The 56,832-nt window shown below is 54.7% G+C and carries 59 protein-coding genes and 1 other annotated feature (1 of these 60 only partly in view); of the genes, 31 read left to right on the forward strand and 28 right to left on the reverse strand.

From position 1 onward, the window contains the following. The 10 genes from LDK53_RS12155 to pdeR form a co-directional block, all read left to right on the forward strand. Positions 1-148 (forward strand): helix-turn-helix domain-containing protein (locus tag LDK53_RS12155; RefSeq protein WP_318527752.1); only part of this gene is annotated, 148 nt, incomplete at its 5' end. Between the two features lie 88 nt (positions 149-236). Further along, positions 237-1,877, forward strand: a complete 1,641-nt coding sequence (gene sapA, locus LDK53_RS12160) for an ABC transporter substrate-binding protein SapA (protein WP_225287303.1) — start codon at positions 237-239, stop codon at positions 1,875-1,877. Then, on the forward strand, positions 1,874-2,839 hold the full coding sequence (gene sapB / locus LDK53_RS12165) for a putrescine export ABC transporter permease SapB (protein WP_045285954.1): 966 nt from the start codon (positions 1,874-1,876) through the stop codon (positions 2,837-2,839). The genes sapA and sapB overlap by 4 nt, the downstream gene beginning before the upstream one ends. Further along, entirely contained in the window at positions 2,826-3,716 is an 891-nt protein-coding gene (gene sapC, locus LDK53_RS12170; protein WP_047958815.1) for a putrescine export ABC transporter permease SapC, read from the forward strand. Before sapB ends, sapC begins: the two co-directional genes overlap by 14 nt. After that, positions 3,716-4,708 (forward strand): putrescine export ABC transporter ATP-binding protein SapD, encoded by a 993-nt coding sequence (gene sapD / locus LDK53_RS12175; RefSeq protein ID WP_025756605.1) that lies wholly within the window; start codon positions 3,716-3,718, stop codon positions 4,706-4,708. Before sapC ends, sapD begins: the two co-directional genes overlap by 1 nt. A gap of 1 nt (position 4,709) precedes the next feature. Continuing rightward, positions 4,710-5,516, forward strand: coding sequence for a peptide ABC transporter ATP-binding protein SapF (gene sapF, locus LDK53_RS12180; protein ID WP_025756604.1), 807 nt, complete (start codon positions 4,710-4,712; stop codon positions 5,514-5,516). Between the two features lie 124 nt (positions 5,517-5,640). Continuing rightward, a complete protein-coding gene (fabI, locus tag LDK53_RS12185) occupies positions 5,641-6,429 on the forward strand; it encodes an enoyl-ACP reductase FabI (protein ID WP_025756597.1) in 789 nt (262 codons plus the stop codon). 152 nt (positions 6,430-6,581) lie between these two features. Further along, positions 6,582-7,568 carry a CMD domain-containing protein gene (locus LDK53_RS12190; protein ID WP_225287304.1) on the forward strand — a complete coding sequence of 329 codons (987 nt, stop codon included), beginning with the start codon at positions 6,582-6,584 and terminating at the stop codon, positions 7,566-7,568. An 88-nt stretch (positions 7,569-7,656) separates the two neighbouring features. Next, positions 7,657-9,591 carry an exoribonuclease II gene (locus LDK53_RS12195; RefSeq protein WP_225287305.1) on the forward strand — a complete coding sequence of 645 codons (1,935 nt, stop codon included), beginning with the start codon at positions 7,657-7,659 and terminating at the stop codon, positions 9,589-9,591. Positions 9,592-9,914: 323 nt separating this feature from the next. Then, complete coding sequence (gene pdeR, locus LDK53_RS12200; RefSeq protein ID WP_025756594.1) at positions 9,915-11,906, forward strand: cyclic di-GMP phosphodiesterase; 1,992 nt, start codon at positions 9,915-9,917, stop codon at positions 11,904-11,906. Here pdeR and LDK53_RS12205 read toward each other — a convergent pair. Continuing rightward, positions 11,903-12,772 carry a crotonase/enoyl-CoA hydratase family protein gene (locus LDK53_RS12205; protein ID WP_095451179.1) on the reverse strand — a complete coding sequence of 290 codons (870 nt, stop codon included), beginning with the start codon at positions 12,770-12,772 and terminating at the stop codon, positions 11,903-11,905. The genes pdeR and LDK53_RS12205 overlap by 4 nt on opposite strands. Positions 12,773-12,965: 193 nt before the next feature. On the opposite strand from LDK53_RS12205, the gene LDK53_RS12210 reads away from it, so the two are divergent. The 3 genes from LDK53_RS12210 (at position 12,966) to osmB (ending at position 14,426) form a co-directional block, all read left to right on the forward strand. Next, positions 12,966-13,148, forward strand: coding sequence for a hypothetical protein (locus LDK53_RS12210; RefSeq protein WP_045285947.1), 183 nt, complete (start codon positions 12,966-12,968; stop codon positions 13,146-13,148). Between the two features lie 43 nt (positions 13,149-13,191). Beyond that, positions 13,192-13,944, forward strand: coding sequence for a DNA-binding transcriptional regulator YciT (locus LDK53_RS12215; protein WP_225287306.1), 753 nt, complete (start codon positions 13,192-13,194; stop codon positions 13,942-13,944). A 263-nt stretch (positions 13,945-14,207) separates the two neighbouring features. Then, positions 14,208-14,426, forward strand: a complete 219-nt coding sequence (gene osmB, locus LDK53_RS12220; RefSeq protein ID WP_008501216.1) for an osmotically-inducible lipoprotein OsmB — start codon at positions 14,208-14,210, stop codon at positions 14,424-14,426. Between the two features lie 105 nt (positions 14,427-14,531). Here osmB and yciH read toward each other — a convergent pair whose 3' ends face one another. The 5 genes from yciH to pgpB form a co-directional block, all read right to left on the reverse strand. Then, a complete protein-coding gene (gene yciH, locus LDK53_RS12225) occupies positions 14,532-14,858 on the reverse strand; it encodes a stress response translation initiation inhibitor YciH (RefSeq protein WP_025756590.1) in 327 nt (108 codons plus the stop codon). Beyond that, the gene (pyrF, locus tag LDK53_RS12230; protein ID WP_225287307.1) at positions 14,858-15,595 is read right to left on the reverse strand and encodes an orotidine-5'-phosphate decarboxylase; all 738 of its coding nucleotides are present in this window, start codon (positions 15,593-15,595) and stop codon (positions 14,858-14,860) included. The genes yciH and pyrF overlap by 1 nt, the downstream gene beginning before the upstream one ends. Before the next feature lie 187 nt (positions 15,596-15,782). Beyond that, entirely contained in the window at positions 15,783-16,952 is a 1,170-nt protein-coding gene (gene lapB / locus LDK53_RS12235) for a lipopolysaccharide assembly protein LapB (protein WP_025756588.1), read from the reverse strand. 6 nt (positions 16,953-16,958) lie between these two features. Beyond that, the gene (locus LDK53_RS12240) at positions 16,959-17,267 is read right to left on the reverse strand and encodes a LapA family protein (protein ID WP_025756587.1); all 309 of its coding nucleotides are present in this window, start codon (positions 17,265-17,267) and stop codon (positions 16,959-16,961) included. 148 nt (positions 17,268-17,415) lie between these two features. Continuing rightward, positions 17,416-18,183, reverse strand: a complete 768-nt coding sequence (gene pgpB, locus LDK53_RS12245; RefSeq protein WP_095440495.1) for a phosphatidylglycerophosphatase B — start codon at positions 18,181-18,183, stop codon at positions 17,416-17,418. Between the two features lie 197 nt (positions 18,184-18,380). On the opposite strand from pgpB, the gene ribA reads away from it, so the two are divergent. Beyond that, entirely contained in the window at positions 18,381-18,971 is a 591-nt protein-coding gene (ribA, locus tag LDK53_RS12250) for a GTP cyclohydrolase II (RefSeq protein WP_008501210.1), read from the forward strand. A gap of 34 nt (positions 18,972-19,005) precedes the next feature. Here ribA and acnA read toward each other — a convergent pair whose 3' ends face one another. From acnA to topA, 6 genes are all read right to left on the reverse strand, one after another. Beyond that, entirely contained in the window at positions 19,006-21,681 is a 2,676-nt protein-coding gene (gene acnA / locus LDK53_RS12255) for an aconitate hydratase AcnA (protein ID WP_225287308.1), read from the reverse strand. Positions 21,682-21,843: 162 nt separating this feature from the next. Continuing rightward, on the reverse strand, positions 21,844-21,942 hold the full coding sequence (gene ymiC / locus LDK53_RS12260) for a small membrane protein YmiC (RefSeq protein ID WP_032672427.1): 99 nt from the start codon (positions 21,940-21,942) through the stop codon (positions 21,844-21,846). A gap of 137 nt (positions 21,943-22,079) precedes the next feature. Continuing rightward, entirely contained in the window at positions 22,080-22,250 is a 171-nt protein-coding gene (locus LDK53_RS12265) for a hypothetical protein (RefSeq protein WP_053060153.1), read from the reverse strand. A 2-nt stretch (positions 22,251-22,252) separates the two neighbouring features. After that, positions 22,253-22,393: a YmiA family putative membrane protein gene (locus LDK53_RS12270; RefSeq protein WP_216689425.1), complete on the reverse strand. Its 141-nt coding sequence runs from the start codon at positions 22,391-22,393 to the stop codon at positions 22,253-22,255. 336 nt (positions 22,394-22,729) lie between these two features. Next, positions 22,730-23,704 carry an HTH-type transcriptional regulator CysB gene (gene cysB / locus LDK53_RS12275; RefSeq protein ID WP_225287309.1) on the reverse strand — a complete coding sequence of 325 codons (975 nt, stop codon included), beginning with the start codon at positions 23,702-23,704 and terminating at the stop codon, positions 22,730-22,732. 187 nt (positions 23,705-23,891) lie between these two features. Next, positions 23,892-26,489, reverse strand: coding sequence for a type I DNA topoisomerase (gene topA, locus LDK53_RS12280; RefSeq protein ID WP_025756584.1), 2,598 nt, complete (start codon positions 26,487-26,489; stop codon positions 23,892-23,894). 399 nt (positions 26,490-26,888) lie between these two features. On the opposite strand from topA, the gene LDK53_RS12285 reads away from it, so the two are divergent. Then, positions 26,889-27,140 carry a YciN family protein gene (locus LDK53_RS12285; protein WP_003856804.1) on the forward strand — a complete coding sequence of 84 codons (252 nt, stop codon included), beginning with the start codon at positions 26,889-26,891 and terminating at the stop codon, positions 27,138-27,140. Positions 27,141-27,174: 34 nt separating this feature from the next. Here the strand turns inward: LDK53_RS12285 and sohB are convergent, their stop codons facing one another. Continuing rightward, positions 27,175-28,221 (reverse strand): protease SohB, encoded by a 1,047-nt coding sequence (sohB, locus tag LDK53_RS12290; RefSeq protein WP_225287310.1) that lies wholly within the window; start codon positions 28,219-28,221, stop codon positions 27,175-27,177. Positions 28,222-28,472: 251 nt separating this feature from the next. On the opposite strand from sohB, the gene LDK53_RS12295 reads away from it, so the two are divergent. Together LDK53_RS12295 and cobO are read left to right on the forward strand one after the other, a co-directional pair. Then, complete coding sequence (locus LDK53_RS12295; protein WP_225287311.1) at positions 28,473-29,234, forward strand: YciK family oxidoreductase; 762 nt, start codon at positions 28,473-28,475, stop codon at positions 29,232-29,234. Further along, positions 29,231-29,821, forward strand: a complete 591-nt coding sequence (gene cobO / locus LDK53_RS12300; protein ID WP_059387019.1) for a cob(I)yrinic acid a,c-diamide adenosyltransferase — start codon at positions 29,231-29,233, stop codon at positions 29,819-29,821. The genes LDK53_RS12295 and cobO overlap by 4 nt, the downstream gene beginning before the upstream one ends. A 34-nt stretch (positions 29,822-29,855) precedes the next feature. Here the strand turns inward: cobO and rluB are convergent, their stop codons facing one another. The 3 genes from rluB to rnm all read right to left on the reverse strand — a co-directional run bounded on the left by rluB (position 29,856) and on the right by rnm (position 32,338). After that, positions 29,856-30,731, reverse strand: a complete 876-nt coding sequence (rluB, locus tag LDK53_RS12305) for a 23S rRNA pseudouridine(2605) synthase RluB (protein WP_225287312.1) — start codon at positions 30,729-30,731, stop codon at positions 29,856-29,858. Positions 30,732-30,827: 96 nt separating this feature from the next. Then, positions 30,828-31,448 (reverse strand): L-threonylcarbamoyladenylate synthase, encoded by a 621-nt coding sequence (locus tag LDK53_RS12310; protein WP_025756578.1) that lies wholly within the window; start codon positions 31,446-31,448, stop codon positions 30,828-30,830. After that, positions 31,445-32,338 carry an RNase RNM gene (rnm, locus tag LDK53_RS12315; RefSeq protein WP_225287313.1) on the reverse strand — a complete coding sequence of 298 codons (894 nt, stop codon included), beginning with the start codon at positions 32,336-32,338 and terminating at the stop codon, positions 31,445-31,447. Before rnm ends, LDK53_RS12310 begins: the two co-directional genes overlap by 4 nt. A 148-nt stretch (positions 32,339-32,486) precedes the next feature. After that, positions 32,487-32,581: a sequence feature (Trp leader region), on the forward strand. A gap of 23 nt (positions 32,582-32,604) precedes the next feature. Here rnm and LDK53_RS12320 point away from each other — a divergent pair. The 7 genes from LDK53_RS12320 to yedF all read left to right on the forward strand — a co-directional run bounded on the left by LDK53_RS12320 (position 32,605) and on the right by yedF (position 40,760). Continuing rightward, the gene (locus LDK53_RS12320) at positions 32,605-34,167 is read left to right on the forward strand and encodes an anthranilate synthase component 1 (protein ID WP_047958826.1); all 1,563 of its coding nucleotides are present in this window, start codon (positions 32,605-32,607) and stop codon (positions 34,165-34,167) included. Next, entirely contained in the window at positions 34,167-35,762 is a 1,596-nt protein-coding gene (gene trpD, locus LDK53_RS12325) for a bifunctional anthranilate synthase glutamate amidotransferase component TrpG/anthranilate phosphoribosyltransferase TrpD (protein ID WP_008502806.1), read from the forward strand. Before LDK53_RS12320 ends, trpD begins: the two co-directional genes overlap by 1 nt. Before the next feature lie 3 nt (positions 35,763-35,765). Next, positions 35,766-37,124 carry a bifunctional indole-3-glycerol-phosphate synthase TrpC/phosphoribosylanthranilate isomerase TrpF gene (gene trpCF / locus LDK53_RS12330; protein WP_025756574.1) on the forward strand — a complete coding sequence of 453 codons (1,359 nt, stop codon included), beginning with the start codon at positions 35,766-35,768 and terminating at the stop codon, positions 37,122-37,124. A 10-nt stretch (positions 37,125-37,134) separates the two neighbouring features. Beyond that, positions 37,135-38,328: a tryptophan synthase subunit beta gene (gene trpB / locus LDK53_RS12335; protein WP_047958829.1), complete on the forward strand. Its 1,194-nt coding sequence runs from the start codon at positions 37,135-37,137 to the stop codon at positions 38,326-38,328. Continuing rightward, positions 38,328-39,137, forward strand: coding sequence for a tryptophan synthase subunit alpha (trpA, locus tag LDK53_RS12340; protein ID WP_225287314.1), 810 nt, complete (start codon positions 38,328-38,330; stop codon positions 39,135-39,137). Before trpB ends, trpA begins: the two co-directional genes overlap by 1 nt. A 181-nt stretch (positions 39,138-39,318) precedes the next feature. Then, positions 39,319-40,530 carry a selenium metabolism membrane protein YedE/FdhT gene (gene yedE, locus LDK53_RS12345; RefSeq protein ID WP_225287315.1) on the forward strand — a complete coding sequence of 404 codons (1,212 nt, stop codon included), beginning with the start codon at positions 39,319-39,321 and terminating at the stop codon, positions 40,528-40,530. Then, entirely contained in the window at positions 40,527-40,760 is a 234-nt protein-coding gene (yedF, locus tag LDK53_RS12350; protein WP_025756570.1) for a sulfurtransferase-like selenium metabolism protein YedF, read from the forward strand. The genes yedE and yedF overlap by 4 nt, the downstream gene beginning before the upstream one ends. A 43-nt stretch (positions 40,761-40,803) precedes the next feature. Here yedF and ompW read toward each other — a convergent pair whose 3' ends face one another. Continuing rightward, positions 40,804-41,436 carry an outer membrane protein OmpW gene (gene ompW, locus LDK53_RS12355; protein ID WP_047958831.1) on the reverse strand — a complete coding sequence of 211 codons (633 nt, stop codon included), beginning with the start codon at positions 41,434-41,436 and terminating at the stop codon, positions 40,804-40,806. A gap of 282 nt (positions 41,437-41,718) precedes the next feature. Between ompW and LDK53_RS12360 the strand changes: the two genes are divergently transcribed. From LDK53_RS12360 to yciA, 4 genes are all read left to right on the forward strand, one after another. Next, positions 41,719-42,123 carry a YkgJ family cysteine cluster protein gene (locus LDK53_RS12360; RefSeq protein WP_025756568.1) on the forward strand — a complete coding sequence of 135 codons (405 nt, stop codon included), beginning with the start codon at positions 41,719-41,721 and terminating at the stop codon, positions 42,121-42,123. A 25-nt stretch (positions 42,124-42,148) separates the two neighbouring features. Then, a complete protein-coding gene (locus LDK53_RS12365) occupies positions 42,149-42,892 on the forward strand; it encodes a YciC family protein (protein ID WP_225287316.1) in 744 nt (247 codons plus the stop codon). Between the two features lie 56 nt (positions 42,893-42,948). Beyond that, positions 42,949-43,488 (forward strand): septation protein A, encoded by a 540-nt coding sequence (locus tag LDK53_RS12370; RefSeq protein WP_025756566.1) that lies wholly within the window; start codon positions 42,949-42,951, stop codon positions 43,486-43,488. 104 nt (positions 43,489-43,592) lie between these two features. Beyond that, positions 43,593-43,988 (forward strand): acyl-CoA thioester hydrolase YciA, encoded by a 396-nt coding sequence (gene yciA / locus LDK53_RS12375; RefSeq protein WP_008502796.1) that lies wholly within the window; start codon positions 43,593-43,595, stop codon positions 43,986-43,988. A gap of 38 nt (positions 43,989-44,026) precedes the next feature. Here yciA and tonB read toward each other — a convergent pair whose 3' ends face one another. Then, positions 44,027-44,749 (reverse strand): TonB system transport protein TonB, encoded by a 723-nt coding sequence (tonB, locus tag LDK53_RS12380; RefSeq protein WP_225287322.1) that lies wholly within the window; start codon positions 44,747-44,749, stop codon positions 44,027-44,029. Between the two features lie 220 nt (positions 44,750-44,969). On the opposite strand from tonB, the gene LDK53_RS12385 reads away from it, so the two are divergent. Further along, complete coding sequence (locus LDK53_RS12385; protein WP_025756564.1) at positions 44,970-45,266, forward strand: YciI family protein; 297 nt, start codon at positions 44,970-44,972, stop codon at positions 45,264-45,266. A gap of 41 nt (positions 45,267-45,307) precedes the next feature. On the opposite strand, the gene LDK53_RS12390 is transcribed toward LDK53_RS12385, so the two are convergent. The 3 genes from LDK53_RS12390 to LDK53_RS12400 form a co-directional block, all read right to left on the reverse strand. After that, positions 45,308-46,261, reverse strand: coding sequence for a helix-turn-helix domain-containing GNAT family N-acetyltransferase (locus LDK53_RS12390; protein WP_225287317.1), 954 nt, complete (start codon positions 46,259-46,261; stop codon positions 45,308-45,310). Positions 46,262-46,354: 93 nt separating this feature from the next. Continuing rightward, positions 46,355-46,990: a leucine efflux protein LeuE gene (gene leuE, locus LDK53_RS12395; protein WP_025756562.1), complete on the reverse strand. Its 636-nt coding sequence runs from the start codon at positions 46,988-46,990 to the stop codon at positions 46,355-46,357. A gap of 108 nt (positions 46,991-47,098) precedes the next feature. Beyond that, positions 47,099-47,272, reverse strand: coding sequence for a YciY family protein (locus tag LDK53_RS12400; RefSeq protein ID WP_225287318.1), 174 nt, complete (start codon positions 47,270-47,272; stop codon positions 47,099-47,101). Between the two features lie 158 nt (positions 47,273-47,430). On the opposite strand from LDK53_RS12400, the gene cls reads away from it, so the two are divergent. Together cls and LDK53_RS12410 are read left to right on the forward strand one after the other, a co-directional pair. Beyond that, positions 47,431-48,891, forward strand: a complete 1,461-nt coding sequence (cls, locus tag LDK53_RS12405; RefSeq protein WP_025756561.1) for a cardiolipin synthase — start codon at positions 47,431-47,433, stop codon at positions 48,889-48,891. 33 nt (positions 48,892-48,924) lie between these two features. Beyond that, complete coding sequence (locus LDK53_RS12410; protein WP_025756560.1) at positions 48,925-49,254, forward strand: HI1450 family dsDNA-mimic protein; 330 nt, start codon at positions 48,925-48,927, stop codon at positions 49,252-49,254. Between the two features lie 31 nt (positions 49,255-49,285). On the opposite strand, the gene LDK53_RS12415 is transcribed toward LDK53_RS12410, so the two are convergent. The 7 genes from LDK53_RS12415 to LDK53_RS12445 form a co-directional block, all read right to left on the reverse strand. Continuing rightward, positions 49,286-50,155: an ion transporter gene (locus LDK53_RS12415; protein ID WP_052685753.1), complete on the reverse strand. Its 870-nt coding sequence runs from the start codon at positions 50,153-50,155 to the stop codon at positions 49,286-49,288. Between the two features lie 14 nt (positions 50,156-50,169). Further along, positions 50,170-51,174: a murein tripeptide/oligopeptide ABC transporter ATP-binding protein OppF gene (oppF, locus tag LDK53_RS12420; protein ID WP_225287319.1), complete on the reverse strand. Its 1,005-nt coding sequence runs from the start codon at positions 51,172-51,174 to the stop codon at positions 50,170-50,172. Further along, positions 51,171-52,184, reverse strand: a complete 1,014-nt coding sequence (locus LDK53_RS12425) for an ABC transporter ATP-binding protein (protein WP_025756557.1) — start codon at positions 52,182-52,184, stop codon at positions 51,171-51,173. Before LDK53_RS12425 ends, oppF begins: the two co-directional genes overlap by 4 nt. A gap of 11 nt (positions 52,185-52,195) precedes the next feature. Beyond that, on the reverse strand, positions 52,196-53,104 hold the full coding sequence (gene oppC / locus LDK53_RS12430) for an oligopeptide ABC transporter permease OppC (RefSeq protein ID WP_025756556.1): 909 nt from the start codon (positions 53,102-53,104) through the stop codon (positions 52,196-52,198). Between the two features lie 14 nt (positions 53,105-53,118). Further along, positions 53,119-54,039 carry an oligopeptide ABC transporter permease OppB gene (oppB, locus tag LDK53_RS12435; RefSeq protein ID WP_008502786.1) on the reverse strand — a complete coding sequence of 307 codons (921 nt, stop codon included), beginning with the start codon at positions 54,037-54,039 and terminating at the stop codon, positions 53,119-53,121. Between the two features lie 84 nt (positions 54,040-54,123). Then, on the reverse strand, positions 54,124-55,755 hold the full coding sequence (gene oppA / locus LDK53_RS12440; RefSeq protein ID WP_025756555.1) for an oligopeptide ABC transporter substrate-binding protein OppA: 1,632 nt from the start codon (positions 55,753-55,755) through the stop codon (positions 54,124-54,126). A gap of 771 nt (positions 55,756-56,526) precedes the next feature. After that, positions 56,527-56,832 carry the 3' end of a YchE family NAAT transporter gene (locus LDK53_RS12445; RefSeq protein WP_021240330.1) on the reverse strand. It continues 342 nt past the right edge of the window, so only the last 306 of its 648 coding nucleotides appear in the window; the start codon falls outside the window, past its right edge; the stop codon is at positions 56,527-56,529.

Raw genomic sequence — 56,832 nt, forward strand, 5'->3', positions numbered from 1 at the left:
TTTACGTCAGTTCCAGCACGACCAGGAGCAACAGCTGCTGGAACAAAGCCTGAAGGCAGCAAAATATAACCAGAAACGGGCGGCTGAACTGCTGGGCCTGACCTACCATCAATTAAGGGCATTGCTCAAAAAGCATCAAATGCGCTGACAATATCAGCACTTACCCGCAGACATTTTTACGAAGCAGGCGTAAGTGCGATACACTTTGCAGATCGAACCTAAAAACCTTAAAAATTATGCGTCTGGTTTTATCGTCCTTTTTTGCACTCGGTCTGTTCAGCAGCCTGGCCTTTGCTGCGCCCGGGCAAACGCCGCAGCCTGACATTCGAGACAGCGGCTTCGTCTATTGCGTCAGCGGCCAGGTGGACACCTTCAACCCGCAAAAAGCGGGCAGCGGCCTGATTGTCGATACCCTCGCCGCCCAGCTTTACGATCGGCTGCTTGATGACGATCCTTACACCTACCGTCTGGTCCCCGAGCTGGCGGAGAGCTGGGAAGTACTGGATAACGGCGCAACCTACCGTTTTCATCTTCGTGATGATGTGGCGTTTCAGCGCACGCCGTGGTTTACCCCCACGCGCAAGCTGAACGCGGACGATGTGGTCTTTACGTTCCAGCGTATCTTTAACCGCAATCACCCGTGGCATAACGTCAACGGCAGCAACTTCCCCTATTTCGACAGCCTGCAGTTTGCCGACACCGTTAAGAGCGTGCGCAAGCTGGATAACCGGACAGTTGAATTTACGCTGACCCGACCGGATGCCTCTTTCCTCTGGCACCTGGCGACTCACTATGCGTCCGTTATGTCGGCCGAATACGCGGCGAAGCTGACGAAAAAAGATCGGCAGGAGCTGCTCGATCGCCAGCCGGTCGGCACCGGTCCGTTCCAGCTGGCCGAATACCGCGCCGGGCAATACATTCGTCTGCAGCGCCACGAACATTTCTGGCGCGGCACGCCGCTGATGCCGCAGGTGGTGGTCGATCTGGGTTCCGGCGGGACGGGGCGTCTGTCAAAACTGCTCACCGGGGAGTGTGACGTGCTCGCCTGGCCTGCTGCCAGCCAACTCACCATTTTGCGCGACGACCCGCGCCTGCGTCTGACGTTACGTCCCGGCATGAATATCGCTTATCTGGCCTTTAACACCGATAAGCCGCCGCTGAATAACCCTGCCGTTCGTCATGCGCTGGCGCTGGCAATCAACAACCAGCGCCTGATGCAGTCGATCTACTACGGCACCGCGGAAACCGCCGCCTCAATTTTACCGCGCGCCTCGTGGGCCTACGACGGTGAGGCTAAAATTACGGAATACAATCCGGCAAAAGCGCGCGAACAGCTGAAGGCGCTGGGCGCGGAAAACCTCACGCTGCAACTTTGGGTACCCACCAGTTCCCAGGCGTGGAACCCGAGCCCGCTCAAGACCGCCGAGCTGCTGCAGGCGGATATGGCGCAGGTCGGCGTGAAGGTGATCATCGTACCGGTAGAGGGCCGTTTCCAGGAGGCGCGCCTGATGGATATGAATCATGATTTAACCCTGACCGGCTGGGCCACCGACAGTAACGATCCGGACAGTTTCTTCCGTCCGTTGCTAAGCTGTGCGGCGATAAACTCGCAGACCAACTACGCCCACTGGTGTCACCGTGAGTTTGACGCCGTGCTGCAAAAAGCGCTGGCTTCCCAACAGCTGGCTTCCCGCATCGACGCCTATGATGAAGCGCAGAAGATCCTCGCTCAGGAGCTGCCGGTGTTGCCGCTGGCCTCCTCCCTGCGTCTGCAGGCCTATCGTTATGATATTAAAGGCCTGGTGCTGAGTCCTTTCGGCAACGCCTCGTTCGCCGGTGTGTCGCGTGAAAAAGAACAAGAGGTGAAAAAACCATGATTATTTTTACCTTACGTCGGCTTCTGTTGCTGCTGGTGACGCTCTTTTTCCTGAACTTTGTCGGCTTCAGCCTGAGCTATTTCACGCCGCATGCCCCACTCCAGGGCTCTTCCCTGTGGGATGCCTGGCTCTTCTGGTTTAACGGGCTGCTGCACTGGGATTTTGGCGTGTCCAGCATTAACGGACAGCTGATTTCCGAGCAGTTAAAAGAGGTCTTCCCGGCCACGATGGAATTGTGCATTCTGGCTTTCGGTTTTGCCCTGATGGTTGGCATTCCCGTGGGGATGTTAGCCGGCATTTATCGCAACAAATGGCAGGATAAGTTTATCAGTGCGCTGGCCCTGCTCGGCTTCTCCATCCCGGTCTTTTGGCTGGCGCTGCTGCTGACGCTTTTCTTCTCGCTGACAATGGGCTGGTTGCCGGTCTCAGGCCGTTTTGACCTGCTTTACACGGTGAAAACGGTGACGGGCTTTGCGATTGTTGACGCATGGCTCTCCGATTCCGTGTGGCGCGATGAGATGATCGTTAGCGCCCTGCGCCATATGGTACTGCCGGTGCTGACCCTGGCGGTGGCACCGACGACCGAAGTGATCCGCCTGATGCGTCTCAGTACCATCGAAGTGTTTGACCAGAACTATGTCAAAGCCGCCGCGACGCGCGGGTTGTCGCGCCTGACCATCCTGCGTCGCAACGTCCTGCATAACGCCCTGCCGCCGGTAATTCCACGTCTGGGATTACAGTTTTCTACCATGCTCACGCTGGCCATGATCACCGAGATGGTCTTTAGCTGGCCCGGGCTGGGACGGTGGCTGATTAACGCCATCCGCCAGCAGGACTACGCGGCGATTTCGGCAGGGGTGATGGTGATTGGTTCGCTGGTGATCATTGTGAACGTGTTGTCCGATATTCTGGGTGCCATGGCCAACCCATTGAAGCATAAGGAATGGTATGCCTTACGATAGCGTATACAGTGAAAAGCGCACACCCGGTGTGCTGCGTACCGTGTGGCGTAAATTCTACGGCGACACCACGGCCATGATCGGCCTTTATGGCTGCGCCGGTCTGGTAGTGCTTTGCATATTTGGTTCGTGGTTTGCGCCTTATGGTATCGATCAGCAGTTCCTTGGCTATCAGCTGCTGCCGCCTTCCTGGTCGCGCTACGGTGAAGTCTCCTTCTTCCTGGGAACGGACGATCTCGGACGTGACGTGCTAAGCCGCCTGCTGAGCGGTGCTGCCCCTACCGTGGGCGGGGCGTTTGTGGTGACGTTTGCGGCAACGATCTGTGGGCTGGCGCTGGGTATTTTTGCGGGCTCCACCCATGGTCTGCGTTCGGCAGTGCTTAACCACATTCTCGATACGCTGCTCTCCATTCCCTCACTCCTGCTGGCGATCATTGTGGTTGCCTTTGCCGGTCCGCACCTGTCGCATGCCATGTTCGCTGTCTGGCTGGCTATTCTGCCCCGCATCGTGCGCTCGGTTTACAGCATGGTGCATGATGAGCTGGAGAAAGAGTATGTCGTCGCAGCCCGTCTGGACGGCGCAACGACCTTCAATATTCTGTGGTTTGCCGTTTTGCCTAACATTGCCGCCGGGCTGGTCACCGAGATCACCCGCGCCCTGTCGATGGCGATTCTGGACATCGCTGCGCTTGGCTTCCTCGACCTCGGCGCGCAGTTGCCGTCTCCTGAATGGGGCGCGATGCTCGGTGACGCGCTGGAATTAATCTACGTTGCGCCGTGGACGGTGATGCTGCCGGGTGCGGCCATTATGGTGAGCGTGCTGCTGATCAACCTGCTGGGCGACGGTATTCGCCGTGCAATTAACGCGGGGGTGCAATAATGCCGCTTCTTGATATTCGCAACCTCACCATCGAATTCAAAACCGGTGAAGGCTGGGTTAAAGCCGTCGATCGCATCAGCATCACCCTTGCTGAGGGTGAGATTCGCGGGCTGGTGGGGGAATCTGGCTCGGGGAAAAGCCTGATTGCCAAGGCCATTTGCGGCGTGGCAAAAGATAACTGGCGCGTGACCGCAGACCGTATGCGCTTTGATGATATCGACCTGCTGCGCCTCTCCCCGCGCGAGCGGCGTAAGCTGGTCGGGCATAACGTCTCGATGATTTTCCAGGAGCCGCAGTCCTGTCTCGACCCGTCGGAACGCGTGGGCAAACAGCTGATGCAGAACATTCCCGGCTGGACCTATAAAGGCCGCTGGTGGCAGCGCATTGGCTGGCGCAAGCGTCGCGCCATCGAGCTCCTGCACCGCGTCGGCATCAAAGATCATAAAGACGCAATGCGCAGCTTCCCCTATGAGCTGACCGACGGTGAATGTCAGAAAGTGATGATTGCCATCGCGCTGGCCAACCAGCCGCGCCTGTTGATTGCGGATGAACCCACAAACGCGATGGAGCCCACAACGCAAGCGCAAATTTTCCGCCTGCTGTCGCGCCTCAACCAGAATAACAACACCACCATTTTGCTGATAAGCCATGACCTGCAAATGCTCAGCAAATGGGCGGATAAAATTGATGTGATGTACTGCGGGCAAACGGTCGAAACTGCACCGAGTGAAGATTTGATCACCGCGCCGCACCATCCGTATACCCAGGCGCTTATCCGCGCCATTCCGGATTTTGGCAGCGCCATGCCGCACAAGAGCCGCCTGAATACCCTGCCAGGGGCGATTCCGCTGCTGGAATCGTTGCCGATAGGCTGCCGTCTGGGGCCGCGCTGTCCCTACGCGCAGCGCAAGTGCATTGAAACGCCGCGTCTGACGGGGGCTAAAAACCATCTTTATGCCTGTCATTTCCCGCTGAACATGGAGAGAGAGTGAAATGGTCGAAACCTTGCTGGAAGTCCGCAACCTGAGTAAGACCTTTCGCTATCGTACGGGGCTGTTTCATCGTCAGACGGTCGAAGCGGTAAAACCCCTGAGCTTTACCCTGCGTGAAAAACAGACCCTGGCGATCATCGGTGAGAACGGTTCCGGCAAATCCACGCTGGCAAAAATGCTGGCGGGAATGGTCGAACCGACCGACGGTGAAGTGCTGATTGACGATCATCCGCTGGCGTTCGGCGATTACTCTTTCCGCAGCCAGCGCATTCGCATGATTTTCCAGGATCCGTCGACCTCGCTCAATCCACGCCAGCGCATTTCGCAGATCCTCGATTTTCCGCTGCGTCTGAACACTGACCTGGAGCCGGAAGCGCGCCGCAAGCGCATCGTTGAAACCCTGCGTATGGTTGGGCTGTTACCGGATCACGAAAGTTACTATCCCCATATGCTGGCTCCCGGCCAGAAACAGCGTCTGGGTCTGGCGCGTGCGCTGATTTTGCGACCGAAAGTGATCATTGCCGACGAAGCGCTTGCCTCGCTGGATATGTCGATGCGCTCGCAGTTGATTAACCTGATGCTGGAATTGCAGGAAAAACAGGGTATCTCTTATATCTACGTGACCCAGCATCTGGGGATGATGAAACACATCAGCGATCAGGTGCTGGTCATGCACCAGGGGGAAGTTGTTGAGCGCGGCAGTACGGCGGATGTGATGGCCTCCCCGCTCCATGAACTGACAAAACGCCTGATTGCCGGTCATTTCGGTGAAGCATTGACGGCTGATGCGTGGCGAAAAGACCGATAAGCGCGCATTGAAAGAGTGGTCGGATTAACTAAGCACGCGACACGTGATATTATCGCCGCGTTTTAACGACGATTGTCCCGATATGATGACAATCGGCACAACAATGAATATAAGGATTAAAGCTATGGGTTTTCTTTCCGGTAAGCGCATTCTGGTAACTGGCGTTGCCAGCAAACTGTCCATCGCATACGGCATCGCACAGGCAATGCATCGCGAAGGCGCTGAGCTGGCGTTCACCTACCAGAACGACAAGCTGAAAGGCCGTGTTGAAGAGTTTGCCGCGCAGCTGGGTTCCAGCATTGTGCTGGAATGTGACGTTGCACAAGACGAGAGCATCGATGGCATGTTTGCAGAACTGGCAAAATCATGGCCGAAATTCGACGGTTTCGTTCACTCCATCGGCTTCGCACCAGGCGACCAGCTGGACGGTGACTACGTGAATGCGGTAACCCGCGATGGCTTCAAAATCGCACACGACATCAGCTCCTACAGCTTCGTGGCGATGGCAAAATCCTGCCGCGCGATGCTGAACCCGGGCGCAGCCCTGCTGACCCTGTCTTACCTGGGCGCAGAACGCGCTATCCCTAACTACAACGTAATGGGTCTGGCTAAAGCGTCTCTGGAAGCCAACGTACGCTACATGGCGAACGCAATGGGCCCTGAAGGCGTGCGCGTTAACGCCATCTCTGCAGGTCCAATCCGCACCCTGGCAGCGTCCGGCATCAAAGATTTCCGTAAAATGCTGGCACACTGCGAAGCGGTTACCCCAATTCGTCGTACTGTTACCATTGAAGATGTGGGTAACTCTGCAGCATTCCTGTGCTCTGACCTTTCCGCGGGTATCTCCGGCGAAGTGGTTCACGTTGACGGCGGCTTCAACATCGCTGCAATGAACGAGCTGGAAATTAAATAAGCTGTGACTCTCTTCCCGCCCGGGAAGAGAGTTTTCCCCCGCCCCCTCCCTTCGTTATTCCGTTCTGCTATTTGTTATCACCTAACAATATTTTTCCCTTTATCAGCCTTACGCCAGGATATTGATCGCCATTTTGAGATCAAGGAACGCACATGGAACAACGCCGTTTTTCCGGCAAAGGCCACTGGTACCACGAAACCCAGTCAAACCACGCGCAGACGGATGTTCTGCCCCTGGTGCCCGAAGCCGCTAACGTCGACGATCGTTTTTTGCTCGATTTAGCCTTGCCTGATGAAATTGTCGCCGCCTGTTCTGGCTGGCTTACCCCTGCCAGAGCCTTATGTCATCTGCTGTTTCCGCTCTCGATTCCCGTGAACCGCCTGCACACGCTCAGCGCCTACGACAGGCTCAGCACCGCGCTGACGGTCGCGCAGGCCTGTGGCGTTCAGCGGCTTTGTAACCACTACGCCGCCCTCCTTGCCCCGCTTCCCGGCCCGGACTCCTCTCGCGAAAGCAACCGACGCCTGGCGCAAATCACGCAGTATGCCCGCCAGCTCGCCAGCTCCCCTGATGTCATTGATGATAAAGCGCAAAACCAGCTGGATGAGGTGGGCCTGTCCATATATGACATTGTGGTGATTAACCAGATTATCGGCTTTATCGGTTTTCAGGCGCGCGTAGTCGCGGTGTTTCAGGCGCTGTTGGGACACCCTGTTCGCTGGTTGCCGGGGCATCATATTCAGCCGCACACCCTGCCCGCGATCCACAGCGCGTGGGTGCCGCTGTTACCGGTCGTCGAACTGCGCTATGCGAGTGCGCATCAGCTTGAGTCGTTGTCCCGCTGGCAGGCAGAGCCCGCGCTTGAAGCGCTGACGCCGGTCCTTTGCCATGAGCCGTCGTTGCTCGACCTGACGGGAGAAATCCTGATACACAGCCGGGAAACGATTGCCCTGACCTCTCCTGCGCTCTCTGCTGCGGTTGAGTTGCTGACACGTTCACCGGACCGCTTCAGTGCCGCACAGTTTACCCCGCTCACGGATCAAGGACTTTCAGCCGAACACGCCATCGCGCTGCTGACTCAAAGTGCGTTTAAGGGCTGGCTTACGCGTCTGAAAGTCGCGTTGGGTAAAGAGGAATAACCATACTAATTACCCAAAGACCGCTTGCTGAGACAGTGAGAATCGCGTAAAACTGTCAGCCGCTCAATGGCTACGAAAATAGAACATTATGTTTCAGGACAACCCGCTGCTAGCGCAGCTTAAACAGCAACTGCATTCCCAGACGCCGCGTGCAGAAGGGGTCGTAAAAGCCACGGAAAAGGGCTTTGGCTTCCTTGAAGTTGACGCGCAGAAAAGCTACTTCATTCCGCCTCCGCAGATGAAGAAAGTGATGCATGGCGATCGCGTCATGGCCGTCATTCATACCGAGAAGGAACGTGAGTCCGCCGAGCCGGAAGAATTGATTGAACCGTTCCTGACCCGTTTTGTGGGCAAGGTGCAGAGAAAAGACGATCGTCTCTCTGTCGTACCGGATCATCCCCTGCTGAAAGATGCCATTCCGTGCCGTGCTGCCCGTGGTGTTGAGCATGATTTTAAAGACGGTGACTGGGCCGTGGCCGAAATGCGCCGTCATCCGCTGAAAGGCGATCGCGGTTTCTATGCCGAGTTAACCCAGTTCATCACCTTTGGCGCTGACCATTTCGTGCCATGGTGGGTCACCCTCGCGCGCCACAATCTTGAAAAAGAAGCGCCAAATGGCGTGGCGACCGAGATGCAGGACGAAGGTTTGACGCGTCGCGATCTCACCGCCCTGACGTTTGTCACCATCGACAGCGCCAGCACAGAAGATATGGATGACGCGCTCTACGCTGAAGAGAGCGATGACGGCAAACTGCATTTGACGGTTGCTATTGCCGATCCAACAGCCTGGATTGCCGAAGGCAGCAAGCTGGATGACGCGGCGAAGATCCGTGCCTTTACCAACTACCTGCCAGGCTTCAATATTCCGATGCTGCCGCGCGAATTGTCAGACGATCTCTGCTCGCTGCGTCCGGATGAAGTGCGTCCGGTCCTTGCCTGCCGCATGACCATCGCAGCGGATGGTACCATTGAAGACGATATTGAGTTCTTTGCCGCCACCATCGAATCGAAAGCCAAGCTGGTCTACGATAACGTCTCCGACTGGCTTGAAAATACGGGCACCTGGAAACCGGAATCCGACGCGATTGCCGCGCAGATCCGTCTGCTGCATCGTATCTGCCTGAACCGCAGCGAGTGGCGTCAAACCCATGCGCTGGTGTTCAAAGATCGCCCGGATTATCGCTTTGTGCTGGGTGAAAAAGGTGAAGTGCTGGATATCGTGGCTGAGCCGCGTCGCATTGCCAACCGTATCGTAGAAGAAGCGATGATTGCCGCTAACATTTGCGCCGCACGCGTGCTGCGCGACAAACTGGGCTTTGGTATTTACAACGTCCATACCGGGTTTGACCCGGCGAATACCGAAGCGCTGGCGGCCCTGCTGAAAAATCACGATGTGCATGTGGATCCGGAAGAAGTACTTACGCTGCCGGGGTTCTGCAAGCTTCGTCGCGAGCTGGATGCACAGCCATCCGGTTTCCTGGACAGCCGTATTCGTCGCTTCCAGTCCTTCGCAGAAATCAGCACCGAGCCAGGCCCGCACTTTGGCCTCGGCCTGGAAGCGTACGCCACCTGGACATCGCCCATCCGTAAATACGGCGATATGGTGAACCACCGTCTGCTGAAAGCCATCATCAAAGGCGAAACGATTGCCCGTCCTCAGGAGGAGACCACGCTGCAGATGGCCGAACGTCGCCGCCTGAACCGCATGGCGGAGCGTGACGTGGGAGACTGGCTGTACGCGCGCTTCCTGCAGGATAAAGCCGGCACGGATACCCGTTTCGCGGCAGAGATCATTGATATCAGCCGCGGGGGTATGCGCGTACGTCTGGTCGATAACGGCGCGGTGGCCTTTATTCCTGCTCCGTTCCTGCACGCTGTCCGTGACGAAATGGTCTGCAGCCAGGAAAACGGAACGGTGCAAATTAAAGGTGAAACAGTTTACAAAGTCACCGACGTGATTGACGTAACTATCGCCGAAGTCCGCATGGAAACCCGCAGTATTATCGCACGCCCTGTCGCCTGATAAGCTGTTCAATTGTCGGTCATTTCCTCTCATGAGTGGCCGACAATCTCTCTTTTTACCCTCGCCACAAAATCATCACGTTTTCTCACAAATTCCCCTCTCCCTTCGCCCAAAATCGCCATAATTATCTACAGTAAAAAGGGGTTGTTATATTCGGTTACCTGAATTTTTATACGCTCGGTATTTTTTTCTGCCTGACTCGTTTTATTATAAGAAAACAGGGAAAAACAATAAGTTCACTTCGGTTTTGCCGCTGTTTCACAACGGAAAAGTCGACTGCAAATGAATAATTTGTGCGCTAATGAACAGCTGCGGGAGAAAACATGATGGACGAACTGGAGCAGAATTTGCTGTTTCGTTACATGGGGACGCACAGCCCCTGGTGGCGCCTGTCAGCTGACAGCAATGCTCTGCACCTGGCCACCAGCGAAAATGCCGACGTTACGCAGGTGGTAGCGCTGGATGACGAGCAGGCCGATCTCATCCGTCAGTTAACCGTGATTACCTCCAGTATTTCCATGTCGCTCTCCCTGTACGGGGAAGAGGTGCCGGTCCATCTTGTGGGGCGCAAAATCACCCGCAACGAGTGGGCAGGCACCGCGTCGGCCTGGAACGATACCCCTTCCGTGGCCCGCGATCTGGCTCAGGGACTCTCTTTTGCGGAACAGGTTGTTTCAGAGGCCAACTCCGTCATCGTTATTCTCGATCAGAACGGCAATATTCAGCGTTTTAACCGGCTGAGCGAAGAGTACACCGGTCTCAAAGAACACGAAGTAATTGGCCAGAACGTGTTTAAGCTGTTTATGAGCCGCAGCGAAGCGGCAGCCTCAAAGCGGAATATTACCGGTTTCTTTCGCAACGGCAGCTCCTACGAAGTGGAACGCTGGATCAAAACGCGTAAGGGGCAACGGTTGTTTCTGTTCAGAAACAAATTTGTTCATAGCGGCAGCGGTAAAAATGAAATTTTCCTCATCTGTTCCGGTACCGACATTACCGAGGAACGCCGCGCGCAGGAGCGGCTGCGCGTGCTGGCCAATACCGATACCATCACTGGTTTGCCAAACCGCAATGCCATTCACGAACTGATTTCTGACGCCATCGCCACCCGCGGCGATACGCAGGTTGGCGTGGTGTATCTCGATCTGGATAACTTTAAAAAGGTCAACGACGCCTACGGGCATATGTTTGGCGATCAGCTGTTACAGGCTGTCGCGCTCGCCATTTTGAGTTGCCTGGATGAGGGGCAGGTGCTGGCCCGGCTTGGCGGTGATGAGTTTATCGTCATGGCCACCCATACCTCTCAGGGGTCTCTGGAGGCGATGGCGTCCCGTATTTTGACTCGCCTGCGCCAGCCGTTCAGAATCGGTCTGATTGAGGTTTACACCGGTTGCTCGCTGGGGATTGCCCTCGCCCCGCAGCACGGTAACGACCGGGAAAGCGTCATTCGTAACGCCGATACCGCCATGTATACCGCGAAAGAGAACGGCCGCGGCAAGTTCTGCGTCTTCTCTCCCGAGATGAACCAGCGCGTGTTCGAGTATCTCTGGCTGGATACCAACCTGCGTAAAGCGCTGGATAACGATCAACTGCTGATCCACTACCAGCCTAAAATAACCTGGCGCGGAGAAATCAGAAGTCTGGAAGCGCTGGTCCGCTGGCAATCGCCGGAGCGCGGTCTGATCCCGCCGCTGGAGTTCATCTCTTATGCCGAGGAGTCGGGCCTGATCGTGCCGCTGGGCCGTTGGGTCATGCTGGATGTGGTTCGCCAGGTGGCGAAATGGCGCGACAAGGGGATAAACCTGCGCGTGGCCGTGAACGTCTCTGCGCGCCAGCTTGCCGACCAGACAATTTTTAGTGACCTGAAACAGGCGCTGAAGGATTTGAACTTTGAATACTGCCCTGTCGACGTTGAATTGACAGAAAGCTGTCTGATTGAGAACGAAGAGCTGGCGCTTTCGGTGATCCAGCAGTTCAGCCGGCTCGGGGCACAAATTCACCTCGACGATTTTGGTACCGGCTACTCGTCCCTTTCCCAGCTTGCCCGCTTCCCCATTGACGCCATAAAACTCGATCAGTCTTTTGTCAGAGACATTCATAAGCAGTCAATCTCCCAGTCTCTGGTGCGCGCCATCGTCGCGGTGGCGCAGGCGCTGAACCTGCAGGTGATTGCCGAAGGGGTGGAAAATGCGAAAGAAGACGCCTTTCTGACCAAGAACGGCGTCAACGAACGGCAGGGTTTTCTGTTTGCTAAGCCGATGCCCGCTGCCGCATTCGAGCGATGGCTAAAACGATATCAAGCGCGTAAACAACGTTAACTGGCTTTACGCAAACCCGCCGCGTGATGGCGGTTTTGCAGCATTACCAGACGCTCCATGTAGGCGATATCTTTGGGCTCCAGGCAGAACGCCGCGTCAACCCAGTCTTCCGTGATGTCCATCAGTTCACTGCGAGGCAACTGCAGAACACGCGCACGGGCGCGCAACATCGCCCTTACGCCATTCAGTTTTGGTGCCAGCGTATCGATGAAGGTTCTGGCAGAGACATAGCTTTGTCCGGGCTCAAACAGCACATCCACCAGCCCGTGCTGTTCGTACCATTCCGCCGTATGGGACTCTCCTTTGTAGATGAGTTCCTCCGCCAGCTTCATGCCTGACCGGCGTGCCACCAGGGAGTATCCGCCCATCCCCGGGAACAAATTAAAGGCGATTTCAGGGAAACCTAAACGGGCATCGCGCTGCGCCAGGACAAAATGGTGCGCCAGCGCGGCCTCAAAGCCACCACCTAATGCACTGCCTTCGACCATTGCCAGGCTGATGGCCCCAGTATCAAACCCCCGTGACGCGGCATGGACGCAATCAACGCAGGCGCGGGCATACGCCCGTAACGCTTCACGACGCCCGTTCTGCAGGCATTCGACGAAGAAATGTAAATCGCCGCCCACGTTATACATTTCAGGCACCAGCGAACCGGTAACCCAAAAATCAACCGTAAAGCCGGACTGGCGAACCAGCCATGAAAAATTCATGATCTCCTCGATTAACGCATGGTTAAAGCAAGGACGTGGCTGGGCTCGCAGCATCATCCAGACTGTGCGTCGTTCCGCCTCGTAATAGCCTGACAACTGGGTGAACCGTTCAGTATCGGTAAACAGTGTGCAGGTTGGCTGATTGATAACTGTCATAGTCTAATACCTCTTATAAAAAAGCGCCTTGCGCGCAGTTTTAGACTAATCCACTCACCCGGCCTGCTTTATGAGGGGGAATAAACTTATCACTTCCGTTTATGTGATTTCGTTATTGCATTTTTTCCCTTCTCTTTTGATCCTAATTTCTGCATCATTGAAAATATTAACTTTTCGCGCCTGGGGTGAGATTATGTCTACTATTGATGCACAAGCTGTAGCACAACGTATTGATACCGTGCTGGATATCCTGGTGGCGGGCGATTATCACTCTGCTATTCGTAATCTGGAGATCCTGAAGTCTGAACTTCTTGCTCAGAATGGCGCTGACGTTGTGCCCGAAAACAGCCAGCCCAAAGCGCCGTGGGAAGTTTAAACCCACCGTTTCCGACTTCGTTTCGCTTTATTAAATGGATGCTATGAATTCCCGACAACAACTCATTTTGCAGATGGTCATTGACCAGGGGCGCGTCAGCGTAGTCGATCTCGCCAAAACCACTGGCGTTTCTGAAGTCACCATCCGTCAGGATCTTAATCTGCTGGAAAAACAGAGCTACCTGCGTCGCGCGCACGGGTATGCTGTCCCGCTGGACAGTGATGATGTAGAGACGCGTATGATGAATAACTACGCGCTGAAACGTGAACTGGCGGAATTTGCCGCATCGTTAGTGAATAATGGCGAGACAGTCTTTATTGAAAACGGCAGCAGTAATGCCCTTCTGGCGCGCACGCTTGCCGATCAGAAGGACGTGACCATTATCACTGTCAGTAGTTATATCGCGCATTTGCTTAAAGAGACGCGCTGCGAGGTGATTCTGCTGGGCGGTATTTACCAGAAAAAAAGTGAAAGCATGGTCGGCCCGCTGACCCGGCAGTACGTCCAGCAGGTCCATTTCAGCAAGGCCTTTATCGGGATTGACGGCTGGCAACCGGAAACAGGCTTTACCGGCCGGGATATGATGCGCTCTGATGTCGTCAACGCCGTACTGGAAAAAGAGTGCGAAGCTATAGTGCTGACCGATAGCTCAAAATTTGGCGCCGTACATCCTTACACCATGGGACCCGTTTCACGCTTTAGCCGCGTTATTACTGACGATCGTTTAAGCGAGGAGCACCGGAATAAAATGGAAGATGATGGTCTCGTCGTCAATATAATCAAAACTACCGCCTGATTTCCCTCCGCGCCCGAATTTCGGGCGCGCATGTTGTTCTTTCTCTGAGAAGATTCTTAACCCTGCTTTAAGAGTTTTTACCTGTTTAACCTGACGTAAAGTCGTAAAATTACTGTTAGCGATATAACAGGAAGTGACTATCACCTGCGTGATGACGTAACACCTGCGCGACCAGCTTTCACGGAGAACGGTTTTAAGTATTCGATTCGTCTATACTTAACGTGTACATCTTTCCGTGAATCGATAATTCAGGAGAAAGTATTATGACCTTAACCAGCAAAAAATTAGCCGCCGCTGTTCTGGCAATCACTGTAGCAATGTCCCTGAGCGCATGCTCTAACTGGTCTAAACGTGACCGTAACACCGCGATTGGTGCCGGTGCTGGTGCTCTCGGTGGTGCAGTCTTAACAGATGGTAGTACGCTGGGTACATTAGGTGGCGCTGCTGTCGGTGGTATTATCGGTCACCAGGTTGGCAAATAATTATTCTATAAGCCTTCCCCGATATTGCGATATTTGAACGCATTTCAGGTCTGACTTATGCACGTATATAAAACGAGCCGCGGCAATTGCCGCGGCTTATTTATTTTAACCACCCGCCAGTTTGACTTTCATGCCTTTGGCTTCGAGCAAAGACTTTATTAGATCGCGCTTATCGCCCTGGATTTCAATAATGCCGTCTTTCACGGCACCGCCGCAGCCACATTTCTTTTTCAACTCGGCCGCCAGCGTTATCAGCCCGGCATCATCCAGGTCAATACCCGTGATAAGGCAAACCCCTTTACCTTTTCGCCCGCTGGTTTGACGCTGGATGCGAACGATGCCGTCCCCTTTTGGACGCTCCACTTTCGTTTTCGGTTCGTCTATGCGTCCGCTCTCGGTTGAGTAGACCAGACGACTGTTGGAATCGGTCATTATGCCCCCTTTTTCAACGATGCGTTGATGGCCTTCAGCGCCTCAGCCGGGTTTGCAGACTGAGTTACCGGACGTCCGATGACCATGTAGTCTACGCCTGCTGCCAGCGCCTGCTCAGGGGTCATAATACGGCGCTGATCGCCAATGTCGCTGCCTGCGGGACGGATCCCTGGAGTGACGAGTTTGAAATCCTGACCCAGTGCAGACTTGAAGCGTACAGCTTCCTGCGCCGAGCAGACGACGCCGTCAAGACCACACTGTTGCGTCAACCGCGCGAGACGCTCGGCCTGTTCCGCAGGTGACAACGTCACACCGAGATCGCGCAAATCACTTTCGTCCATACTGGTCAGCACAGTGACCGCAATCAGTAACGGCGCATCCTGGCCGAACGGCACGAGCGCTTCACGGGCGGCCGTCATCATTCTTGCCCCACCCGACGCATGAACGTTGACCATCCAGACGCCGAGCTCTGCGGCGGCGGCAACGGCATGCGCCGTGGTATTCGGGATATCGTGGAATTTGAGGTCAAGGAAAACGTCAAAGCCGCGCTGTTGCAAATCGCGAACAATTTGCGGTCCAAACAGCGTGAACATCTCTTTGCCAACTTTCAGGCGGCAATCGCGAGGGTCGATACCGTCGACAAACGCCAGCGCGGCGTCACGCTTATTGTAATCAAGCGCAACAACAACAGGAGAATCGGTAATTACGCGGGAAGTGGAGGATGTAACAGACGTCATGACCAGCCCTTTTCGTCTATGGGCGCGCAGCGGCGCGGAACAGATAAACGGCGAGCATTCTACCTGCCGGCGCTGCAAATTGACAGGATCCATTTGCGCCCTCTGCTAAGCCGACAAACCGCACGGAGCCAGAAGAGGTTTTAAAACCATTAGTATGTTGTAACTAAAATAAGGCGTTTTAAAAAAATTACTGTCCGTCAAGACCACGTATAGGCTTAATGGTGGACCAGGCACGGCATGATGGACAATGCCAGTAGAGCGTATAGGCGGTGAAACCACATTTCTGGCAACGATAGCGCGGCTTACTGCGCACCTGCTCACCGACCATGTCGCGCAGGACCATCAGGCTCTCTTTCGCGCGCCCTTCTTCAGCATCGTTCAGGTGGTAATCCATCAGTTTGTGGAAAACCCGCATGGTCGGATGACGCTGCAGCTGCCGGGTAATATAGACCTGGGCGGTATCACTCCCCTCATACTGCTCAACCACGTCTGAGAGCATCAGTTCCGCGGTCGCGCCGGTATTCTCTTCCACACAGCGACGCAGGAAGGCCACCCACTCCTCCTGCTTGCCCAGCTGTTGGTAGCAGGTTTGCAGCATCTCCAGCGTTTCACTGACCAGCTCTTTGTCCTGGTCGATCACCCGCAGCAGGCTTTCAACGGCTTTAGCGTAGTCACCTTTCGCCATAAAGACACGCCCCATCATGATGGAGATGCGCGCGCTGTTGCGGTCTGCGGCGGCCCCTTTCTTCAGCAACGCCATGGCTTTGTCCATGTCGTCATTGCCCATCTGCTGAAGGGCAAGCTCGCAGTAGAAATGGGCGATCTCAACGCGCTGCTTATCTTTACCCAGCTTCACCAGACGTTCGGCCGTATCAATGGCTTTCTGCCAGTCACTGGTGGCCTGATAAATTTGCAACAGCTGCTGCAGCGCGCCGATGCGGAAATCCGTTTCATCCACCAGCTGCGAGAACATATCTTCAGCGCGATCGTAAAGCCCTGCGGCCATGTAATCCCGCCCCAGCTGTTGTACGGCGAGGAGGCGTTGCTCGTAGGTCAGGGAGGCACTTTCCATCAGGGTCTGGTGGATACGAATGGCGCGATCGACCTCACCGCGCGAGCGGAACAGGTTGCCTAAGGTGAGATGCGCTTCAACGGTCCCGGTATCCTCTTTCAGCATGTCGAGGAACAGGTCTACCGCTTTGTCCTGTTGATTACTCAGGAGGAAGTTCACACCCGCCACGTAGTCGCGGGAGAGACGGTTGGCCTCATCCTGTTTTGTTTGTTGCGCACTTCTGCGGCCCATGTACCAGCCATAGGCTGCGGCGACAGGCAAAAGCAGAAACAACAACTCCAGCATCGTCGATTATTCCTTCACGACCGGCACACCAGAGCTTTCCGGCACGTCGGACGCAGGCGCAATGTTATTTTCGAGTCGTTTAATTTTACGTTCAGCGCGCGCAAGAGAGACACGGACTTTCAACCAGAACAGACCGCAAACCAGCCAGCCGATGGCAAAACCCGCAGCAAATAAGACCGCCAGCAGGCTCGACACGCGATACTCGCCCTGAGCCAGCAGATAGTTAAACGTCACCTGTTGATCGTTTTGCGCACCCAATGTGACTGAAATGACAAAAATCGCCAAGACCAGTAAGAAAATGAGTAAATATTTCACATTACTTCCCGTTATGTGGTTCAAGCGAATAAAGTGTGTTCAACTCACCGCAATCAGCCTTATAAACTACCATTTTAGTGACGGGCGCGAAACGGAAAAAGTGACGCGCCAGTCATGGATTTATGGGCAAAATACGGAATATCAACCGTCAGGCGTCGTTTTGCTCCCGTTCGGCTATTTCTTGTTTCTCTTCTGGCGGTGGCGTAAGCGGCCCGCAGAAGCGTTCAGCAAGCCAGGTCGCCAGCGTCACCAGCATCCATGAGAGAAGCGTAGCGACGACCAGGTCCCGTGGCCAGTGCATCCCCAGCAGTAAGCGGCTCCCCATCACCCCCGTTGCCCAGACCAGCAGAATCGCGATGGTGACCGTCCGGCGTCGTGGCCAAAGCAGCCCGACCCCCAGTAATGCCCAGCTGGCCGCAAACATGGTGTGACCGGAAGGAAACGCGAACCCGGTCTCTTTTTGCCAGTGTTTACGCAAGAACTTTGGGATATCCTGCTGTTCCGAAAGCTGTTCCTTTACCAGCGCCCCGCGATCTTTACGCTTTAAAGTGTAGAACTCATCGACAGGAATATGATGTGCTTTTTCCAGCCAGACGACAAAAGGTCGCGGCTCCTGAACGCGATCTTTTACCCAGGACTTAACGCCCTGGCCAATAACGATTGCTCCCGCGAGGATCGCAAACAACATCAGCGCCGCGCGCAGACGAAAGCGCAGGCACCAGAGGAACCAGGCACAGAGAAGCACGTGGGTAATGATTCCCCACGGCTGGGTCACCGTCTCCGTAATCCAGTATAACGTTTTCAGCCACGCGGTATTGTGCCCGGGCTGCCACATCCAGCCTGAAACCCATACGGCCAGAGGCATAATCAGTAAAATGGCCGCACCTGCTGCCGTACGTCTGGCGATTGAAAGCATGTCTTCTCCTTTTTCGCTAAGCGTCACAATCATAACTGAAATTTATCCGCCGGGTGGAGATGTCGGATCGTGCGTTTAACGTTCATATAGCGTGGCGCCCATTAGGCGAACATGCCGGGCTTGTGGCAAAATGAACAGATACAGAAAGTAAAACAGGGCCAGGACACGAAACGTGTCAGCCTACTCTGGAGAATCACATGCAGCTTAAACGTGTGGCAGAAGCCAAACTGCCAACCCCATGGGGCGATTTCCTGATGGTCGGATTTGAAGAACTGGCAACCGGACAGGATCATGTCGCACTGGTTTATGGCGACATTTCAGGGCAGACGCCGGTGCTGTCCCGTGTACATTCGGAGTGTCTTACCGGCGATGCACTGTTCAGCCTGCGCTGTGATTGTGGTTTCCAGCTGGAAGCGGCCCTCTCTCATATTGCTGAAGAAGGCCGTGGTGTGCTGCTTTATCACCGTCAGGAAGGCCGCAATATTGGTCTGCTGAATAAAATTCGCGCTTACGCACTTCAGGACCAGGGCTACGATACGGTTGAAGCGAATCATCAACTCGGCTTCGCCGCTGATGAGCGTGATTTCACCCTGTGTGCCGATATGTTCAAACTGCTGGGCGTGGATGAAGTTCGACTCCTGACCAATAACCCCAAAAAAGTGGAGATCCTGACCGAAGCGGGGATCAATATCGTCGAGCGTGTTCCGCTGATTGTCGGCCGTAACCCGAAAAACGCCCACTATCTCGATACCAAAGCCGCCAAGATGGGCCATCTTCTCAAAGAGTGATGTAAAAAAGCCCGGCACAGGCCGGGCTCTTTCCTCAGTCCAGCATCTTACGAATCACATAATGTAAAATGCCGTCGTTCTGGTAATAGGTCAGCTCGGTGGCCGTATCAATACGACACCGGCATTCCACCACCTCGGTTTTCCCGTCTGCCCGCGTTAATTTCACCGGCACCGTTTTCCCCGGCGCCAGGTTTTGCAGCCCGCTGATGTCAATCTGCTCTTCCCCCGTCAGGCCCAGGGTTTTGCGCGTCACGCCCTGCGGGAACTCAAGCGGCAGGATCCCCATGCCAATCAGATTCGACCGGTGAATACGTTCGAACGATTCCGCGATAACCACGCGCACGCCAAGCAGGCGCGGACCTTTCGCTGCCCAGTCACGGCTTGAGCCAGAACCGTACTCTTTCCCGGCGATCACCGCCAGCGGCGTACCTTGCTGCTGATATTTGACGGCCGCGTCATAAATCGAAACGACTTCCGTTCCCGGCAGAAGACGCGTCATGCCCCCTTCCACCCCCGGTACCATTTCATTACGAATACGGATGTTAGCAAACGTGCCGCGCATCATGATTTCATGGTTACCACGGCGCGAACCGTAGGAGTTAAAATCACGGCGCTCTACGCCACGGCTTTGCAGATACCGGCCTGCAGGGCTATCGGCTTTGATACTCCCCGCCGGAGAGATATGGTCAGTCGTGACAGAATCCCCCAGCATCGCCAGGATGCGCGCGCCGTGAATATCCTTGAGCGGCGCCGGCTCGGCCAGCATCTCATCAAAGAATGGCGACAGACGAATATAGGTCGAGTCATCCTGCCAGTCATAGGTATCCGAACCTGCAACGTTAATGGCTTTCCATTCCGGCGTGCCTTCAAAGACTTCCGCATACTCCTTGCGGAACATCTCGGTGGAGACCTTTTCAACGGCCAGCGCGATTTCCCGCGAGGATGGCCAGATATCTTTCAGATAAACAGGGTCATTCTTGCGATCGTGACCAATCGGATCGGTCACGAGATTGATATTCATATTCCCTGCCAGCGCATAAGCTACCACCAGCGGCGGCGAGGCAAGCCAGTTGGTTTTTACCAGCGGATGAATGCGCCCTTCAAAGTTGCGGTTCCCGGAAAGCACAGCGCCAACCGTCAGGTCGCCCTGCTTAATCGCCGTTTCAATGGGCTCAGGCAGCGGACCGGAGTTACCAATACAGGTCGTACAGCCATAGCCCACGAGATTAAAGCCCAGTTCGTCGAGATACGGCGTCAGTTTGGCCTGAGCGAGGTAATCCGACACCACCTTGGAGCCCGGTGCCAGCGAGGCCTTGACCCACGGCTGGGGTTTGAGCCCAAGCTCGACCGCTTTTTTTGCCAGCAAACCGGCAGCCATCAATACGCTGGGGTTCGACGTGTTGGTGCAGGAGGTAATGGCGGCAATCACCACCGCGCCGTCCGGAAGCTGATACTGATGACCGCTCAGAACATAGTCGACTGGACGATGGTCTTTCTTCGCCACGTTCACCTCCAGCTCATTGCTGGCGGTAAACGCTTTCGGCACATCGGTCAGTGCGACGCGATCCTGAGGACGTTTAGGCCCGGCGAGGCTCGCCTCTACCGTTCCCATGTCCAGTTCCAGGGTGCTGGTAAATACTGGCTCATCACCCGGATTTCGCCACATCCCCTGGGCTTTGGTATACGCCTCTACCAGCGCCACCTGCTCTTCGCTGCGGCCACTGAGACGCATATATTCCAGCGTGACGTCATCGATAGGGAAAAAGCCGCAGGTCGCGCCATATTCCGGCGCCATGTTGGCGATGGTGGCGCGGTCGGCCAGCGGCAGCGAATCCAGTCCGTCGCCGTAGAATTCAACAAACTTGCCCACCACGCCGTGCTTACGCAGCATCTGGGTGACGGTGAGCACCAGATCGGTGGCGGTAATGCCTTCGGACAACTTGCCGGTCAGCTTGAAGCCCACCACATCAGGGATGAGCATAGAGACCGGCTGGCCGAGCATAGCGGCTTCCGCTTCAATACCGCCTACGCCCCAGCCCAGCACACCCAGACCGTTGATCATGGTGGTATGCGAGTCCGTGCCTACCAGCGTGTCCGGGTAAGCCACCCACTCTTTATCCTGCAATTCGCTCCAGACGGCTTTACCCAGGTACTCAAGGTTCACCTGGTGACAAATACCGGTACCTGGCGGGACCACGCTAAACCGGCTGAACGCCTGCTGTCCCCACTTCAGAAAGACGTAGCGCTCGTGGTTACGCTCCATTTCCAGTCGCACGTTCTCGCCAAAGGCATCGTCATCGCCGAAGCGATCCACGGTGACGGAGTGGTCGATGACGAGATCAACCGGGGAGAGTGGATTCACTTTTGCCGTGTCACCCCCGAGGCGCTTAACGGCCTCGCGCATGGCGGCTAAATCAACCACCGCAGGAACGCCGGTAAAGTCCTGCATCAGGACCCTTGCCGGGCGGTAGGCGATTTCTCTGTCGGCATGGGCATTCTTGAGCCACCCTGCCAGTGCCTGAATATCTTCGAGGGTAACGGAGTCACCATCCTGCCAGCGCAGGAGATTTTCAAGTAAAACTTTCAATGACTTGGGTAAACGCGAAATGTCCCCAAGCGTTCTGGCAGCCAGCGGCAGGCTGTAGTAATGCCAGGTTTTATATTCTGCCTGTAATGTATCCTTACTGGCTTCGCGTAGGGTTAACGACATAAGCTCCTCCTTAATCACAGAGATGTCCCGACAATCATCAGGGCTGTAATTAAAGATAACACAAAGATGTCGTAACGTTTTGATAACAACCCAAATTGATAAATTTCGGACTGGTCCAGAAAGGAAAAAACAAAAAACCCCGCCGTAGCGAGGTTTTACAATTTAGCTTAGGGCCAGCCAGATGAGTTGGCTCCAGAACAGAATCGACACGGTAAAAACGCCGATCCATGACCAGTATTTGTGAGACGTCATGTTATTCATCATAGGGACACCAGGCATTATTTATAAAAAGTTCCGAGGTTTGTCCTCAGCGCTATATTGCTGATGTGTATTTATTAAAGAGTACAAAGGTGCAGAGTCTTATTCAGACTATTTGCATCGTTACGCAATAAACTAAATTATTGTTTTTTGGGTTCGTCTTCTGCGAACACATCAATAAACGCTTGTTGCTGCGGCGTCAGTTTCCAGGACGCGGGGACAACCGTCACCGGTGCTTTACGCCCTCTGTGGCCATTGTCACGATGCTGACACATCTGTTTCACCGAAGCTGTACGAACCGTCACTGCCATATTTAACCCCAATATTTCCAGGCCAGGAGAGCAACAGCCACCCAAAACAGGGCGGAGACGAGAAAGACCGCCAGCCAGGCTTTACGCTTGAGCGCAGGATCCCTTTGCGGTTCTTCACTTCCTGAAGGCATTGCTAACCTCATACAATCGACATCGCTTATCATTTAGGACCAAACAATTGGTACAATTAATCATCTGTTGAGATAAATCCTAAAGAAACTTTAGCCGAAAAGCCAGTGAATTTACGCATCGGTAGGTATGAAATATTCAATCTTTTGACCAGAAATAAATAATTGAAAAGAAAAATTTGCGAAGCCGTTAAATAGTTTCTACTTTTGTCGCCAATTCACGACATTAAAACCATACAAAATAAAAGGCTAATGACATTATATGGCAGGGAGGGTAGATGATGATAATTCTAATTTAGCTTTGAGGGGTTATTTCGGTATCTTTCCGCAGGGGAAAGATACCGGGTGTGATTATTTTGCCGGGAGTTTGATATCTTTAAACATCTCTTCAATATCTTCATTTGAGCGTAATGCAACGGCGGTATCCACCACATCACGCGTTAAATGCGGGGCAAAGCGCTGAATAAAATCATACATATAGCTACGCAGGAAGGTGCTGCGACGGAACCCAATTTTTGTGGTGCTATGGCTGAAAATATCGTGCGCATCAAGGCGTACCAGGTCAGGGTCTGACACCGGATCGACCGCCATGCTGGCGATAACGCCTACCCCCAGCCCCAGCCGGACATAGGTCTTAATCACGTCGGCATCGGTTGCGGTAAAGACAATACGCGGCGTTAATCCTGCCCGGTAAAACGCCGTATCGAGCTCCGAGCGCCCGGTAAAACCAAACGTGTAGGTCACTAAAGGATATTGCGCCAGCTCTTCGATCGTCACCGACCCTTTACCCGCCAGCGGGTGATCAGGGGTGACCACAATGGAACGGTTCCAGTGGTAGCATGGAAGCATTACCAGATCGTCATACAGGTGCAGCGCCTCCGTTGCGATAGCAAAGTCCGCATTACCTTTCGATACCGCCTCCGCAATTTGCGTTGGCGAGCCCTGATGCATATGCAGCGAGACGCGTGGATAACGCTCGATAAAGCCCTTAATCACACCCGGAAGCGCATAGCGAGCCTGGGTATGCGTCGTGGCGATATACAGCGAGCCTTTATCCGGCCAGGTGTGTTCCCCGGCCACAGACTTAATCGCATCGACTTTGGAGAGGACTTCCCGCGCAATACGGATGATTTCCTGCCCTGCAGGCGTCACCTGTGTCAGGTGCTTACCGCTGCGGGCAAATATCTGGATACCTAACTCGTCCTCCAGCATACGAACTTGTTTGCTGATACCCGGTTGCGAGGTATACAAACCCTCGGCGGTAGAAGAGACGTTAAGGTTGTGATTCACCACCTCAACGATATAACGAAGCTGCTGTAATTTCATGCCAGACCATCCGATTTAGCGCATGCGGTCAATCGCTTAAGACGATTTAATAATAAGAAACAGGTTAACTATAACCACTATATCATTTATAGCCTGACTGTATAGTACGGAACAAAAAATAATAACAAGGCAATAAAAAAGGGCCGGAAATCCGGCCCTTTTGCAGGTAAGTTACGGTAAGGGAAGATTATTTCTTGCCTTCAACCCATTTGCCATCGACAAAGAAGGCTGACCATCCGGTCGCTTTACCCTCTTTCTCTGCCGCCACATACTGTTGCTTCGTTTTACGGCTAAAACGTACCACAGTTTTGTTGCCTTCCGGATCCTGCTGAGGCGCATCGGCCAGGTAACGCAGTTTCTCAGGCAGACGATCGCGGAAACGGTGTAACTCTTCCACCAGCGGCGCGCGAGTTTCGCGCGATTTCGGGAACGTGTTGGCTGCAAGGAAAACCCCTGCAGCGCCATCACGCAGTACGAAATAGGCATCGGACTTCTCACATGGTAACTCTGGCAGCGGAACCGGGTCTTCCTTCGGCGGAGCCACTTCACCGTTACGCAGAATTTTGCGCGTGTTTTTACACTCGTCGTTGGTGCAGGCCATGTACTTCCCGAAACGCCCCATTTTCAGGTGCATTTCAGAACCACATTTCTCGCACTCCACAATCGGACCGTCATAGCCTTTAATGCGGAACTCACCCTCTTCGATCTCATAGCCATCACACGTTGGGTTGTTACCGCAGACGTGCAATTTACGTTTTGGATCGATCAGGTAGCTGTCCATTGCCGTGCCGCATTTTTTGCAGCGGCGTTTGGCACGCAGGGCGTTGGTTTCTGCATCATCACCTTCCAGCACGTTGAGAACTTCATTCTCAGGCACCAGGTTGATGGTGGTTTTGCAGCGCTCTTTTGGCGACAGCGCATAGCCGGAGCAGCCGAGGAATACACCCGTCGTTGCGGTGCGAATCCCCATCTTGCGGCCACAGGTTGGGCAGTCGATGCTGGTCAGGACCATCTGGTTAGGCAGCATGCCGCCCTCTTCAGGATCTTTCTCCGCTTTTTCAAGCTGGTCGGTAAAGTCACTGAAGAAGCTATCGAGTACTTTTTTCCACTCTGCCTGATGGCTGGCAACCTGATCGAGGCTGTCTTCCATTTGCGCGGTGAAATCGTAGTTCATCAACTCGCGGAAGTTGGCTTCCAGGCGATCGGTGACGATCTCCCCCATTTTTTCCGCATAGAAACGACGGTTTTCAACGCGTACGTAACCACGGTCCTGAATCGTCGAGATGATGGACGCGTAGGTTGACGGACGGCCAATACCGCGTTTTTCCAGCTCTTTTACCAGTGAGGCTTCGCTAAAGCGCGCAGGTGGTTTGGTGAAGTGCTGAGCCGGGATCAGCTCGACCAGAGAGAGTTCGTCCCCTTTGTTCACCGCAGGCAGCGTCCGGTCTTCATCGCCTTTACGCAGCGCAGGCATCACTTTCGTCCAGCCGTCGAAGCGCAGGATGCGACCGCGCGCCTTGAGACGAAAATCCCCCGCGCCGACGGTCAGCGTGGTGGAATCGTACTGCGCTGGCGTCATCTGACACGCCACGAACTGACGCCAGATCAGCTGATACAGCTTCTGCGCGTCCGCTTCCATATCCTTCAGCGATTCGGCTAACACAGAGACATCAGAAGGACGAATTGCTTCGTGCGCTTCCTGAGAATTCTCTTTGCTGGCGAACTGGTTGGCAGTTTCCGGCAGGTATTTCTTGCCGAAATTGTCACTGATATAGCCACGCACCATGTTAACCGCGTCCTGGCTCAGGTTAGTTGAGTCAGTACGCATATAGGTGATGTAACCCGCTTCATACAAGCGCTGGGCCATCATCATGGTTTTCTTCACGCCGTAACCCAGACGGGTACTTGCCGCCTGTTGCAGCGTGGAGGTAATAAACGGCGCCCCAGGCTTGCTGCTGGTCGGTTTGTCTTCGCGTTCCAGTACCTGATAGCGAGCCTTTTCCAGCAGCGCCACGGCGGCCATGGTCTGGTCGCGGTTTTCTGGACGGAAAGGCTTGTCGTTCTGATGGCTGACCTGCAGCGGCAGCGCGTCTCCGCCCGGCGTGGTCACGCTGGCGTCCACTTCCCAGAACTCTTCCGGCACGAAGGCTTTAATTTCGCGCTCACGCTCAACGACCAGGCGCACGGCAACAGATTGCACGCGTCCTGCGGACAGGCCACGGGCAATCTTCTTCCACAGCAGTGGAGAGACCATATAGCCCACAACGCGGTCCATAAAACGACGCGCCTGCTGGGCGTTGACACGGTCAATATTCAGCTCGCCCGGCTTCTCAAACGCCTGACGAATCGCATTCTTCGTAATTTCGTTAAACACTACACGGCTGTAGCGTTTGTCATCACCCCCGATCACTTCCCGCAGGTGCCATGCAATGGCCTCCCCTTCGCGGTCAAGGTCGGTTGCGAGATAGATGTGGTCTGCTTTTTCAGCCAGCTGCTTCAGTTCGTTAACGACTTTTTCTTTTCCTGGCAGCACTTCATAGTGTGCATCCCAGTTATGCCATGGGTTAACACCCATGCGGTTGACAAGCGCGCTACGTTCATCCTTTTTAGGCTTTTTAGCCCCTTTGGTGGAGGTAGAGTCTGCGCTCTTTTTGCTGGCTGAGCCACTGGTCGGCAAATCGCGGATATGACCGACGCTGGACTTAACCACGTAGTCATTACCCAGATACTTATTGATCGTTTTGGCTTTTGCCGGGGACTCAACGATGACGAGAGCTTTACCCATATTCACCTTTACCTAATTTAATTCTTCCAGGAATACGCCGCATGTTGATTTCCCTTCCGCTGACGACGAGCCAATGATATTGCGACTGCGTCAGGAGATATCAACCCCTTTGTCTTACCGGGCATCAAAGAAAACACGCCCAGGTGATTGAGTTCTCGGGTATTTTTCTCACATCTCGTGTAATTCGTGACGAATTCCCGGTCGAATGTCAAGCAATTCTGTTGCCAGAATGACGAAAGCGCACACTCTACCTGATAAAATTCGTTACGCAACTTTATTAGCATGCAAAAGCAAATCCTGCCAGCCAGGGCCCCGCACCTTATCCCCTCACAATACAGGGAAAATTTGCCCCCAAAGCGCCCCCGGCGTAGACTATTGTCACTGTTTAAGGAGTGGATTATGCAGAATACGACCCAACCCATTGACCGAGCCTCTCTGCTTATCGAAGCAAACAAGCTTATCCGTGACCATGAAGACACGCTGGCGGGCATTGAAGCCACCGGCGTAGAGCAGCGTAATGGCGTGCTGGTGTTCAGCGGTGAATACTTCCTTGACGAACAGGGGTTACCGACCCCGAAAAGCACCGCCGTGTTTAACATGTTTAAATACCTGGCGCATACGCTTTCAGAGAAATATCACCTGGTCGATTAAGGTAAAACGCGAGGCACAGGCCTCGCGTTTTTGTTTACAGCAGCGGTTTCTGACCGCGTTGTAGCCAGCGGAGCAGCAGGCGGTCCGCACTCTCTGCCGCGCTGTTGGTAAAGCGGTCAAGCAGTCGCTTACGCTGGGTAAAGCGCACCCCAACCAGCTCACGGCCGTCCATCAGGTTGAGCAGCAAATCGTCACTGGTGCCAACGGCATCCACCAGCCCTTTCTCCAGCGCCTGGACGCCGTACCAGTGCTCACCCGTTGCCACCTGTTCGATATCCAGCGTCGGGCGCATACGGTGCACAAAATCTTTAAACAGGTGATGCGTTTCATTGAGATCCTCACGGAATTTTTGACGCCCTTCTTCCGTGTTTTCCCCCAGCAGCGTCAGGGTACGTTTGTACTGACCCGCCGTGTGAAGTTCGATATCAATCTCTTTATTTTTCAGGAAGCGGTTAAAGTTCGGGATTTGCGCGACCACGCCGATCGAGCCAATAATGGCGAACGGCGCGGCAACAATGTTATCCGCCACGCAGGCCATCATATAGCCACCGCTCGCCGCCACTTTATCCACGGCCACGGTCAATGGGATCTGTTTTTCACGCAAACGCTGCAGCTGCGACGCCGCCAGTCCGTAACCGTGAACCACGCCACCCGGGCTTTCAAGACGCACGACAACCTGATCCTGCGGTGTCGCCACGGCCAGCACGGCAGTGACCTCTTCGCGCAAAGACGCGACTTCATGCGCATCCATGCTGCCTTTAAAATCGAGCACGTAAACCCGTGGCGTGACCTTATCCTGCGGTGCATTGAGCTTAGCTTTTGCTTTCGCCGCTTTGGCTTCCTGTTTATGCTTTTTCTTCTGCGCTTTGTGCCACAGTTTCTGTTGATGCGTATCCAGCAGAGCCAGAGACATCTCTTCCTGCATCTCTTGATACTGCTCGCTCAGGCGGGTGATGCGTAACTCCCCACGCTGACGCTTGCGCTGCGTCAGGTTAACAATCAGAACGGCAACCACCGCAATGGCAATCACCACCGTTGCGATTTTGGCCAAAAACAACCCATATTGAGAAAGTAATTCCACGCGTTCCACCTTGATTTAACCACGAATCTTTCACGGCAGTGTACAACAGCCCTGCCCATGCGTCTCGCTCGTGACATTACCTCTGCGAGCCGCCTTCAGGAATCCCCGATCTGGAGTTTAAATATTTGCAAATTGTTAATTTTACAGTAATGCGTCCTGTAGACTGATTGAATTCTCATGCTAATTCGGGCATAAAGCCGAAAAGTCATAAAAGAAGGCGTCTCTGAATCACCGTGCGCCGAGGAGTCACCGTGCATTATCAACCGCAAAAAAATCTGCTGCAGAACCGCATCATCCTTGTCACCGGGGCCAGCGATGGGATTGGCCGTGAAGCGGCGCTGACCTACGCTGAGTATGGCGCGAGCGTCATCCTGATCGGTCGTAACGAAGAAAAACTGAAAGGGGTGGCGCAGGAGATTGAAGCCACAGGTGGCCTTCCTGCCCGCTGGTACACGCTGGATCTGCTCACCTGTACCCTCGCGACATGTCAGGAGCTTGCTCACCGCATCAGCACGCACTACCCGCGACTGGACGGCGTACTGCACAATGCCGGTTTGCTTGGAGAGGTTCGCCCGATGGATGAACAGGATCCCGCGATCTGGCAGGAGGTCATGCAGGTCAACGTCAACGGGACGTTTTTCCTGACCCAGGCACTGCTTCCTTTATTACTCAAATCGGATTCTGGCTCGCTGGTCTTCACCTCCTCCAGCGTTGGCCGGGAGGGGCGCGCGAATTGGGGCGCCTATGCCGTATCAAAATTCGCGACCGAAGGCATGATGCAGGTGCTGGCGGAGGAGTATCAGAGCCGTCATCTGCGCGTAAACTGCATTAATCCGGGTGGAACGCGCACCAAAATGCGCGCCAGCGCCTTCCCGAGTGAAGATCCGCAGAAGCTAAAAACTCCGGCCGATATCATGCCGCTTTATCTCTGGCTGATGGGTGACGACAGTCGCCGCAAAACCGGGATGACCTTTGACGCCCAGCCGGGCCGTAAGCCGGGAATTTCGCAATGAGTGAAGAACGTCATCAGCAACGCCAGCAGCGGCTGAAAGAACAGGTTGACGCTCGCATCGCGGCCGCGCAGGACGAGCGAGGGATCGTCATCGTTTTTACCGGCAACGGTAAAGGGAAAACCACCGCCGCGTTTGGTACCGCCACCCGTGCGGTCGGCCACGGGCAGAAAGTCGGCGTTATCCAGTTTATTAAAGGCGAGTGGCCCAACGGTGAGCGCAACTTGCTTGAGCCTCACGGCGTAGAGTTTCAGGTAATGGCGACCGGGTTTACCTGGAACACCCAGAACCGGGAAACCGATACCGCAGCCTGTCTCGCCGTCTGGGAGCACGCGAAAAGAATGCTGGCCGATCCCACACTGAACATGGTTCTGCTGGATGAGATCACCTACATGGTCGCCTACGATTATCTGCCGCTGGACGCCGTACTGACGGCCCTCAAGAACCGGCCTGTCCATCAGACGGTGATCATCACGGGGCGCGGCTGTCATCGGGATATTCTGGAGCTGGCCGATACCGTCAGCGAACTGCGTCCGGTAAAGCATGCCTTTGACGCAGGTATCAAAGCGCAAATCGGGATTGATTACTAAAAAAAGCCCGGTCACTGTGACCGGGCTTCTGTTTTTAACCGTTGTTATTGCGGCTGCCAGCGCGGCGATTATTGTTCACCTGGCTATGGCGTTTCACCGCACGACGGATCTGATTCGCCTTCATGCGACGACGATCTTTCTCCACCGCCACCTTCGAGGTGGTTTCTGGCGTCAGGCCGACCAGCTCACGAAGATAGTTCGTTTGCGTCAGATCCAGTTCGGTATACCCCCCACGAGGCAGGCCTTTTGGCAGCAAAATATCACCGTAGCGAACGCGGATCAGACGGCTAACCTGGACGCCGACCGCTTCCCAAAGACGACGCACCTCGCGGTTACGGCCTTCGGTCAGGGTTACGTTGTACCACTGGTTAATGCCTTCCCCACCGGTAAATTTGATGGTTTTGAACGCCGCAGGACCGTCTTCCAGTTGAACGCCACGCGACAGATCCCGCAGTTTATTTTCATCAACCTGGCCAAAGACACGCACGGCGTATTCACGTTCCACTTCACGGCTTGGGTGCATCAGACGGTTTGCCAGCTCACCGTCGGTGGTAAACAGCAGCAGACCGCAGGTGTTCACGTCCAGACGACCGACGGCAATCCAGCGAGCGCCACGCAGTTTTGGCAGACGGTCAAACACCGTCGGGCGACCTTCCGGGTCATTGCGGGTGCACAGCTCGCCTTCCGGCTTATAGTAAGCCAGCACGCGGCAGATCTGCTCAGCGGACTCTTTCACGGAGATAAGATGACCGTCGATACGGATCTTCAGCCCCGGTACGATTTCTACGCGGTCACCCAGCGTGGCGATTTTACCGTCCACACTCACGCGGCCCGCTTCAATAATGGCTTCGATTTCACGGCGTGAGCCGTGGCCGGCACGCGCCAGCACTTTCTGTAACTTCTCGCTCATTGAGCTTCCTCAGGTGTCGCCTTCACAGGCGTCGAATCAGGTCAAAAAAGGGCCGCGCCCTGCTTTGATGGCCGCGTAGTATATCTGCTTATACCATTACAAGAAAGGCTTTACATCGCCCACGCCTTCACGAATCACTTCCGGCGTGTCTTCGGTTAAGTCGACCACGGTGGTTGGCTGCTGTCCGAGATAGCCACCGTGAATAATCAGCTCAACGACCTTCTCCAGACGATCTTTAATCTCTTCCGGATCCGACTCCGTAAACTCACTTCCCGGCAGCATCAGTGAGGTCGAAAGCATCGGCTCGCCGAGGGTTTCCAGCAGCGCCTGCGCTATCGGGTTCGACGGCACGCGCATACCGATGGTTTTACGTTTTTCCTGCAACAGACGACGCGGCACTTCTTTGGTCCCTTTCAGGATGAAGGTGTAATTACCCGGCGTGTTGTTCTTGATCAGGCGAAACGCCACGTTATCGACATAAGCATAGGTCGACAACTCGGAGAGATCGCGGCACATCAGGGTAAAGTTATGGCCGTCCGGCAGCTGGCGAATGCGGCAAATACGCTCCATCGCCCCTTTATCTTCAATTTTGCAGCCCAGCGCATAGCCTGAATCGGTTGGGTAGACAATCACGCCGCCTTTGCGGACGATCTCCACGGCCTGATTAATCAGGCGCGGCTGCGGGTTATCCGGATGGATATAGAAAAACTGACTCATACTTCCCTCTCTTCAATTTGCTGCGGCTGTTCCCAGAGCTGCCAGACCGGCTCAACGCCTGCGGGCAACCAGAGCTTGCGCCCCAGTTCAATCCAGGCGCAGGGCTGGTGGAAATCAGACCCCTGCGACCCAAGCAGGCCGAACTGACGCGCATAGGTCGCGAGCTGCGCACGCTCATTGGGCGCCTGCTGACACTGGGCGACTTCCATCGCTTCCCCACCGCATTCGGCAAAGTGCGCCAGCAGCCTTTTCAGCCATTTAGCAGAAAGATTATACCGCCCCGGATGGGCCAGCACGGCCTTACCGCCAGAATGATGAATCACATCAATAGCTTGTTTTATTGTACACCACTGCGGCGGAACGTATCCGGTTTTCCCCCGTGCAAGATACTTTTTAAAGACATCCGCCATCGTCGTGGCCTTGCCTGCTTCAACCAGAAAACGGGCGAAATGGCCGCGCGTGACCGCCCCGCCGTTCGCCAGTTTCTGCGCGCCTTCCAGCGCGCCCGGAATATGCGCCTTTTCCAGCCGCTCGCCGATCATCTCAGCACGCTGATGACGGCGTGCTTTTTGTTCTTGCAAAAAGGCCCGAAGTGCCGGATGGTCTATATCGATGTTCAGGCCAACTATATGAATTTCGTGGTTTTCCCAGACCGTCGAGATCTCGACGCCAGGCACCAGATTCAGCGCCAGTCCGCTGCGGTCAATCTCGGCGCGCGCCGCCGGGATGGCATCTGTCGTATCGTGATCGGTTATCGCCAGCGTGCCGACACGCATTTCAACGGCACGATGAACCAGATCTTCGGGTGTCAGCAGGCCATCAGAGGCCTGAGTATGGCTGTGTAAATCATAAATAATCGCGTAGGTGGTATCGCTCAAAGCACTTCCCATAACAGGTTGGAGACATCCGAAACCACCATGATACCGACTTAAAACGAAATTCTGAAATCAAGGGTTGACAACACGCCATCGAACTAGTTAACTAGTACGCAAGTTCACACGAGAAAGGTATCTGAAAATGACAGCACATTGCACTCTGCACGGTTGGTGGCGTACTTCCTGATTATCGGGCAGTGTCACGCGTCTGCGAAATGCAAACAGATACCCAGCCCGCGACTAAGCGGGCTTTTTTTTGAACAGAAAATGAGAACACAATAATGCAAACAGCCAAACCACACCTCGAACTGCTGACCTGCGAGGCGGTCTATCGTCACAACCCTACCGCGCTGTTTCATCAGGTATGCGGTGCCCGTCCGGCAACACTGCTGCTGGAGTCGGCGGATATCGACAGCAAGGACGATCTGAAGAGCCTGCTGCTGGTCGACAGCGCGCTGCGTATTACGGCGTTAGATAGCACCGTGACCATCAAAGCGCTGTCTGAGAATGGTGCGTCATTGCTGCCATTGCTGGATGCCACTCTGCCTGCCGGCATTGAAAATGAACGTCATCCGGAAATGCGTATTTTGCACTTCCCGCCAGTCAGCCAACTGCTGGATGAAGACGCGCGCCTCTGCTCCCTGTCCGTCTTTGATGCTTTCCGCCTGCTGCAAAATCTGGTCACTGTACCGGAAGATGAACGCGAGGCGATGTTCTTCGGTGGACTGTTTGCTTACGACCTGGTCGCCGGTTTTGAAGATTTGCCAGAAACCGAACAGGGTAACCGCTGCCCGGATTACTGCTTCTATCTGGCTGAAACCTTGCTGGTGATCGACCATCAGAAAAAATATACCCGCATTCAGGCAAGCCTGTTCACGCCGTCTTCCTCAGAGAAGCAGCGTCTCGAACACCGCATCATGCAGCTGCAGCAGCAGATGACCGAAGCGCCGCCTGCGCTGCCGGTGCAGCGCGTGGAAAAAATGACCTGTGATGTTAACCAGACCGACGATCAGTACGGTGCCGTGGTTCGTCAGATGCAAAAAGCGATTCGCGCCGGGGAAATTTTCCAGGTGGTGCCTTCCCGTCGCTTCTCTCTGCCCTGCCCGTCGCCGCTGGCGGCCTACGATGTGCTGAAAAAGAGCAACCCAAGCCCGTACATGTTCTTTATGCAGGATAACGATTTCACCCTGTTTGGCGCGTCGCCGGAAAGCTCGCTGAAGTACGACGCCACCAGCCGCCAGATTGAAATCTACCCGATCGCCGGTACCCGTCCACGCGGACGTCGCGCAGACGGTTCACTGGATCGCGATCTCGACAGCCGCATCGAACTGGAAATGCGTACCGACCACAAAGAGCTCTCCGAGCATCTGATGCTGGTTGACCTGGCGCGTAACGACCTGGCCCGCATTTGCACCCCTGGCAGCCGTTACGTGGCGGACCTGACCAAAGTTGACCGTTACTCCTTCGTCATGCATCTGGTCTCCCGCGTGGTCGGTGAGTTACGCCATGACCTCGACGTGCTGCATGCCTATCGCGCCTGCATGAACATGGGCACCCTGAGCGGTGCGCCGAAAGTGCGCGCCATGCAGCTGATTGCCGCCGCCGAAGGACGTCGTCGCGGCAGCTATGGCGGCGCAGTGGGCTATTTCACCGCCCATGGCGATCTGGATACCTGCATCGTTATCCGCTCCGCTTACGTCGAAGACGGTATCGCCACCGTACAGGCGGGTGCCGGGATTGTTCTTGATTCTGTTCCGCAGTCTGAAGCTGACGAAACACGCAGTAAAGCGCGTGCGGTCCTTCGCGCCATTGCTACCGCACATCATGCACAGGAGATTTTCTGATGGCTGACATTCTGCTGCTCGATAACATCGACTCATTTACCTATAACCTGGCAGATCAGCTGCGTGCGAATGGACATAACGTTGTTATCTATCGTAACCACGTCCCGGCACAGACCCTGATTGACCGTCTGGCTACCATGCAAAACCCGGTGCTGATGCTCTCCCCGGGCCCTGGCGCACCGAGTGAAGCGGGCTGTATGCCGGAGCTGCTAACCCGCATGCGCGGCAAGCTGCCGATTATCGGCATCTGCCTCGGTCATCAGGCGATTGTGGAAGCCTATGGCGGCTACGTCGGTCAGGCGGGTGAAATCCTGCACGGTAAAGCGTCCAGCATCGAACATGACGGCCAGGCAATGTTTGCCGGGTTGCCGAACCCGCTCCCGGTGGCACGCTACCACTCGCTGGTCGGAAGCAACATTCCTGCCGGGCTGACCATTAACGCCTCGTTTGAAGGGATGGTGATGGCGGTGCGTCACGATGCCGACCGCGTCTGTGGTATGCAGTTCCATCCGGAATCGATCCTGACCTCACACGGTGCCCGTCTGCTGGAACAGACCCTGGACTGGGCGTTGCAAAAACTGGAGCAGACTAACACCCTGCAACCGATTCTGGAAAAACTGTACCAGGCACAAACCCTGAGCCAGCAGGAGAGCCACCAGCTTTTCTCTGCCGTGGTTCGCGGTGAGCTGAAGCCTGAACAGCTGGCGGCTGCGCTGGTGAGCATGAAAGTGCGTGGCGAAAGCCCGCAGGAGATTGCGGGCGCCGCCACGGCTCTGCTGGAGAATGCCGCCCCGTTCCCGCGCCCCGACTATCCGTTTGCGGATATCGTTGGTACCGGCGGTGATGGCAGTAACAGTATCAATATCTCTACCGCCAGCGCCTTTGTGGCGGCGGCGTGTGGTTTAAAAGTGGCGAAACACGGTAACCGCAGCGTTTCCAGCCGCTCCGGATCGTCGGATTTGCTCGCGGCATTCGGCATTAATCTCGATATGAACGCCGAACGTTCCCGTGAAGCGCTGGATGACCTGGGCGTTTGCTTCCTGTTTGCGCCGAAATACCACACCGGTTTCCGCCACGCGATGCCGGTTCGTCAGCAGCTCAAAACCCGCACGCTGTTTAACGTGCTCGGTCCACTGATCAACCCGGCGCACCCGCCACTGGCGCTGATTGGCGTCTACAGCCCGGAGCTGGTTCTGCCGATTGCTGAGACGCTGCGCGTGCTCGGTTATCAACGGGCTGCCGTAGTACACAGCGGCGGGATGGATGAAGTGTCGCTGCATGCCCCTACGCTGGTGGCCGAACTGCGTGACGGCGAAATCCTGAGCTACCAGCTGGAAGCTGCTGACTTTGGTTTAACCCCGTATCACCAGGAGGCGCTGGCAGGCGGTACGCCGGAAGAAAACCGTGACATTCTGACGCGCTTATTACAAGGTAAGGGAGAGGTCGCCCATGAGGCCGCCGTTGCTGCCAACGTCGCCATGCTGATGCGTTTGCACGGCGAGGAAGACCTGAAGGCCAACGTTCAAAAAGTTCTGGATGTACTGCGCTCCGGTGCAGCTTACGATCGCGTTACCGCACTTGCGGCAAGAGGGTAAAGAATGCAGACCGTTTTAGCGAAAATCGTTGCCGATAAGGCCATCTGGGTGGAAGCCCGCAAGCAACAGCAGCCGCTTGCCAGTTTTCAGAATGACGTCGTTCCGAGCAGCCGTCGTTTCTATGACGCCCTGCAGGGTGCGCGCACCGCATTTATTCTTGAGTGCAAAAAAGCGTCCCCGTCTAAAGGCGTTATCCGTGACGATTTCGACCCGGCACGTATTGCCGGTATTTATAAGCATCATGCGTCCGCTATCTCCGTGCTGACGGATGAGAAATATTTCCAGGGCAGCTTCGATTTTCTGCCGATCGTCAGCGGCATCGCGCCGCAGCCGATCCTGTGCAAAGACTTTATTATTGACCCGTATCAGATCTGGCTGGCGCGTTTCTATCAGGCGGATGCCTGCCTGCTGATGCTCTCGGTTCTGGATGACGAACAGTATCGCCAGCTTGCTGCCGTGGCCCACAGCCTGAACATGGGCGTGCTGACCGAAGTAAGCAACGAAGAGGAGCTGGAACGCGCCATCGCGCTCGGGGCCAAAGTGGTCGGGATTAACAACCGCGATCTGCGCGATCTGTCCATCGACCTAAACCGCACGCGCCAGCTGGCGCCGCGACTGGGTTCCGGCGTAACCGTTATCAGCGAGTCTGGCATTAACAGCTACGCTCAGGTGCGCGAGCTGAGCCACTTTGCCAACGGTTTTCTGATTGGCTCCGCCCTGATGGCGCATGACGATCTCAATGCGGCAGTGCGTCGGGTGCTGCTCGGTGAAAACAAAGTGTGCGGCTTAACCCGCGAGCAGGACGCCCAGGCCGCCTATGAAGCGGGCGCCATTTACGGCGGACTGATTTTTGTTGAGACCTCCCCGCGCGCGATAAGCGAAGAGCAGGCGCGTAAGGTGATAGCCGCGGCTCCACTCAGCTATGTCGGCGTCTTCCGTAATGCGGACATCGCCGACGTTGCGGCGAAAACCGACGCGTTATCGCTGAGCGCGGTACAGCTCCATGGTGATGAGGATCAGGCGTATATCAATGACCTGCGCGCCGCGCTGGCACCGCAGGTGCAAATCTGGAAAGCACAACGCGTCGATAAGACGTTACCCGCGCGAAACCTGAGCCATGTGGACAAATACGTCCTCGACAACGGCCAGGGCGGCACGGGCCAGCGATTTGACTGGTCACTGCTGAACGGTGAAAAGCTGGACAACGTCCTGCTGGCGGGGGGTTTAAGCCCGGATAACTGCGTGGAAGCTGCCAAAATGGGCTGCGCGGGCCTCGATTTCAATTCAGGCGTAGAGTCCCAGCCCGGCATAAAAGATGCCAGCAAACTGGCCTCCGTATTTAAAACTCTGCGTGCATATTAAGGAAGAGAAGATGACGACATTACTTAACCCGTATTTTGGTGAGTTTGGTGGGATGTACGTCCCGCAAATCCTGATGCCCGCACTGCGCCAGCTGGAAGAAGCCTTTGTCAGCGCGCAGAAAGATCCGGCGTTTCAGGCTGAATTTACCGATCTGCTGAAAAACTATGCAGGCCGTCCAACGGCACTGACCAAATGCCGCAATCTGACCGAAGGCACCAAAACCACGCTGTATCTCAAGCGTGAAGACCTGCTGCACGGCGGCGCCCATAAAACCAACCAGGTGCTGGGTCAGGCGCTGCTCGCGAAGCGGATGGGCAAAACCGAAATCATCGCAGAAACCGGCGCAGGCCAGCATGGCGTAGCCTCTGCGCTCGCCAGCGCCCTGCTCGGCCTGAAATGCCGCATCTACATGGGTGCGAAAGACGTTGAGCGTCAGTCGCCGAACGTTTTCCGTATGCGTTTGATGGGTGCTGAAGTGATCCCGGTGCACAGCGGCTCCGCCACGCTGAAAGATGCCTGTAACGAAGCGCTGCGCGACTGGTCTGGCAGTTATGAGACCGCACATTACATGCTGGGTACCGCTGCGGGTCCGCATCCGTTCCCGACGATTGTCCGCGAATTCCAGCGTATGATCGGCGAAGAGACCAAAGCGCAGATCCTCGAAAAAGAGGGCCGCCTGCCGGATGCCGTTATCGCCTGCGTGGGGGGCGGCTCTAATGCTATCGGCATGTTCGCTGATTTTATCGACGAAACGAACGTCGGCCTGATTGGCGTGGAGCCTGCTGGCCACGGCATCGAAACCGGCGAGCACGGAGCGCCGCTGAAGCATGGCCGCGTGGGCATCTACTTCGGCATGAAAGCGCCGATGATGCAGACCGATGAAGGCCAGATTGAAGAGTCGTACTCCATTTCTGCCGGTCTGGACTTCCCGTCCGTCGGGCCCCAGCATGCATTCCTGAACAGCACCGGTCGCGCGGATTACGTTTCCATTACCGATGACGAAGCCCTTGAAGCGTTCAAAACGCTGTGTCGCAGCGAAGGGATCATCCCGGCGCTGGAGTCTTCGCATGCCCTGGCGCACGCGCTGAAAATGATGAAAGAAAACCCGGAAAAAGAGCAACTGCTGGTGGTAAACCTTTCCGGTCGCGGTGACAAAGATATCTTCACCGTTCACGATATTCTGAAAGCACGAGGGGAAATCTGATGGAACGCTACGATAACGTATTTGCAGAGCTGAAATCCCGCCAGGAAGGCGCGTTCGTTCCCTTCGTCACCCTGGGCGATCCGGGCCCGGAGCAGTCGCTGAAGATTATCGACACCCTGATTGAAGCCGGTGCCGATGCGCTGGAGCTGGGGATCCCGTTCTCTGACCCACTGGCCGATGGCCCAACCATTCAGAACGCGACGCTGCGCGCCTTTGCCGCAGGCGTGACGCCAACCCAGTGCTTCGAGATGCTGGCCGCGATCCGCCAGAAGCACCCGAGCATTCCGATTGGTCTGCTGATGTACGCCAACCTGGTATTCAACCGCGGAATCGACGAATTTTATGCCGAGTGCGCGCGGGTGGGCGTCGACTCGGTACTGGTAGCCGACGTGCCGGTTGAAGAGTCCGCACCGTTCCGCCAGGCAGCGATGCGCCATAATGTGGCCCCGATCTTCATCTGCCCGCCAAATGCGGATGACGCACTGCTGCGCCAGATTGCCTCCTACGGACGCGGTTATACCTACCTGCTCTCCCGCGCGGGTGTGACCGGTGCGGAGAACAAAGCGGCGCTGCCTCTGCATCATCTGGTGGAAAAGCTAGCTGAATATCACGCCGCACCACCGCTGCAGGGCTTCGGCATTTCATCTCCGGATCAGGTCACCGCGGCGATTGACGCGAAGGCGGCAGGTGCCATTTCCGGCTCCGCGATTGTGAGGATCATCGAGAAGAACGTGGACAAGCCAGAGCAGATGCTGGCCGAGCTGAAAACGTTCGTCAGCGCCATGAAGGCCGCGACGCGTAAATCCTGACCCATCCACCGTCTGGCATCCCTGCCAGACGGTTACCCTTCCTTCCGCGCTATCTACAAAGGATTACATCAAAATTGATCCTGTCGATATTTTCGGTGTGAATGGCTTTTCAAACGGTCATGTAAGCGTATGATCTGGACTCTTTTTTATCTTTAATCCTTCTGAGTTCAGAGGCTTATTCATGTCATGGCAATCCTTCAAACAGACTTACCTGGTTAAGTTCTGGTCACCTGTTCCAGCCGTTATCGCCGCTGGCATTCTCTCTACTTATTATTTCGGCATCACCGGTACCTTCTGGGCCGTGACCGGCGAGTTTACCCGCTGGGGTGGGCAACTGCTGCAACTCGCTGGCGTGCATACCGAAGCGTGGGGTTACTTCAAACTCATCCATCTCGACGGCACGCCGCTAACCCGCATTGACGGGATGATGATCATCGGCATGTTCGGGGGCTGTTTTGCCGCCGCACTGTGGGCAAACAACGTAAAGCTCAGGCTGCCTAAAAGCCGGATTCGTATTTTGCAGGCAATTGTCGGCGGCATGATTGCCGGATTCGGCGCGCGCCTGGCAATGGGCTGCAACCTTGCCGCCTTCTTTACCGGGATCCCGCAATTTTCGCTCCATGCCTGGTTCTTTGCTGTTGCTACAGCGATCGGCTCTTACTTTGGCGCAAAATTTACCCTTCTTCCGCTGTTCCGTATTCCCGTCAAAATGGTCAAAGTGAGCGCCGCGTCGCCGCTTACGCAAAAGCCCTCGCAGGCGCGTCGCCGTTTCCGCCTCGGAATGCTGGTCTTTTTTGCGATGGTGGCATGGGCGCTCTGCACGGCCCTGAACCAGCCCAAACTCGGTCTGGCGATGCTGTTCGGTGTGGGTTTTGGTCTGCTGATTGAACGCGCGCAGATCTGCTTTACCTCCGCGTTTCGCGATATGTGGATCACCGGGCGCACGATGATGGCGAAAGCGATTATCGCCGGGATGGCGGTCAGCGCCATCGGCATCTTCAGCTATGTGCAGTTAGGCGTCGAACCCAAAATCATGTGGGCCGGCCCTAACGCGGTAATTGGCGGCCTGCTGTTTGGCTTCGGGATTGTGCTGGCTGGCGGGTGTGAAACCGGCTGGATGTATCGCGCCGTTGAAGGTCAGGTGCATTACTGGTGGGTGGGTCTGGGAAATGTTATCGGCTCGACGCTCCTGGCGTACTTCTGGGACGACCTGTCCCCGGCGCTCGCCACGAACTGGGACAAGGTCAACCTGCTGAACACCTTCGGGCCTCTCGGCGGCCTGCTGGTCACCTATGCCCTGCTGCTGGTCGCGTTTTTACTGGTTGTCGCGCAGGAGAAACGTTTCTTCCGCCGTGGGAGTGTCAAAACAGAAACGCAGGAGAACGCTGCATGAAACAGATTGTGCCTGATTACCGTCTTGATATGGTCGGTGAACCCTGCCCTTATCCGGCGGTTGCTACGCTTGAAGCGTTACCGCAGCTTAAGAAAGGCGAAATACTGGAGGTGGTCAGCGACTGCCCGCAGTCCATCAACAATATACCGCTGGATGCCAAAAACCATGGGTACACGGTGCTGGATATCCAGCAGGATGGCCCGACCATTCGCTATTTGATTCAAAAGTAAGAAAGGATATGCGCCCCGCCGGGGGCGCATTGAACAGAAGGGACTAGAAGCGATAACCCGCAGAGAACATAAATACCCACGGATCCAGACGCGTGCTGATGCTTTGCTGCTGACCGCCCGCTTTGAAGCGTACATCGGTATCGATATCCATATACCAGACGGAGGCGTTAATTAACCAGTCGCGGTTAATCAGATAATCCAGCCCGACCTGTCCCGCCATCCCCCACGAATCTTTCAGGCTAAGATCAGTCAGACCGGCGTCTTTTCCGGTATCGTTAAATTTCTCATCAAAGAACGTGGTGTAGTTCACACCCGCACCAATATACGGACGCACCTTGCTGCTGGCATCACCAAAGTACCACTGCGCCATCAGCGTTGGCGGCAGATGGTGCACCGTGGCGATATCACCGGTTGGCCCAAGGCCCACGCGATGACGGAAAGGCGTTGCGGCAAGAAGCTCAACACCAATGTTATCCGTCGCCATATAGGTGAAGGTTAACCCCAACTGGGTGTTATTACTGACGTTAAAACCGCCCATTCCCAGCACGTTATCCGAACCTTCGGTTGGGCGAACCGTGGCCGAACCGGCACGAATAAAGAATTCGCCTGCTTCATGCGCGTACGCGCCACCAGAGAGACTGCTTAATACAAGGGCTGCCACCGCTAATTTTTTCATATCCGCTCCATCGTTGTGGTTTTAATCGCGGATGAGAATATACTCACAAAAGAGTAATAAGTGATCTGCCCCAGATCACATTAAAACCAGTAACTTAACATTCATTGATCTGGATTAATTTTTTGTTACGCACTAAAAACCGATAAGTTGTTTCCATGTCAATTTTTGGCATTTCACGGTTACAAAATTTTCTCTTTTCCCCCTCTTGCTCTTCCTCTGGCGGCTGGATAATTTAGCGCTCTCACAAATTGATTTGATGCGTTCTTCTTTTGCAGGTGTGCCATGAGTGATATCAACCCGTGCATGACGTGCGGAGCCTGTTGTGCGTATTTTCGAGTCTCTTTCTACTGGGCCGAGGCCAGCGATGGCGGCGGTACCGTTCCGGTTCATCTCACTGAACCGTTAACCCCCTTTCTGCGCTGCATGAGCGGCACGAACCAAAAGCAGGCCCGCTGTGTGGCGTTGGAGGGTGAACCTGGGGTCTCGACCCGATGTACCATCTATGAAAATCGCCCCAGCCCGTGCCGCGAGTTTGCGATGTCGGGTGAAGAGGGTCAGGTTAACGAAGCCTGTAATCGCGCCAGGGCGCGCGTTGGATTACCGCCGCTTTACAAAGATATGCTTTTCCATACAAGCCTTGATGCTGCCACAGCAGGCGCATCCGGTGTACAATTGCCGGCTAATTAACACCTGCAATACTCAAGGAGAGTGCATGTCTATCACGGCGAAGTCTGTCTACCGTGACACGGGAAACTTTTTCCGCAATCAGTTCATAACCTTTTTACTGATCGCGTTGTTATGCGCCTTTATCACGGTGGTGCTGGGTCATGCGTTCTCACCGAGTGACGAACAGATTGCCAGCCTGAGCCAGGGCGACCATCTGGCGGGAAGCGTGGGGCTGTTTGAACTGGTGCAAAACATGACGCCGGAGCAGCAACAAATTCTGCTGCGCGCGTCTGCCGCATCCACGTTTTCCGGTCTGATTGGTAACGCCATTCTGGCGGGCGGCGTGTTGATGATGATTCAACTGGTGTCGGCGGGGCATCGGGTCAGTGCCCTACGGGCGATTGGTGCCAGCGCGCCAGTCTTACCTAAACTGTTTATCCTGATCTTTTTAACCACCCTGCTGGTGCAAATGGGGATTATGCTGGTCGTGGTGCCGGGTGTGTTACTGGCTATCGTGCTGGCCTTTGCGCCTGTGATGATTGTGCAGGATAAAATGGGTATTTTTACCGCGATGCGCAGCAGCATCCGTCTCGCATGGGCTAATATGCGTCTGGTGGCGCCTGCTGTGGTCGGCTGGCTGCTGGCCAAAACGCTCCTGTTACTGTTTGCACCCAATTTTGCGGTATTAACGCCAAATGTAGGTGCGGTGGTCGCGAATACGCTGAGCAATCTGATTTCAGCGGTACTGCTGGTCTACCTGTTCCGCCTGTATATGTTAATTCGCCAGTAACCCTGAGGCGGGGGGCATTCTGACCTCCCGCCCCGCTCAGAAAATGGAATCACAGAATGAAGCAGTTTCTTGATTTTTTACCGCTCGTGGTCTTTTTTGCTTTTTATAAGCTGTACGACATTTATGCCGCGACCACTGCGCTGATCGTTGCGACCGCTGTTGTCCTGATTTACAGCTGGGTTCGCTATCGTAAAGTCGAAAAAATGGCGCTGGTCACGTTTGTTCTGGTCGCCGTATTCGGCGGGCTTACGCTGTTCTTCCACAATGATGAATTTATTAAGTGGAAAGTGACCGTGATTTACGCGCTGTTTGCGGGTGCACTGTTAATAAGCCAGTGGGTAATGAAAAAGCCGCTGATCCAGCGCATGCTGGGCAAAGAGCTGACGCTGCCTCAGGAGGTCTGGTCGCGTCTGAATATTGCCTGGGCGGTGTTCTTTATTCTCTGCGGTCTCGCCAATATCTATATCGCTTTCTGGCTGCCGCAGAATATCTGGGTCAACTTTAAGGTCTTCGGCCTGACCGCGCTGACGCTTATCTTTACGCTGCTAAGCGGCGTATACATCTATCGCCATATGCCCCAGGACGACAAGCACTGATTAATGACTGACCAGAACGTCTGCAACAGGCGTTCTGGTCTATTCTCACCGCTGTGAAATCATAGTAGCATCCCGCCTGAAGTCTTCCGTTACGAGTTAAAACAATGACAACAACTAACGCCCCTCAGGGCGAACTGGTTTTACGCACACTGGCAATGCCCGCTGACACCAATGCCAATGGCGATATTTTTGGCGGCTGGCTGATGTCGCAGATGGATATGGGCGGCGCCATTCTGGCAAAAGAGATCGCCCACGGGCGTGTGGTAACCGTGAGAGTGGACGGCATGACCTTCCTGCGCCCGGTGGCGGTGGGTGATGTGGTGTGCTGCTACGCGCGCTGCGTTAAACGCGGCAATACCTCTATTTCCATTAACATCGAAGTCTGGGTGAAGAAAGTCTCTTCTGAGCCGATTGGACAGCGTTATAAAGCAACAGAAGCGCTGTTTATTTATGTGGCTGTCGATAGCGAAGGTAAACCTCGCCAGCTTCCGCAGGCCTGAACCACCGGCAAAAAAAAGCCTCCTTGCGGAGGCTTTTTTTATTCCATCTGTGCCCCGCCGTTCAGGCGGAAAACAATATTAATGACCAACCCGCTACCCGGTTTGCCTGGCTCATAACGCCATTTGCGCATTGCCGCTTTCACGTCGCGCTCAAACATATTCGAAGGCTGCGCTGACAGGATCTCCACGTTATCAACGCGCCCATCCGCCGTGACGTCAAATTTTACCCGCACGCGGCCTTCAATACGCAACATCCTGGCGCGAGGCGGATACTGCGGTTGACTGCGGCTCACGGCACGCGGGCCCGCTGGCGCGGCGACCGTTGGTTTGGTGGTCGTTGCCGTATTGTTCATCACCGGACGTGAAGGGGCTGCATTTTCTACCGGCTGGGTTGCGCGTGGTTCAACCGGACGCTCTTCGCGTTTCGGACGCTCCTCGACCTTCTTCACCGATTTGGGCTTCGGCTTAGGTTTCGGTTTTGGTTCAGGTTTGTGGATCACCACCGGCGCTTCCTTCGGTGGTTCCGGAACAGGCTCGGGTTCTGGCTCCGGTTCTGCAACCGGCTGTGGCGGCGGCGGTGCAACCTGCGGGGGTTCGAGATCCGCAGGCGATACCATCGTCACCGAGATCGGCTGCGCGGGCGCGGGCATTTCAATAACCTGATGAACCGAGGTATAGAGCAAACCCGCCACAACAGCACCGTGAATCACGACAGAAAGCAGCGTCGGCCAGGGAAAGCGGCGAGGTAAATCAAGGGTCATCGAAGTCATAGTCATCAACGTTAAAAAACCGAACCCTGATTTTAAATGCAAATAGCAATCATATTCAATAAGACACTTTGTCCTGGCGCAACTTTAGCGCAAGAGAGGCGAAAAAAGGCGCATTCAGATCAGGGCATTAACATTGTTTTTATTTTACATTGCAGTCGTTTGCCCTTTCACATAACGTAACTGACACTTTTACCGGTTAAGGAGCTTCGCCGTGTTTTACGTGATTTACTCTGAAGATGTTGCTGATTCACTCGATAAACGTCAGTCTGTACGCCCTGCTCATCTGGCACGTTTGCAGTTGCTCCAGGATGAGGGCCGCTTACTGACCGCGGGCCCTATGCCTGCGGTAGACAGCAACGACCCGGGCGCCGCCGGTTTTTCGGGTTCCACGGTCATTGCTGAGTTTGAATCCCAGGAAGCCGCTCAGGCCTGGGCTGATGCAGACCCGTACGTTGCCGCGGGTGTGTATGCGAAAGTGACGGTTCGCCCGTATAAGAAAGTGTTCTGAGACGAAATCGGCTCCGAAAGGAGCCTTTTTTATCATGGCGGCTACGCGTCCCGTCGTCGCGTAAACTGCTGCTCCGTTATGAGGCTGCCCCACTGGTCGCCTTCCCACTCTTTTACCAGCGTAAAACCAAACGATTCATACAGGCGCCGGGCGGTGGTCAGCTCATTGAACGTCCAGAGATGCACGGCTGAAAACCCGACGTCGTCGCAAAAACGCATCGCTTCGGTGAGTAATTTTTTTCCAGCGCCATGGCCCCGACAGCCGTCGTCGATAATAAACCAGCGCAGGTGGGCTTCGCCCTGTTCTAAATCCTCACCATCGATTGCCACCGACCCGACAATTCTGTCGTTCATCACCGCCAGCCAGACCTGGTTACAGGGTTTATCCAGCCGGCCACTAAACTCTGCCAGACCGGAGGCCACTTTAGCCTCAAAGAAGCGGCCGAAATGATGCTCGCGCGCGTAATAGCTTCCGTGCATCTCCGCGATGCGGCCAATCATGCCGGGAAGGTAGCCCTGCACGATCTTAAGCTCATCAGGGGGCATAGCAACGCCCTTCTCCCGACACGCCAGCAGCGCGTTGGCGTAAAGGGACAATCCACGGGAGATGGTTTCCTGCTGAGCGGGCTGCAGGGATTTTATCGCTGATACAACGCGCGCGTTGCTGAAGGTATTAATTTTATGGACCGTGTCGTGGCCTTTCGCCGTCAGCCTGAGGCATTTTGATCTGGCATCGTCAGCGGACACCACCTCTTCAAGTTCACCCGCGGCAATCAGGCGAGCCAGCATCCGGCTGACGCTGGATTTTTCCAGCCCCAGCAGCTGCACCAGTTGACCTGCGGTCATCTCTTTGCGCAAGGCGATTTCGACGAGCGTGTGAACGGCCGAGGGCGAATAAGGGGTAGAGGCCAGAGTGGAAGCCATAAAGCCCAACTCTCGCACCATCAGACGCGAGGAACGACGGATAACGCTGACTACGGGGGTTTCGCTGTGCATAGTATGCCCTCATCATTTAGTTGTACTATACAACTAAATGATGAGGGGTTGTCAATAACATTAAAAAGGCTCCCGCAGGAGCCTTTCAAACCATCAATGCAACGACGCTAACCTCGCCGCAAACCCGACAAACAGCAGCCCGATCAGGCCATTGCCCAGCTTTGCCAGTTTCTTTTTGGTTTTCAGATAACGCGTGACAAACGCGCCGGAGAAGATCAGGAAGCTCATATAGATAAAGCTAATCAACTCAAGCGTGGTCGCGAGGATCAGGAAAGAGGTTCCGGTGTTTTTCGCATTCACGTCAATGAACTGAACGAAGAACGAGACGTAGAACAGAATCGCTTTTGGATTCGTCAGGCTTAATACCAGCGCGCGCTTCATGATCATACTGGCAGGCTCGGGGCCGCTCTCGTGAGCGTTGTTCTGACGGTTCACCACCGACCAGAGCATTTTGCCGCCCAGCCACAGCAGATAAAACGCACCGAGATAACGCACGATATTAAACAGCACCGGGGTAGTCTGAATTAATGCAGCAACGCCCGCCCAGGCCAGAAACATCAGTACCGCATCACCGATAAATACCCCTGTCGCGGCAAGATAGCCTTTTTTCACGCCGTGACCAATCCCGGTTTTCAGTACAAACAGGGTATTGGGTCCTGGCACCAGCACGATAAAAAATGCGCCGACCACGTACGTCCAGAAATTCAGTACACCAAACTCCGCAAACACTTCTCCCTCCTTTTGCTACACCCAACAGGAACAGCGCTGCAAATACGCTATTCCAAAAAAAAAGACGCTATAAAAACAGTGGGCACCATTACGGTGCCCTCATGGTTCTCAGGAATCCTGGACGGCGAACAACAACGCGTTGCGGTGCCGGGTCATTCCACATTTCCTGATGGCGTGAATACGCATATTGCGGCGGGATTGTGCTTCCAGCCAACGAGCCTTGCGACGACTCACCTGTCGCAACATGCGCCAGCGCCCTACTTCTGTTCTACTGCGCTTCATGTCTACAACTCTTTCTCTAACACTTTTTCTCTAAAAGAAAGGCCATTATAAACCCAACCCCTCAGCAAACCAGCGCTTTTAGCTGGCGTTTTTATTTGCCAGATGATTCCTGATGCGTACACTCATAACAATACGCTTTCAAAAGGATTTTTTTACTCATGACAACCTTCTACACCGTGGTGAGTTGGCTGGTCATTCTGGGATACTGGCTGTTAATCGCGGGTGTGACATTACGCATCCTGATGAAGCGCAGAGCCGTTCCCTCTGCCATGGCCTGGCTTCTGATAATCTACATCCTGCCGCTGGTAGGAATTATTGCCTATCTCTCTTTCGGTGAGCTTCATCTGGGGAAACGCCGCGCCGAGCGGGCCCGCGCCATGTGGCCTTCGACCGCGAAGTGGCTCCACGACCTTAAAGCCTGCAAACACATCTTTGCCGAGGAGAACAGCAGCGTAGCCTCCTCGCTGTTTAAGCTGTGCGAGCGCCGTCAGGGGATTGGCGGCGTAAAAGGCAACCAGCTCCAGCTGCTGACCTCCTCCGATGACGTCATGCAGGCGCTGATCCGCGATATCCAGCTGGCCCGGCACAATATCGAGATGGTGTTTTATATCTGGCAACCCGGCGGCATGGCCGACCAGGTGGCAGAATCGCTAATGGCCGCCGCGCGACGCGGTATTCACTGCCGCCTGATGCTCGACTCCGCGGGCAGCGTGGCCTTCTTCCGTAGCCCCTGGGCAGGCATGATGCGTAATGCTGGCATCGAGGTGGTTGAGGCGCTGAAGGTCAATCTGCTGCGTGTGTTTCTGCGCCGGATGGATCTCCGCCAGCACCGCAAGATGGTCATGATCGATAACTATATTGCCTATACCGGCAGCATGAACATGGTTGACCCCCGTTTCTTCAAACAGGACTCGGGCGTGGGCCAGTGGGTGGATTTGATGGCGCGCATGGAGGGGCCGATTGCCACCTCGATGGGCATCGTCTACTCCTGTGACTGGGAGATCGAGACCGGTAAGCGTATCCTGCCGCCGCCGCCCGACGGCAATATCATGCCGTTCGAAGAGGCCAGCGGTCACACTATTCATACCATTGCCTCTGGCCCGGGCTTCCCGGAAGATTTGATCCATCAGGCGCTGCTGACGGCTACGTACTCCGCGCGTGAATACCTGATCATGACCACGCCCTACTTTGTTCCCAGCGACGATCTCCTGCACGCGATCTGTACCGCAGCGCAGCGCGGTGTTGATGTGAGCATCATTTTGCCGCGCAAAAATGACTCGCTGCTGGTGGGCTGGGCCAGCCGCGCCTTCTTTAGCGAACTGCTGGCTGCAGGGGTAAAAATATACCAGTTTGAGGGCGGACTGCTGCATACCAAGAGCGTGCTGGTTGACGGTGAGCTAAGCCTGGTGGGAACGGTGAACCTGGATATGCGCAGCCTGTGGCTAAACTTTGAAATTACGCTGGTGATTGATGATGCCGGCTTTGGCGGCGACCTCGCGGCGGTGCAGGATGATTATATCTCCCGCTCCCGCCTGCTGGATGCCAGACTGTGGGTAAAACGTCCGCTGTGGCAGAGAATTGCCGAACGACTGTTTTACTTCTTTAGTCCGTTGCTGTAAAACGTGCCCAACGATGTTAAACAGGTAGTCATCATGGAAATGGATCTGAACAATCGCCTGACCGAAGACGAAACGCTCGAGCAGGCCTATGACATTTTTCTCGAACTGGCGGTTGATAATCTCGATCCCGCGGACGTGATCCTCTTTAATCTGCAGTTCGAAGAGCGCGGCGGCGCCGAGTTGTTCGATCCTGCTGAAGACTGGGCCGAGCATGTGGATTTCGACCTCAATCCGGACTTCTTTGCTGAAGTGGTGATTGGGCTGGCCGATGAAGACGGCGGCGAAATTAACGATATCTTCGCCCGCGTCCTGCTGTGTCGCGAAAAAAACCACAAGCTGTGCCATATTCTCTGGCGCGAATAATAAAAAAGGCTGCGATTGCAGCCTTTTTTATTTAATCCGCTAACTCACTTCCGCACCGGTTGCAGTACCGGGCATTAAGCTCATGTTCCGCCTGGTGGCAGCGCGGACATTTACGCTGCTGCTTGCGGGTCTGAAAGGCACTGCTCATGTGCGTGGTAATCAGCCCTGTTGGAATGGCAATCACCGAATATCCAATCAGTATCAGTACCGATGCGACAATACGTCCCAGCGGCGTATGCGGTGTGATATCCCCATACCCCACCGTCGTGACGGTAACAATTGCCCAGTAGACAGAGGCGTTGAGCGTCGTGAAGCCATATTTAGGCCCTTCTATCAAGTACATCAGCGCGCCAAAAACAATCATGACGATGGCTATAAACGAGTAGAAGAGAATAAGCTGATGGCGGGCGCTGACGATCGCGCTCCAGAATATATGCAGAGACGGCATAAAACGCAGTAATTTCAGGATGCGTAATACCCGAATAACGCGCATCGCTCGCCAGGCAAAGACATAGCTCAGGCTGATTTCCGGCCACAGCCACATCACATAGAGAGGCAGAATTGTGGCTAAATCGATAAATCCCCAAAAGCTGAAAACATATCGGGCCGGGTTGGGCCAGGCTATCACTCTGAGAAGATATTCCGCGGTAAAGACCAGGGTTATTATCAGTTCAAGCCAGACAAAGATATGCCACTCGTCAAACGTCAGATGATATTGCGTTCCGGCACCTGACTCTATAAAGATGACAATCACGCTGAGGAGCGCAAATAATCCGCAGAGCCCTTCGACGCGTCGTCCGGACAGCGTTTCAGGATCGAATAATAAATGATAGAGCCGCCGACGGGCTGACGTGAATATACGCGACACAGTGACCTCGCAAAAAATAAGGGCTGACATCATGTCAGCCCTTGCGATTATAACGGGTCTACTTTCAGGCAGGAAACCGCATGTCGGAAACTGCCTTCCAGAACCGGTCGCGTTTTGGCGCATTCCGGCCCGGCCATTGGGCACCGCGTACGGAACACGCAGCCCGACGGCGGGTTGATCGGTGAAGGTAATTCCCCTTCCAGAAGCTGAATCGTTTTATTCTTTTCCAGATCGGGATCGGGGATCGGCACTGCCGACATCAGCGCTTTGGTGTAGGGGTGCAGCGGATTATGGTACACCTCATCGTAGGTGCCCAGCTCCACGGCATGACCCAGGTACATCACCAGCACGCGGTCAGAGATGTGTTTCACCACGGCCAGGTCGTGCGCAATGAAGATTAACGATAGTCCCATCTCCCGCTGCAGCTTCTGCAGCAGGTTCACTACCTGCGCCTGAATGGACACGTCCAGCGCGGAAACCGGCTCATCGCAGATGATCAGTTTCGGCTCGAGGATCAGCGCACGCGCAATACCAATACGCTGGCATTGGCCGCCGGAGAACTCGTGCGGATAACGGTTGATGAGGTTGGGCAACAGCCCCACCTTCATCATCATCGCTTTAACACGATCGCGGACTTCCTGGCGCGGCGTCTTCGGGTGATAGGTGCGCAGCGGCTCGGCAATGATTTCACCGATGGTCATACGCGGGTTTAATGACGCCAGCGGATCCTGGAAAATCATCTGGATATCGCTGCGCACGTCGCGCCACTCGTCGGGTTTCATGCCCAGCAGATCTTTGCCCAGCCACGCCACTTTACCGCCGGTCGCTTTCACCAGACCGATAATGGCACGCGCGAAGGTCGATTTGCCGCAGCCAGACTCGCCCACCACGCCCAGGGTTTCCCCTTCATACAGACGAAGCGTAACACCGTCCACCGCTTTCAGGGTCTTAGGCGGCTGCCAGAACCACTGTTTGCCATCTTTGATGTCGAAATGCACTTTAAGATCGGCGATTTCGAGCAGCACGTTGCGTTTTTCATCTAATGCGTTCATACCAGCTCCTCCTGCGGCTTAAAGCAGGCGCGCAGACGGCCTGGTGCAAACTCTTCCAGCGGCGGCGCGCTGTTGCAGATCTCCATCGCGTGCGGACAACGCGGCTGGAATGGACAGCCTTTCGGCAGACGCAGCAGGTTCGGCGGGTTGCCCGGAATGGTCAGCAGGGATTCCCCTTCCGCATCGAGGCGCGGAACCGCATTCAACAGGCCAATCGAGTACGGATGCGCGGGGTGATAGAAGACATCACGCGCTTTGCCATATTCCATGGTACGACCGGCATACATCACCAGCACCTTGTCACAGATGCCCGCCACTACCCCCAGATCGTGGGTGATCATGATAATCGCCGTGTTGAACTCACGCTTCAGCTCGTTTAACAGGGTCATGATTTGCGCCTGTACGGTCACGTCCAGCGCAGTGGTTGGTTCATCAGCAATCAGCAGTTTTGGCCGACACAGCAGCGCCATCGCAATCATCACACGCTGGCGCATACCGCCAGAGAACTCATGCGGGAACATGCGCATACGCTTACGCGCTTCCGGCATTTTTACCGCATCGAGCATTTTAACGGACTCTTCAAAGGCTTCGGCTTTGCTCAGGCCTTTGTGCAGCATCAGCACTTCCATCAGCTGCTCACCCACGCGCATGTACGGGTTAAGCGAGGTCATCGGATCCTGGAAAATCATCGAAATCTGCTCAGCACGCAGCTTGTTCAGCTCATGCTCTGGCAGGTTGAGGATCTCACGGCCGTTGAACCTGGCGGAACCGCCAATCACCCCGTTAGCCGCCAGTAGTCCCATCAGCGCGAAGGCCGTTTGCGATTTCCCGGAGCCCGATTCGCCCACGATGCCCAGCGTTTCACCGGCACGCAGGTTGAAGTTGAGATCGTTTACGGCGGTCACATCCCCGTCCGGCGTCTTAAAGGTGACGCGGAGATCTTTTACATCCAGCAGAAGGTCGCTGCGCTGTTGCGCCTGTGGCGCTGTTGCCGTTTCAATTATTGTCATCACGGCGCTCCTTAACGGTCTTTCGGGTCGAGGGCATCACGCAGGCCATCGCCGATAAAGTTAAAACAAAACAGGGTAACGACCAGGAAGCCAGCCGGATACAACAGCAGCCACGGTGAAACTTCCATTGAGTTTGCCCCGTCACTCAGCAGCGCACCCCAGCTGCTCAGCGGCTCTTGCGTACCCAGACCGAGGAAGCTCAGGAAGGATTCAAACAGGATCATGCTTGGCACCAGCAGTGAGGCATAGACCACCACCACACCCAGCACGTTAGGAACGATATGGCGAACCACGATATTTCCGGTCGATACGCCACCCACCTGCGCGGCTTCGATAAACTCTTTGCGTTTAAGGCTCAGCGTCTGGCCGCGAACAATTCGCGCCATATCCAGCCATGACACCATCCCGATGGCCACGAAGATCAACAGGATATTCTGGCCAAAGAAGGTCACCAGCAGGATCACGAAGAACATAAACGGGAAGGAGTTCAGAATTTCCAGCAGACGCATCATTACTGAGTCCACTTTGCCGCCAAGGTAGCCGGAAAGTGAGCCGTAGAGCGTCCCCACGATCACCGCCACCAGCGCCGCCGCAATACCCACCATCAGCGAGATACGGCCACCGATGGCGACGCGTACCAGCAGGTCACGACCGGAAGAATCCGTGCCAAAATAGTGGCCAGATTCCATATCCGGCGCGCTGGACATCATTCCCCAGTCGGTGTCGAAATAGGTAAATTGCGACAGCATCGGCGCCAGGGTCACAAACAGGGCGATGATCACCAGAACAATCAAGCTGGCAACCGCAGCACGGTTGTGCATAAAACGACGGCGCGCATCCTGCCAGAGGCTACGACCTTCTACTTCCAGTTTTTCACTGAAGTTTTCCAGCGCCTCGCTGTTTTTCTTACTCAACATCATGGCGTGCTCCAGTGTTAGTAACGGATTTTCGGATCGATGACGGCGTACAGCACATCGACGATAGCGTTAAAGAGGATGGTCAGCGCACCGACGAGAATAGTCAGGCTCAGCACCAGCGAATAGTCGCGGTTGAGCGCGCCGTTAACGAACAGCTGGCCAATCCCCGGCAGACCGTAGATCGTTTCGATAACCATTGAACCGGTGATGATCCCGACAAAAGCCGGTCCCATGTAGGAGAGCACTGGCAACAGCGCCGGTTTAAGCGCGTGGCGGAAAATAATCCGGCGCATCGGCAGCCCTTTAGCGCGCGCGGTGCGAATGAAGTTTGAGTGCAGTACTTCGATCATCGAACCACGGGTGATACGCGCGATGCTGGCGATATACGCCAGAGATAAGGCCACCATTGGCAAAATCATGAACTTTAATGCCCCGCCGTTCCAGCCGCCGCCCGGCAGCCACTTCAGCGTGATGGCAAATATCATCACCAGTAATGGCGCTACAACGAAGCTGGGTATTACTACCCCGGTCATTGCTACCCCCATTACGGCATAATCCCATTTGGTATTTTGTCTGAGCGCGGCGATTACGCCGGCGGTGACCCCGAAAACGATAGCCAGAATGAATGCGGCCGCACCCAGCTTAGCTGAAACCGGGAAGCTGGACGCCACCAGGTCGTTAACGGAATAGTCTTTATATTTAAATGACGGTCCAAAATCACCGTGAGCCAGCTGCTTCAGATAATTGAAGTACTGGGTGGAGATAGGATCGTTTAAGTGGTATTTCGCTTCGATATTCGCCATCACTTCTGGCGGCAGCGTACGTTCACCGGTAAAAGGACTGCCCGGCGCAAGACGCATCATGAAGAAGGAAATCGTGATGAGAATAAATAACGTTGGAATCGCTTCAAGACAGCGACGTAGGATAAATTTCAACATTGCCCGTACCTTCTGGCGTGTGCCTATATAATGTGACGTTGGTTAGACACCGTGGGGCGAGCAAGCTCGCCCCACTCATTGCCATTAATGCTTGATAATATACAAGTTTTTAACGTAGATATTATCCATCGGGTCTTTACCGGTGTAACCACCTACCCACGGTTTCACCAGACGGGCGTTAACGTAGTAGTAAACCGGAACGATCGCGGAATCTTTATCCAGCTGCTGCTCAGCTTTAGAGTACAGTTCAGTACGCTGTGCTTCGTCAGTGGTTTTCAGCGTGTCGGCAATCAGCTTGTCAAACGCCGGGCTCTTATAGTGCGCGGTGTTGTTTGAGCTGTCGCTCAGCATGGTGTTCAGGAAAGAGGTCGGCTCGTTATAGTCCGCACACCAGCCTGCACGCGCCACATCAAAGGTGCCCTGATGACGGCTGTCGAGGAAGGTTTTCCACTCCTGGTTCTCCAGCTTCACGTTTGCGCCCAGGTTCTTTTTCCAGATCGAGGCGACAGCGATAGCCAGTTTTTTGTGCAGATCGGAGGTGTTGTACAGCAGGCTGAAGGTCAGCGGTTTATCCGCGGTGTAGCCTGCTTCGGCCAGCAGTTTCTTCGCTTCCGCGTTACGCTGTTCCTGCGTCTGTTTGAACCAGTCTGGCTCGGTCAGTTTTGCGCCATCGGTGTATGGCGGGGTGTAGCTGTATGCCGGCAGATCGCCCTGGTTTTTCACTTTGTTCACGATGATGTCGCGATCCAGTGCCAGCTTCAGCGCAGTACGGACACGTACGTCGGTGAACGGTGCTTTCTGGTTGTTGATCTCATAGTAATAGGTGCACAGGTATGGATCGACGTGAACTTCTTTCGGGATCTCTTTTTTCAGTTTCTGGAACAGTTCAATCGGCATGTTGTTATAGGTCATGTCGATTTCGCCGCTGCGGTAGCGGTTTACGTCAGTCACTTCAGAAGAGATTGGCAGGTAGGTGACCTGGTTAATCACGGTTTTGGCGTTGTCCCAGTACTGCGGGTTACGCTCCAGGACCATACGTTCGTTGACCACCCAGTCTTTCAGTTTATACGCACCGTTGGTCACGATATTGGCAGGCTGGGTCCATTTTTCACCAAATTTTTCCACAGCGGATTTTGGTACCGGGGAGACGGACGGGTGAACCAGCAGCTTATAGAAGTACGGAACAGGTTCGCTCAACGTCACTTCAAAAGTATTGGCATCAATCGCTTTTACGCCGAGATCGGTTACCGGTTTTTTGCCCGCGATGATGTCATCAATATTGGCGATGTGGCCATATTGCAGGTAGCTCGCATATGGAGAGGCGGTCGTTGGATTCGCCAGACGCTGCCAGCTATAAACGAAATCTTCCGCCGTTACCGGCGTACCGTCGGACCATTTCGCATCTTTACGCAGATGGAAAGTCCAGACTTTGAAATCTTTGTTTTCCCATTTTTCTGCCACGCCCGGAGCCGGGTGGCCGTCTACGTCGGTGACCAGCAGACCTTCGAACAGGTCGCGGTTAACGTTAGACTCAGGAACACCTTCAATTTTGTGCGGGTCAAGAGACTGAACTTCCGCACCGTTGTTACGCACCAGCGTCTGCTTCTCAGCCAGTTGAACACCTGCAGGAACGTCCGCAGCCATTGCAGCGTTGCCCGCGATTAGCGCAGTTAAAATCCCCGCCGCTACCAGATTTTTTTTTGTGATGATGGACATTGTGTTGGTACTCCACTCATTATAATTACTGGCCTTCGCCAGCTGTGTAATCCCCTGTTGGGGCCTGTACAGCGCAGGAGTTTTTTTTGCTGCTGTCAGGTTCTTCTTTTACTGCTTGCTATCACCGACTTTTTTATTACTGACCGCTCGTATGGCCGTCTTGCGTCGATTCTTCACAGGTCTCCCCTGTTTGAGACCCGTGCTGGATATCTGAGAAGAGAACAATATGAAAATAATTCTCATCTGGTTGTTTTATGCTGCAAAATATTAGGCCGGAAAGTATCAAATGGCGTAAACGCGCGCCAATACATTTTGCAAATTTGTTAAGCAATTCTCTTTTACGGTGAACACCGTATCTTTGTGGGCAGCCCTGCCAGACATTGAATACCCTTAAAAACATCAAATATTCAATGTGATAGAGAAAATTTTCTCTGCGAGCGCGTCGTTGCGCTCTCAACGAGTGGTTTTGTACAAAAATTTAACAACTGGTTATTATTTAGCACATTCCTCTAAGGGAATGTTGAAATTACTAATATCATTTCGGTTATCTCTCAGCAAGCCCCAGAGTATCATGTGAGTAAAATAACAGAGCGATCGCAGGTTTTCTGCACAGAGGAAGTCAGGCGGGTTTAATAACTTATTGAAATACAAGAAGTGAACATTATTAGTAGAATTTATTATGACATGTGAGCATTTCAACTTTAGTTATATGATTTGCTGATAATCACGTAAAAAAAACGGAGCCGTCGCCCCGTTCTTTCATCCGAAATATTAGTGTAACAGGCCGGGGAAAATGCTTTTAATCCCCGTAACGATGAATTCAATGCCTAACGCCATCAACAACAGGCCCATGATACGGGTAATGACGTTGATGCCCGTCTGCCCCAGCAGGCGTACCAGCCAGGGCGCCATGCGGAATACACCCCAGCAGCAGAGCGCGAAAATGGCAATGGCGACAGAAAAGCCAATCAGGTGCATCAGGCTATGGTAACGCGTGCCCCAGACAATGGTTGAACTGATGGCGCCAGGACCGGCCATCAGCGGTAATGCCAGCGGTACCACGCCAATGCTCTCTCT

Origin of the sequence: Enterobacter sp. K16B (assembly GCF_020216105.1) — a bacterium.
Taxonomy (GTDB): Bacteria; Pseudomonadota; Gammaproteobacteria; order Enterobacterales; family Enterobacteriaceae; genus Enterobacter; species Enterobacter sichuanensis.

Bases quoted from the DNA above. Each gene is read 5' to 3' on its own strand.
- trpB (WP_047958829.1), top strand. From the start codon at position 37,135: ATGACGACATTACTTAACCCGTATTTTGGTGAGTTTGGTGGGATGTAC.
- ompW (WP_047958831.1), bottom strand. From the start codon at position 41,436: ATGAAAAAATTAGCGGTGGCAGCCCTTGTATTAAGCAGTCTCTCTGGT.
- LDK53_RS12215 (WP_225287306.1), top strand. From the start codon at position 13,192: ATGAATTCCCGACAACAACTCATTTTGCAGATGGTCATTGACCAGGGG.
- LDK53_RS12360 (WP_025756568.1), top strand. From the start codon at position 41,719: ATGAGTGATATCAACCCGTGCATGACGTGCGGAGCCTGTTGTGCGTAT.
- LDK53_RS12285 (WP_003856804.1), top strand. From the start codon at position 26,889: ATGCAGAATACGACCCAACCCATTGACCGAGCCTCTCTGCTTATCGAA.
- LDK53_RS12390 (WP_225287317.1), bottom strand. From the start codon at position 46,261: ATGCACAGCGAAACCCCCGTAGTCAGCGTTATCCGTCGTTCCTCGCGT.
- LDK53_RS12265 (WP_053060153.1), bottom strand. From the start codon at position 22,250: ATGGCAGTGACGGTTCGTACAGCTTCGGTGAAACAGATGTGTCAGCAT.
- sapB (WP_045285954.1), top strand. From the start codon at position 1,874: ATGATTATTTTTACCTTACGTCGGCTTCTGTTGCTGCTGGTGACGCTC.
- ribA (WP_008501210.1), top strand. From the start codon at position 18,381: ATGCAGCTTAAACGTGTGGCAGAAGCCAAACTGCCAACCCCATGGGGC.
- LDK53_RS12205 (WP_095451179.1), bottom strand. From the start codon at position 12,772: ATGACAGTTATCAATCAGCCAACCTGCACACTGTTTACCGATACTGAA.
- topA (WP_025756584.1), bottom strand. From the start codon at position 26,489: ATGGGTAAAGCTCTCGTCATCGTTGAGTCCCCGGCAAAAGCCAAAACG.
- sapA (WP_225287303.1), top strand. From the start codon at position 237: ATGCGTCTGGTTTTATCGTCCTTTTTTGCACTCGGTCTGTTCAGCAGC.
- LDK53_RS12370 (WP_025756566.1), top strand. From the start codon at position 42,949: ATGAAGCAGTTTCTTGATTTTTTACCGCTCGTGGTCTTTTTTGCTTTT.
- oppF (WP_225287319.1), bottom strand. From the start codon at position 51,174: ATGAACGCATTAGATGAAAAACGCAACGTGCTGCTCGAAATCGCCGAT.
- yedF (WP_025756570.1), top strand. From the start codon at position 40,527: ATGAAACAGATTGTGCCTGATTACCGTCTTGATATGGTCGGTGAACCC.
- LDK53_RS12210 (WP_045285947.1), top strand. From the start codon at position 12,966: ATGTCTACTATTGATGCACAAGCTGTAGCACAACGTATTGATACCGTG.
- LDK53_RS12320 (WP_047958826.1), top strand. From the start codon at position 32,605: ATGCAAACAGCCAAACCACACCTCGAACTGCTGACCTGCGAGGCGGTC.
- ymiC (WP_032672427.1), bottom strand. From the start codon at position 21,942: ATGAATAACATGACGTCTCACAAATACTGGTCATGGATCGGCGTTTTT.
- trpCF (WP_025756574.1), top strand. From the start codon at position 35,766: ATGCAGACCGTTTTAGCGAAAATCGTTGCCGATAAGGCCATCTGGGTG.
- yedE (WP_225287315.1), top strand. From the start codon at position 39,319: ATGTCATGGCAATCCTTCAAACAGACTTACCTGGTTAAGTTCTGGTCA.
- sapD (WP_025756605.1), top strand. From the start codon at position 3,716: ATGCCGCTTCTTGATATTCGCAACCTCACCATCGAATTCAAAACCGGT.
- yciH (WP_025756590.1), bottom strand. From the start codon at position 14,858: ATGACCGATTCCAACAGTCGTCTGGTCTACTCAACCGAGAGCGGACGC.
- LDK53_RS12415 (WP_052685753.1), bottom strand. From the start codon at position 50,155: ATGATGTCAGCCCTTATTTTTTGCGAGGTCACTGTGTCGCGTATATTC.
- cobO (WP_059387019.1), top strand. From the start codon at position 29,231: ATGAGTGAAGAACGTCATCAGCAACGCCAGCAGCGGCTGAAAGAACAG.
- fabI (WP_025756597.1), top strand. From the start codon at position 5,641: ATGGGTTTTCTTTCCGGTAAGCGCATTCTGGTAACTGGCGTTGCCAGC.
- rluB (WP_225287312.1), bottom strand. From the start codon at position 30,731: ATGAGCGAGAAGTTACAGAAAGTGCTGGCGCGTGCCGGCCACGGCTCA.
- oppB (WP_008502786.1), bottom strand. From the start codon at position 54,039: ATGTTGAAATTTATCCTACGTCGCTGTCTTGAAGCGATTCCAACGTTA.
- oppA (WP_025756555.1), bottom strand. From the start codon at position 55,755: ATGTCCATCATCACAAAAAAAAATCTGGTAGCGGCGGGGATTTTAACT.
- LDK53_RS12365 (WP_225287316.1), top strand. From the start codon at position 42,149: ATGTCTATCACGGCGAAGTCTGTCTACCGTGACACGGGAAACTTTTTC.
- yciA (WP_008502796.1), top strand. From the start codon at position 43,593: ATGACAACAACTAACGCCCCTCAGGGCGAACTGGTTTTACGCACACTG.
- pyrF (WP_225287307.1), bottom strand. From the start codon at position 15,595: ATGACGTCTGTTACATCCTCCACTTCCCGCGTAATTACCGATTCTCCT.
- LDK53_RS12410 (WP_025756560.1), top strand. From the start codon at position 48,925: ATGGAAATGGATCTGAACAATCGCCTGACCGAAGACGAAACGCTCGAG.
- oppC (WP_025756556.1), bottom strand. From the start codon at position 53,104: ATGATGTTGAGTAAGAAAAACAGCGAGGCGCTGGAAAACTTCAGTGAA.
- cls (WP_025756561.1), top strand. From the start codon at position 47,431: ATGACAACCTTCTACACCGTGGTGAGTTGGCTGGTCATTCTGGGATAC.
- pgpB (WP_095440495.1), bottom strand. From the start codon at position 18,183: ATGCTTTCAATCGCCAGACGTACGGCAGCAGGTGCGGCCATTTTACTG.
- LDK53_RS12190 (WP_225287304.1), top strand. From the start codon at position 6,582: ATGGAACAACGCCGTTTTTCCGGCAAAGGCCACTGGTACCACGAAACC.
- acnA (WP_225287308.1), bottom strand. From the start codon at position 21,681: ATGTCGTTAACCCTACGCGAAGCCAGTAAGGATACATTACAGGCAGAA.
- tonB (WP_225287322.1), bottom strand. From the start codon at position 44,749: ATGACCCTTGATTTACCTCGCCGCTTTCCCTGGCCGACGCTGCTTTCT.
- lapB (WP_025756588.1), bottom strand. From the start codon at position 16,952: ATGCTGGAGTTGTTGTTTCTGCTTTTGCCTGTCGCCGCAGCCTATGGC.
- LDK53_RS12270 (WP_216689425.1), bottom strand. From the start codon at position 22,393: ATGAGGTTAGCAATGCCTTCAGGAAGTGAAGAACCGCAAAGGGATCCT.
- cysB (WP_225287309.1), bottom strand. From the start codon at position 23,704: ATGAAATTACAGCAGCTTCGTTATATCGTTGAGGTGGTGAATCACAAC.
- rnm (WP_225287313.1), bottom strand. From the start codon at position 32,338: ATGGGAAGTGCTTTGAGCGATACCACCTACGCGATTATTTATGATTTA.
- LDK53_RS12195 (WP_225287305.1), top strand. From the start codon at position 7,657: ATGTTTCAGGACAACCCGCTGCTAGCGCAGCTTAAACAGCAACTGCAT.
- osmB (WP_008501216.1), top strand. From the start codon at position 14,208: ATGACCTTAACCAGCAAAAAATTAGCCGCCGCTGTTCTGGCAATCACT.
- LDK53_RS12310 (WP_025756578.1), bottom strand. From the start codon at position 31,448: ATGAGTCAGTTTTTCTATATCCATCCGGATAACCCGCAGCCGCGCCTG.
- trpA (WP_225287314.1), top strand. From the start codon at position 38,328: ATGGAACGCTACGATAACGTATTTGCAGAGCTGAAATCCCGCCAGGAA.
- LDK53_RS12425 (WP_025756557.1), bottom strand. From the start codon at position 52,184: ATGACAATAATTGAAACGGCAACAGCGCCACAGGCGCAACAGCGCAGC.
- pdeR (WP_025756594.1), top strand. From the start codon at position 9,915: ATGATGGACGAACTGGAGCAGAATTTGCTGTTTCGTTACATGGGGACG.
- sapF (WP_025756604.1), top strand. From the start codon at position 4,710: ATGGTCGAAACCTTGCTGGAAGTCCGCAACCTGAGTAAGACCTTTCGC.
- LDK53_RS12400 (WP_225287318.1), bottom strand. From the start codon at position 47,272: ATGAAGCGCAGTAGAACAGAAGTAGGGCGCTGGCGCATGTTGCGACAG.
- sapC (WP_047958815.1), top strand. From the start codon at position 2,826: ATGCCTTACGATAGCGTATACAGTGAAAAGCGCACACCCGGTGTGCTG.
- trpD (WP_008502806.1), top strand. From the start codon at position 34,167: ATGGCTGACATTCTGCTGCTCGATAACATCGACTCATTTACCTATAAC.